Genomic DNA, 57,671 nt, shown 5'->3' on the forward strand with positions numbered 1-57,671 from the left:
TCCTCCATCGACGAGGAGGCTTCCTCGGCGGCCGAGGCCTGTTCGCTCGCACCCTGCGCGATCTGCTCGGAGGCCGCGGAGAGCTGCTGAGAACCCGAGGAGACGTTGTCGGAGGCCGACATCGCGTCCTTCACCACGGCACGCAGCCGTTCGACCATGCGTTCCAGGGCCTGACCGAGCGTGTCCTTGTCGGAGAGCGGCGTCGGCTTGACCATCAGGTTGCCCTCGGCGATCTCGGTGGCGATGTCGGCGGTCGCCGACAGGTTGGCGGTCATCCGCTCCATGGCCGAGATCAGGTCCTTGATCTCGTCGTTGGACTTGTGGGTCACCTGCTTGGAGAGATCGCCGATGGCGACGGCTTCGGCGAGTTCGATGCCGCGCTTCAGGCCGTTGGAGATCGACAGCGACATCCACAGGGCGACGCCGACGGCGAAGAGGAAGACGAGACCGGTGGCGGCCAGCAGCTGGAGTCGGGTGTCCTCGTAGCTCGCCTCGGCGTTTTCGGTCGCCTTCTGCATGAAGCGCTTCTGAAGCTCGACGAGCTTGACGATGGCGGTGTCCATCTCGCCGGCGACGGTGCGGATATCGCCGTTGGAGAGGTCGGTCGCCGTCCTGACGTCACCGGTCGCCTGGATGTCGGGCAGCTTGCGCGAGTTGACGGCGAAGGTCTCCGCGGTCTTGCGCAGCGTTTCCCAATAGGGCTTGCCCTCCTGACTGGCGGCCTGCCAGCCCTTGTCGGCGAGATCGAGCACCTTGGCGATCTGCTCGTCGGAGGCCTTGTAGTACTTCCTGGCGGTCGTGATGTCGGTCGACAGCAGGGCGTTCTTCTGGGCGCGCACGGCCTCGGAGGCGGCACGGGACGCCGTCAGGGCATATTCCAGACGCTGCGCCGGTCCTCGAACGAGGTCGCTCAGCATCGTGTTGATCTTCGACAGGTTCACGACGCTGATGGTGGCGATGCCCGCCAGCATGAGCACGATCAACCCGAAGGCGAGTGCCAGTTTGAGCTTGATGGTGAAACGCATCGCTCATTCCTTTCTGGAAGTCGGTCGAGCCGTTCTGGCTCGGGGCGAATGGTCGAAAATGGGATCTGTGGCTCGGGTCAGGCTTCGACGACCGGGGCGCGGTCCTTGGCGAAGATCGCCGCCATGTCGGGGAAGATCACGACGGAGCCGCCGTGCTTGACGAGGCTGAGGATCAGATCCTCGGGCCATTTCATGCCGACGCGGGGCGGCGGTTCGCCGTCTTCGCGGTGCAGGGTGGAGACCTCGTTGACCCGGTCGGTCCTCAGACCGACCAGCGTCGGGGTGCCGTCGAGGTCGATCTCGACCACGACGATGCGGCTGTCGATGGTCGGGTCGGCGATCGGCATGCCGAAGGCGAGGCGGATGTCGGCCAGCGGAATGACCTTGCCGCGGAAGTTGATCACCGCGCCGACGAAGGGGCGGGCGCCGGGGACGACGGTCTCGGGCAGGAGATCGAGGATCTCCCGGACGATCGCCGCCTCGAGGGCGAAGGTCTCGCCGCCGACGTCGAAGGTGAGGGCTTCCATGTCGCCGTCGTCGTTCCACGGCGGTGCGAGGGTGGACGTGCGGTGTTCGTTGCTCATGCGGTGGCTCGCAGCTGCGCCTCCTGGCTCCGTCCCGTCGCCACCAGGTTGGCGACGTCGAGAATGAGGGCCACGCCGCCATCGCCGAGGATCGTCGCGCCGGCGAAGGTCTCGACGTCCTCGTGCAGCTTCGACATGGATTTGATGACCGTCTGGTGGTCGCCGACGATCTGGTCGACGACCAGACCGACGCGTTCGGAGCCGGTCGAGACCACCACGATCTTCTGGTAGGGATCGGGGCGGGTGCCGGTCGCGAAGATCTCGCGCAGGCGGATGAAGGGCACAAGCCGGCCGCGCAGGTTGATGAAGCTGCGACCGCGCGAGCGCATGTCCTCCTCGAGCGACAGTTCGAGGCATTCCTCGACCGCCGGCAGCGGGATGACGTAGCGCCCGGTGCCGACCCGCACGAGCAGGCCGTCGATGATCGCCAGCGTCAACGGGATGCGCAGCGCCACCGTGGTGCCGACGCCCAGCGCGCTCTTGATGTCGATCGTGCCGTGCAGGCCTTCGATGGTCTTCTTGACCACGTCCATGCCGACGCCGCGCCCGGAGAGGTTGGTGACGGTGGTGGCGGTGGAGAAGCCCGGCTGCAAGATCAGCTGGTAGATTTCGGAATCGGTCAGCGCCGCGCCGGGGGTGACCAGACCCTGGCTCTCGGCCTTGGCGCGCACCCGTTCGCGGTCGATGCCGCGGCCGTCGTCGGCGATCGTCACGATCACCTCGCCTCCGGCCTGTTGCGCCGAGAGGGTGATGTGGCCGGCCGCCGGCTTGCCGGTCGCCACGCGGGCGTCGTGGTCCTCGAGCCCGTGGTCGGCGGCGTTGCGCACCAGATGGACCAGCGGATCGGCGAGACGCTCGATCACCGTCTTGTCCATCTCGGTGGTCTCGCCCTCCGTCTGCAGCACGATCTCCTTGCCGGTGTCGCGCTGGAGGTCGTGGACGAGGCGGCGGAAGCGGTCGAAGAGGGTTCCGACCGGCACCATGCGCAGCACCATCATGGTGGTGCGCAGTTCGGCGCAGAGCCGTTCCATCTCCTCGCTGACGGCGCGCAGCTGGACGTCGATGCTGCCGGCGGCGATCTGGGAGAGCCGCGACTGGGCGATCACCAGTTCGCCGACCCGGTCCATCAGTTCGTCGAGGCGTTCGGCGGGCACGCGGACGCTCTCGGTCTTGCGGCGCGCCTTGGCCTCGCTCGTCTCGTTGCGCGGCGCCGCCGCCGCGGACGCGACCTCGGCGGGGTGGGCGGCGGTCTCGACGGTCGCCGGAGCCTCGGTCGCGGCGACGATCGGGGCGGGGGGCGGCGCGGCGGCGATCGTCACGGTGGCGGCCACGGGGGCGACCGGGACCGTCGGGGCGTTCGGGGCGTTCGGGGCGGCGACCGGGCCGAGGTCGTCGAGGTCGAGCGTCATGTCGTCCATGACGAAGATGAAGACGTCCTCGATGTCGCCGCGACCGTGGCTCGTCTCGAGCACGACGGTCCAGGTCAGGTGCAACTCGGTCGGGTCGAGCCGGTCGAGCGAGGGGATCGAGCTCGTGTCGGCGGTGACCTCGCAGGGCCCCATGTCGCGCAGTTCGTCGAGCAGAGTCAGCGGGTTGGTGCCGTTGCGCAGGGTGCCCGTCGGCAGTGCGAAGCGCAGGCGCCAGCGGTGCGGGGGGCCGGCCTCGGCCGCGACGACCGGAGCGGGTGCGGGCGGTGCGGCCGGTGCGGCGGCGGCGGGTGTCGCCGGCGTGTCGGTCTCGATCGCCTCGCGCAGGCGGTCGAGCAGCATGGCGCCGACGCCGGCGTGATCGCCGTCGGGGTCTTCGACCAGCGCGCGCATGTGGTCGCGGGCGGCGAGGACGGCGGCGACGAGCTCGACGCTCGCCGGCGCGTGACCCTTGCGGACGGCGTCGAAGGCGGTCTCGCAATGGTGGGTGAAGGCGGCGAGGGCGTCGAAGCCGAACATCGCGCCCGAGCCCTTCAGCGTGTGCAGGCCGCGGAACACGGCGTCGATCAACGAACGGTCGTCGAGCCGATGCTCGAGGTCGAGCAGGCCCTGCTCGATCTGCTCGAGCAGTTCGGCGGCCTCCGTGCGGAAGATGTCGAGAGGATCGGCTCTGCTCATCGGCCCAGCACCCTGTTCACGAGTTTGACCATCTGTGCCGGTTCGAAGGGCTTGGTCAGCCAGGCCGTCGCACCGGCGGCCTTGGCGCGGCTCTTCAGAGCGGCGTCGGATTCGGTCGTCAGGAAGAGGATCGGCACGCCGACGCAGTTGGGCAGGCGGCGGATCTCCTCGATCATCTTCAGGCCGTCCATGTTCGGCATGTTGAGATCGGTGACGATCGCGTCGAAGCGCCGGGCGCGCGCCTTGGCGAGCCCGTCGAGCCCGTCGACGGCCTCGGTGACGGTGTAGCCGGCGTCGGAGAGCGCCAGCCGGGTTGTCATGCGGACGGACGCCGAGTCGTCCACGGTCAGAATGTGTGCAGTCATGCCGCGACCTCTTCGTGGAACCAGAAACGAGCCGAGCCGTGCGCACCGGCGGTCGCCAGACCGCTCCGTTCGAGGATGGTGCGGACGTTGGCGCCGACCGGGCGGGCGAGGAGGAGGGTCTTGCCGCTCTCCTCGGCATAGCGACGGGCGGATTCGATCAGCTGCACGAAGCTGAGATCGACTTGCGCGTCGTCGTCGATGTCGAGACACAGACGATTGGCGCCGGCGAATGCCTGGAGCAGCTGTTGATGTATTTCTGATATCTCTCGGATGGTGAATCTCGGAATTTCCGAGTCCTTGTCGAGCTCCGCTGCTGTCGATTGCATTTGGAATGCCCTCCAAAATTCGATCGTCGAATTATTTCAGTCATGAGTTAATTCGACGTAAACCAACGATTGCATTGCGATTTTGTATTATTACTAGTCTGGTGCTTTTACAGCAGGAAGTCGTCGAGGTCTTCGGACGCGGGCGGCGGCGGTTCCGCTCGGCGCGCGGCGTCTTCGGTGGGACTTCCGATCCCCAGCACGGCGGCGTGGATCTCGCGCTCGCCGGCCATGGTGTAGTGTTTCGCCATCTCCTCGCAGAAGGTCCGGACGAAGTCGGCGTCGCGGCCTTCGCCGTTCCAGTGGGCGGAACGGTCGTTGCGCAGCAGGCGATCGCATTCGGCCAGGCGGTCGCCGAGCGCGGCGTCGAAATCGAGTTCGCGGGCGATGGTGGCGATGCGGCCGACGACGGTCTCGCCGCGCGCGGCGATGATCGCGACGTTGTCGCGGCTGGCGTCGTTGACGCGGTGGAGGGCGGCGAGGACGCCCGCGAGATCGGCGGCGAGATCGGTCGACGTCGTCTCGGTGGAGGTGCCGTCGCGGGTCATCCGGCGGAGGTCGGCGAGGCGCTGGAGCACCGCTTCGGCGACGGTGCCGAGGCGCTCGCCGGAGACGCTCATCTCGGTGGCGATCACGCCGACGGCGCGACCGGCCACGCCCAGGCGCGAGCACTTGAGATAGGCGTTGATCGCCAGACAGCGGATGTCGTCACGGACGCTCCGCAGATTGCCGATGCTGCCGGCGTTGTCGAGCAGTTCGGCGGCGAGGTGATTGGTCTCCTCGCGGGCCCGTTCGGCGCGATGCTGGGCGTCGTCGATCGAGGAGGCGAGGGCGACGGCGGCCTCGATGCCGTGTTCGAGCACCCGCATCGGATCTTCTTCCGCCTGCTCGGTGCGGAACATCGCAGCGGCGAGATCGACCACCCCGGCGGCGTCGCGGCCGAGGCCGTCGATGGTCTCGACGATGCGCCGGGTCTGGGCGACGAAGTCGCGGTTGAGGGCGGTCAGTTGGGCGGCGAAGAGCGCCAGCGCGGCGTTGCGCAGCGCCTCGCGGTCGGCGCCGTCGAGGCCGGCTCGATCGACCATGTGGAGCCCATCGCGAACATGCTCGATGCGCTGACGGGTGACGTCGCCGATCTGCAGCGCCGAGAGCACCGTGGCGACGCGGCCGCGGACGTTGCGCACCAGGTCGGCGGTCCGCTCGGCGGCGGTGGCGAGATCGTGGCGGCGGCGGTCGATCACCCGCGTGGCGCCGACGAGCGCTTCGGAGACGCGAGGGGCGTCGCGATGGACGAGGCCGATGGCGCGGTCGCTCTCCGCGCCGGCCTGGCCGAGCCGATCGTTGATCGCGTCGACCTGGGCCGAGAAGCGTGCGACCTCGGCGGCGGCATTGGCGGCATAGCCGGCGATGTCGTCGGCGAAGCCGCGGAACTCGTCGCGACCGGCGCCGGTGATGCGCGTCGCGGTGGCGCAGGTGCCGATGTAGGTGAGGACGCCTCGCATCTCTGCGAGCAGGGCGGGAATGGCGGCGCCGGCCCGCGAGACGGCCTCGAAGGCGGAACGGTCGACGTCGCCGTCGGCGCGTTGCCGGAGCCGGGCCATCGTGGCGGTCAGGACGTCGGTGGCACGGCGCGCATCGTCGTCGGCGAGCGCGTTGACGACCGCCTCGGTGGCGCCGAGCACCTCGGTGACGCTCTCCTGCGCCTCGACCAGGGCCGCGCCGCCGGCGAGGAAGCGGGCTTCGATCTCTTCGCGGGCCCGCTCGAGCCGATCGAGCAGGCTCGCGAAGAGAATGTCGTCGGAGGCTCCGACCGGGTTGCCGCCGGCGGTCCGTGTCGCGAGGGCGGTGGTCATCGGGATGCGCGCCTCCCCAGAGCGAAGACGACGGCGGCCGGCTCGTCGGCGGCTTCGCGCGACGGCGGTTCGACGGCGGGCGGGAGGTCCGCCGGTTCGTCACGGAGACGCGTCATGATTTCCTCGATGTCGGGAAGCAGGCGGATGAAGGCTTCGACGCAGGCGGGATCGAAGTGGCGTCCGGTGCCGCGCAGGATCTCGCTCACGGCGGCCTCGCGCGGCCAGGCGGGCTTGTAGGGGCGCTTCGAGCAGAGGGCGTCGAAGACGTCGGCGACGGCGACGATGCGGGCCTCGAGCGGGATCGTCTCGCCGACGAGGCCGTCGGGATAGCCCGAGCCGTCCCACTTCTCGTGGTGGTGACGGGCGATGTTGGCGGCGACCTGCAGCAGTTCCGACGATCCGCCCTGGAGGATGCGGTTGCCGTGTTCGACGTGGCGGCGCATCTCGACCAGTTCGTCGTCGTCGAGGCGGCCGGGCTTGCGCAGGATGCTGTCGGTGACGCCGATCTTGCCGACGTCGTGCAGCGGCGCGGCGAGATAGACCATGTGGCACCAGTGTTCGTCGTGGCCGAGACCGCGCGCCAGAGCCCGGCTGATCTCGGCGACCCGCGAGATGTGGTGGCCGGTGTCGTCGTCGCGCATCTCCATGGCGCGGGCGAGACGCCAGATCATTTCCTCCTCGCGCCGGGCGACGGTCTGGATCGCCCGTTTGACGGTGCCGTTCAGTTCCTCGGCCCAGCAGCTCAGACGGACCTGCGCCCGCCTCAGGGAAAGGAGGTTGGAGACACGGGCCTGGAGCTCGAGCCGGTCGAAGGGCTTGGTCAGGAAGTCGGTGGCGCCGGCCGAGAGGGCCTCGACGCGGACCTCCCGCTCGAGCTTGGAGGTGACCATGACGATCGGGACGTTGCGATAGCTCTCCTGCGCCCGCAGCGTGCGGACGAGCGAGATCCCGTCGACGCCGGGCATCAGGTAGTCGACGACGAGCGTGTCATACTGTGTCTTGCGACACATTTCTTCGACCAGACGGCTGTCGAGGCTGGTGTCGATATCGATTCCGGGCAGACCCCGCAGCGCTTCGACCATGAGCGAAAGAAGCGAAGGGCTGTCGTCAACGACGAGAATACGCGCCGCACTTTCGTCTCGGAAGCACCATGTGGCCGGTTCTCTTGTCATTAGATCTCCCTCTTCGCCAGTTTCAGTCTCGCAATCGAAAACACGAATTCCTCGACAGAACCTCGAGTTCGTCTCGGTCTCCATTTTTGGGCGTGCTTTTTGCGTGACGCTGCGGAACTCGACTACCGAGCCCGCGGCGTTTTCCATGAAACGTTGCAGTCACCATGTTTTCGTCCAGAGGATTAATTTCCAGTTAAACTGAGAACGTATTCATTTACGCTACGACACATTATCTACGCAAAAACATGGATTTCGGGCGTCATGGGTGAGTTTTTGAAATGAATATACGTGAAGTGTGCTTCTCGTCTTTGGTGAATATTGAAGTCGAGGCCTTGGAGCAACTGCGCTGCCGTAAGGTCGAACCGGTGGCGCCATCGATGGCGCGGTGAATCGAGTCGATGCGAAATGCAAAAGTCATCGAGTCGTTTCTCGAGTTTCGGTTGAGCTTTCATCGAGTCAGGTTGTCGTGAAATGCTTCCGGCCGGGCATGTGGAGGCCGCGACGTTGAATGTGGCGGGCGTGTTCATCGAGTCCGGGCGTGCCTGACATCGAGTCGCCACGAAACCGATCGCCGTGGGCGTCGGACGGCGATCGGAGGGCCGGCGCGTTGTCGCAGGGTGATCTCGGGTCCGAAAGAAACGAGCCCCTCGACCGGGGGCCGAGGGGTTCGCATGTTTCGCCGTGGATCCGGGCGTCAGGGCGCCATGTCGAAGAGCAGGACTTCGGCGTCGGCGATCCCTTCGAGGGTGATCGTGCCGCCCGCGCCGATCGCCAGTCCGTCGCCTTCGCGCAGGCTCTCGCCCGCCACGATCGCCTCGCCGCGGGCGATCTGCACCCAGGCGATGCGGCCGGAGGCGAGATCGTGCGAGACGGCCTCGCCGGCGTCGAGCAGCGTCGCATAGAGCGCGACGTCGGCATGGATCGTGACCGAGCCGTCGCGGCCGTCGTTCGAGGCGACCAGGCGCAGGCGACCGCGCTTCTCCTCCGGCTCGAAGCGGATCTGCTCGTAGCCCGGGGCGAGGCCCTGGGCGTCCGGCAGGATCCAGATCTGGAGGAAATGGACCGGATCGGTTGCCGAGGCGTTGAACTCGGAGTGCCGGATGCCGGTGCCCGCCGTCATGCGTTGGACGTCGCCGGGGCGGATCACCGAGCCGGTGCCGAGGCTGTCGCGATGCTGCAGTCCGCCGTCGAGGACATAGGAAACGATCTCCATGTCGCGATGGGGATGGGTCGGGAAGCCGCCGCCGGGGGCGACGCGATCGTCGTTGATCACCCGGAGCGGGCCGAAGCCCATGTGGCGGGGATCCCAATATTCACCGAAGGAGAAGGTGTGGCGGCTGTCGAGCCAGCCGAAGTCGGCCCGGCCACGCTCTTCCGCTGCTCTGAGAGTGATGGTCATGTCGCTGTCTCCTCGCGCGGTCGAAGGACCGCGCCTGTCGAGGACGAAGATGGGTCATCGCCGTTCGTGGAACAATTCGGCGGTCGGTCGACGAATTGATCGACGAACGGAGACGATGCGCCCCGGACGACCTGCGTCGGCGGCGCCGTCGCGATCGCCGGAGGGGATCGGCGGGGTGGCGGTACGAGCGTCCGACCCATCTTTCGTAGAGTGCCGTCTTCGCGCCGCAAATTCGCCGAGTGTCGCGTGTTCACATCATCTCACGCGGATCTTTTCGCATGTTTCGGGCGCTGGAAGATCCGATGGGAGGAGAACACGATGACTGCGACGCGACGTGACGTGATGGCCTGGGCTCTCGCCGCACTGCCGGTATCGGTGGTGGGCGCATGGCCCGAGGCGGCGCGGGCCGCGGAGCCGCCGAAGACCGACGGGCGCGGCGTCCGATTCGAGCCGCACGTCCTGCGCGGTCGCGCCCGCGCGATGGCGGAAAAGCCCTTCGTGCCGCCGCAGACGACGCTGCCCAAGGGGTTCGAGGATCTGAGCTACGACCGCTATCGCGCCATCGCCTTCCGCCCCGAGGACGCGTTCCTGCGCGAGGGGCCGGGGCCGTTCCGCATCGAATGGATGCCGCGCGGCTTCCTCTATCGCGACCAGATCGAGTTCAACGCGGTCGACGACGTCCAGTCGCTGAAGATCGCGCAGACCGACGCCTGTTTCACCTTCCCGGCGGACGTGCCGGCACCCAAGGACGGCGCGGTGCTCGGTTGGTCCGGCTTCCGCGTCAAGGCGCCGATCAACCGGCCGGACGTGGCCGAGGAGTTCGTCGTCTTCCAGGGCGCGAGCTATTTCCGCGGCGTGGGGCGCGGCAACATCTACGGCACCTCGGCGCGCGGCCTGTCGATCGCCACCGCCGATCCCAAGGGCGAGGAATTCCCGCTCTTCCGCGAATTCTGGATCGAGAAGCCGCAGGCCCAGGGCAGTCTGCTGGTGGTGCATGCGCTGCTCGACGGTCCGAGCGTGACCGGTGCCTTCCGCATCACCATCGTGCCGGGCGAGACCACGACCACCACCGTCGAGGCGGCGCTCTATCCGCGCGTCGATCTCGACAAGGTCGGCATCGGCAATCTCACCAGCATGTTCCTCTTCGCGCCGAACGACCGGAAGGGCTTCGACGACTTCCGTCCGGCGGTGCGCGATGCCGAGGGTCTCGCCTTCCTGACCGCGGCGGGCGAGCGCTGCTGGCGGCCGCTGACCAATCCGCAGACGCTGCAGATGTCGGTCTTCGCCGACACCAACCTGCGCGGCTTCGGGCTGATGCAGCGCCAGCGCTCGTTCTTCGAATACCAGGACATGGAGGCGGCCTACGAGAAGCGGCCGAGCGCCTGGGTCGAACCGCTCGGCGACTGGGGCGGCGGCAAGGTCATCCTGGTCGAGATCCCGACCAAGGAGGAGATCCACGACAACATCGTCGCCTTCTGGCGCCCGGACGAGCCGCTGCGCAAGGGCGGGGAGTATCTCTATTCCTATCGCATCCACTGGGGCATGGACGGGCCGGTGAAGAGCGAACTGGCGTCCGTCGCGGCGACGCTCGAGGGCGGCGGCGACGAGGAGCGCCTGTTCATCGTCGACTTCGTCGGATCCGGCATCGAGGCGGCCAAGCCCGGCGAGCTCAAGGCGGAGATCACGTGCCGTCCGGGCGAGGTCGTGGAGCCGGTGATCGAGCCCAACCCGCACGTCAAGGGCCAGCGCCTCGCCTTCCGTATCCGGGTCGGGGCCGAACCCTTCGTCGAGATCCGCGCGCGGCTGCTGCGCGGCACCGATCCCGCCACCGAGACCTGGCTCTATCGCTGGAGCCGCGCCGAGTGAGGCGATGACACCGGCGACGGATGACAGTTGCCGCGTCGTCCCGTCGGACGACCGCCCGATCTTCCCGTGACCACCGCCGCCATCCGATCGTCAATGCCCGTGGCAGGTCGAACCTCCACCTGCCACGGGCAGCGGCGGTGTCGACGGTCGCGGGCTTCGGCCCCGGCAGACGGCGTTCGATCTGTCGATCCACACCCATCCGCACGGCCCGTCGATCGGACGCCACGCCGATCGAGCGCCCTTCCGTGCCGCCCCCCGGCGTGATGCAGCGGGCGGCAGATCGATCTCGTGCGCCCACATTTTGAGCATGCTCGTATTTCCGTCTCACTGAAATTCTTGAGGAATCCGTCTGGCCCGCCGCTTGCTTGAAAGACAGGACTTGTATGCAAGGTGGGTCGACCAGCGCATGGCGAACGACGGACGGATCGACGAGGCCATTCTCGAGGCCATTCTGGCCGGGCGGCTGGAGCCGGGAACCCGGCTCGGCGAGGTCCGTCTCGGCGAGATCTTCGGCGTCTCCCGCACCCGGGTGCGCGAAGCGCTGATGAAGCTCGAGACGCGCGGCATCGTCCGCGTGAACTCGCGCCGCGGCTGGTTCGTCGTCGAACCCTCGGCCGAGGAGGCGCGCGCCGCCTTCCAGGCCCGCCGCGTGGTCGAGACCGGGCTGATCCTGTCGATGCGTGGGCTCGATCCGGCCCATGCCGCCCATCTCAGGGCCCATCTCGTCGAGGAGGAACAGACGATCGTCGGCGGCGACGTCGGCTCGCGCACCTGTTCGCTCGGCGACTTCCACATCCATCTCGCGGAGGCCGCCGGCAATCCGCTGCTGGTCGACATCCTGCGCGATCTGACGGCGCGCACCACGCTGGTCTCGATGCTCTACCAGTCGACCGAGGAGGCCGCCGCCTCCCATGCCGATCACACCGCGATCTTCGCCGCCCTCGAGGCCGGCGACTTCCCGGAAGCCGCGCGACTGATGGTCGGCCACATCGACGACGTCGAGGACGGGCTCGACCTCTCCGTCCGCCGCATCCGCCCCGACGATCTGCGCGCGCTCCTCGTCACCGACGGGCCGTCGCCGCGTCACCGCCTCTCCTGAACTGCCGCCTTCACGTCGAAAGGATCCATCGCATGCTGCGTCGTCACTTCCTCTCCGCTTCCGCCTTCCTCCTCGCCGCCGCGGTTCTCGGTGGCGAGGCGCGCGCCGATGCGCTCGCCGACATCACGGCGCGCGGCACCGTGCGCATCGCCGTGCCGCAGGACTTCCCGCCCTTCGGCAGCGTCGGTGCCGACATGGCGCCGGTCGGCTACGACGTCGACACCGCCCGCCTGATCGCCGAGCGCCTCGGCGTCAAGGTCGAGATCGTGCCGGTGACCTCGGCCAACCGCATCCCCTATCTCCAGACCAACAAGGTCGATCTCGTCATTTCGAGCCTCGGCAAGAACGCCGAGCGCGAGAAGGTGATCGACTTCTCGGCCGCCTACGCGCCCTTCTTCAACGGCGTCTTCGGCCCGGCCGCGGCTGCCGTGACCAAGGCTGAAGACCTCGCCGGCAAGACGATCGGCGTCACCCGCGGCGCGGTCGAGGATCTGGAACTGACCAAGATCGCCCCCGAGAGCGCGACCATCAAGCGCTACGAGGACAACAACGGCACGATCTCGGCCTTCCTCTCCGGCCAGGTCGATCTGGTCGCCACCGGCAACGTCGTCGCCGCCGCCATCATCGCCAAGAACCCGCCGAAGAAGCCGGAGATCAAGTTCCTGATCAAGAACTCGCCCTGCTACATCGGCCTCTCCAAGAACGAGCCGGCGCTGCTCGCCAAGGTCGACGCGGTGATCGCCGCCGCCAAGGCCGACGGTTCGCTCGGCGCCATCGCCAAGAAGTGGCTCGGCGCGGATCTGCCGGCCGATCTCTGATCGTCGTGACGTCTGGGGGCGTCGCGAGCGCGGCGCCCCGTTCCTCCCGCCCGGCTCCGTCCGGGCGCCCATGCCGAGAAGGGGACGCCATGGGATCTCGTTTCGATTTCGCCTGGATCCCGGCCTACGCGCCGGTGATCGGCAAGGGCATCATGGTCACGGTCGAGCTCGCCGCCGTCGGCGCGGTCGTCGGCATCCTGCTCGGGATCTTCTGCGCCTGGGTGAGGGTCGCCGGGCCGAAATGGGCGCGGCCGGTGGTCGTCGCCTATGTCGAGCTGATCCGCAACACGCCGTTCCTGATCCAGCTCTTCTTCGTCTTCTTCGGCCTGCCGTCGCTGGGCCTGCGCCTCGGCGAACTCCAGGCGGCGAACCTCGCCATGGTGATCAATCTCGGCGCCTACGGCTGCGAGATCGTCCGCGCCGGCCTGATGGCGACGCCGCGCGGCCAGTGGGAGGCGGGCGCCAGCCTCGGCATGAGCCCGATCGAGACCTTCCGCCACGTGGTGCTGGTGCCGGCGCTGGAGAAGATCTGGCCGGCGCTCTCCTCGCAGGTGGTGATCGTCATGCTCGGTTCGGCGGTCGTCTCGCAGATCGCCGCCGAGGACCTGACGTTTGCCGCCAACTTCATCCAGTCGCGCACCTTCCGCGCCTTCGAGGCCTACATCCTGGCGACCGTCGTCTATCTGGCGCTCGCCGTGGCGCTGCGGCGGCTGATGGCGGGGATCGGCCGGCTGATCTTCCCGCGGAGGGCGGCGCGATGAGCGACTTCACCACCTGGGACATCCTGCGCAACCTGCTGCTCGCGGCGCGCTGGACCCTGCTCCTCTCCTTCGTCTCCTTCGTCGGCGGAGCGATCGTCGGCCTCGGCCTCGTCGGTCTCCGGATCGGCGGCGGCACCTTCGGCCGGCGCTTCGCCATCGGCTGGGTCGAGCTCTTTCAGGGCACGCCGCTCTTGATGCAGCTCTTCCTCGCCTTCTTCGGCCTCGGCCTCTTCGGCGTCGACGTGCCGGCCTGGCTCGCCGCCGGCGTCACGCTCGTCTGCTGGTCGGCGGCCTTCCTCGCCGAGATCTGGCGCGGCTGCGTCGAGGCGATCGCGCGCGGCCAGTGGGAGGCCTCCTCGGCGCTCGGCATGGGCTGGCTGCAGCAGATGCGCTGGGTGATCCTGCCCCAGGCGCTGCGCATCGCCGTGCCGCCGACCGTCGGCTTCTCGGTGCAGGTGGTGAAGGGCACCGCCGTCACCTCGATCATCGGCTTCGTCGAACTGTCGAAGGCGGGCACCGTGGTGACCAACGCCACCTTCATGCCCTTCACCGTCTACGGGTTCGTCGCCCTCATCTACTTCGTCATCTGCTGGACGCTGTCGACCTCGGCCCGCGTTCTGGAAAGGAGGCTCGATGTCGCTCATCGCCATCACTGACGTGAAGAAACGCTTCGGCGACAACGAGGTGCTGAAGGGCATCGACCTCGACGTCGATCCCGGCGAGGTCATCGCCATCATCGGCAAGTCGGGCTCGGGCAAGTCGACGCTGCTGCGCTGCGTCAACGGTCTCGAGACCATCGACGACGGCTCGATCATGGTCGCCGGCGCCCAGCTGCTGCCCGACGAACTGCACCTGCGCGCGCTGCGGCTGAAGGTCGGAATGATCTTCCAGAACTTCAACCTGTTCCCGCATCTGACGGCGGGCCGCAACGTCATGCTGAGCCAGATGGTGGTCAGGAAGACGCCGGAGAAGGACGCCGAGGCGATGGCGCGCCGCATGCTCGAGCGGGTCGGCCTCGGCCACAAGTTCGACGCCTATCCCGACCAGCTCTCGGGTGGCCAGCAGCAGCGCGTGGCGATCGCCCGGGCGCTCGCGATGGAGCCGATGGCGCTGCTCTGCGACGAGATCACCTCGGCGCTCGACCCGGAACTGGTGTCGGAGGTGTTGGCGGTCGTCAAGGAACTCGCCGCCGAGGGCATGACGCTCCTGATGGTCACCCACGAGATGAAGTTCGCCCGCGACGTCTGCTCGCGCGTCGTCTTCATGCACCAGGGCCGCGTTCACGAGATCGGGCCGCCGGACGAGGTCTTCGGCGCACCGAAGACGCCGGAACTGCGCCAGTTCCTCGGCATGGTCGACCCCGACCGGGCGGCCTGAGAGGCGCCGTCGCGGACCGAAGGGACTCTTCCGCCCTCGCAGGCGGAAGAGCGATCGCGGATCGGCGCAGGAGGGCCAGCGCCTCGCGCGTCGCCGGTCGTCGGATGCCTATCGCGGTAGGGCACCGCGCAGGAACAGCGCGATGCAGCCCTCGAGGCGACGGCGTCGCGCCGCCGGCTCCTCCGCCTCGCCTGCGATCGGCGGCGGGCGGCTGGCTCCGAAGACCATGTCCATCAGAATGCGCGCGGCGAGATCGGCATCGTCGACGACGAGGTCGCCACGGTCGGATCGCCGTTGCAGCCACGCGGCGAGATCGAGGCGGGACTTCTCCGCACCGTGACGAAAGATCGTCTCGCCGAGTTCGGGGTGGGCGATCGTCTCGAACAGGGCCATCTCGAGCAGGGCGTGGCGCGCGCGGTCTTCCGCAGCGTCGATGTCGACGCGCACGATCACCCGCAGGGCATCGGCGACGGCGAGCTCGTCGACACCGTCGGGAAAGGCCAGCATCGAATGCCGGTGCGCCTCGACGACGGCGGCGAAGAGATCGCCCTTGTTGGCGAAGAAGCGGTAGAGCGTCGTCTTCGAGACGCGACCACGTGCCGCCACCTCGTCCATGGTGACTCGTCCGAAGCCGCGCTCGAGGAAGAGGCTGCGTCCGATCTCGACGATGTGGTCGCGCTGTTCGGCGTCCGGCGCCACTTTCGGCCGCCCGCGCGGTCGCCGCGGCGCATCCACGTCCATCACCTCCGGACCGTCGTCCGTCATTTCGACCCCTCCACGGCCTACCGCCGAACCGTCGCCGCTTGACGGCGACGCCATTTCCATGAATAAGAATACGATGTCGTATCAAAAAATACCAGCCGCCGTTCGTCGTCTCCATCCACCGTCGGGGTGGACGGATCGTCGGGCGGAAACCTACCGGAAACGACGGGCCGTGACCACGCCCGCGGTCGTTCCGGGCGGGGCGGCGCGCGACGCGTCGGGCGGTCCGTGGACAGGGCGACCGGTGGTGGTGCGTCTGTCGTCGCCTTCTCCAGGAGCCCCTGCATGACCCCTACGACCCGCACGACGATCGCCGGCCTCGGCATCGCCGGTCTCCTCGCCGGCCTGTGGTGGTGGCGTGGCGAGACGGCGCGCGATCCGCTGGCCGATCTGCTGGTCGCCGAGGCGACGATCGCCGACGTGCAGCAGACGGTGCAGGCGACCGGCACCCTGCGTCCCGTCCGCCTCGTCGCCGTCGGTGCCCAGGTGTCGGGGCGCATCACCTCGATGAAGGTGGCGATCGGCGACACGGTGAAGGCCGGCGACCTCGTCGCCACCATCGACAACGTCAGCCAGGAGAACGACCTGAAGAGCGCCGAAGCGGCGCTCGCCGACGTGCGTGCCCAGAAGCGCCAGAAGGAGGCGAGCCTCGTCTATGCCGAGGCGGTGCTCGAACGCGAGACCGCCACCTTCGCCAAGCAGGCGAGTTCGAAGGACGCGCTGGAGAGCGCACGGGCGACGGTCCTGACGACGCGCGCCCAGATCGACTCGCTCACCGCCCAGATCACCCAGGCCGAGGTGAAGGTCGACTCGGCCCGCGTCGATCTGGGACACACCCGCATCGTCGCGCCGATCGACGGCACCGTGCTCCTGGTGGTCACCCAGGAGGGCCAGACCGTCAATGCGGTGCAGTCGGCGCCGACCATCGTCGTGCTCGGCCGCATCGATCGCATGACCATCCGCGCCGAGATCTCGGAGGCCGACGCGCCCAAGGTGAAGCTCGGTCAACCGGTCTCCTTCTCGATCCTCGGCGACCTCGACCGGCGTTGGGAGGGCAGCCTCGAGGCGCTCGACCCCGCGCCGGATTCGCTGCGCTCCGACAGCCAGATCACCTCGTCGAGCACCTCGACCGCGTCGAGTTCGTCCTCGTCCTCGTCGTCGAGTTCCTCGGCGATCTACTATTACGGCCGCTTCGAGGTCCCCAATCCCGACGGCGTGCTGCGCACCTACATGACCGCCCAGGTCAAGGTGATCCTCGGCGAGGCCAAGGGCGTCGTCACCGTGCCGACCTCCGCCCTCTCCACCGCCGGCGCCGGCTCCGAGCGCACCGTCGAGGTGGTCGGTTCCGGCGGGGCGACCGAACGGCGCAAGGTCGTGGTCGGTCTCGACGACAAGGTCCGCGCCGAGATCCGCTCGGGGCTCGCCGCCGGCGAGAAGGTCGTCGTCGGCCGCCGCTCGACCGAGGCCAAGACCTCGGCGATGCCCGGCCCGCCCGGAGGGCTGTGACATGAACGACGTGCCGCTGATCTCGCTCACCGGTGTCGGCCGCGAGTATCCGGCCGGCGAAGGCTCCGTCGCGGTGCTCGCCGACGTCGATCTCGAGGTGCACGCCGGCGAGTTCGTGGCGATCATGGGCGCCTCGGGTTCCGGCAAGTCGACCCTGATGAACATCCTCGGCTGTCTCGATCGTCCTTCGCACGGCGACTATCGTTTCGAGGGTCGCTCCACCGCCGATCTCGATCCGGACGAACTCGCCGAGCTCAGGCGCGAGCATTTCGGCTTCATCTTCCAGCGCTATCATCTGCTGTCCGAACTCACGGCCCTCGGCAATACCGAGATCCCGGCGATCTACGCCGGCACACCCGGCGACGTGCGGCAGAAGCGGGCCGGTGCGCTGCTCGCCCGGCTCGGTCTCGCCGACCGCGTCGGCCACCGACCCGGCCAGCTCTCCGGCGGCCAGCAGCAGCGCGTCTCGATCGCTCGCGCCCTGATGAACGGTGCCGACGTGGTGCTCGCCGACGAGCCGACCGGCGCCCTCGATCGCCGCTCCGGCGAGGAGGTCCTGAAGATCCTCGCCGAGCTCAACGCCGAGGGCCACACCGTCATTCTCGTCACCCACGATGCCCAGGTGGCGCAGCGCGCTCGCCGCATCGTGGTGATCTCCGACGGCCACATCGTCTCGGACCAGCCGAACGAGGTCGCGCCGGTCGAGGGCGTGGCGGCGGCCTCCACCGGCGCGGGGCCGGGCGCGACGCCCGGCGGCGTCGGCGCCCTGCGTGCCCTCCTCGCCCGTTTCGAGGAATCCTTCCACATGGCGGTGCTCGCCATGCTCTCGCATCGGCTGCGGACCTTCCTCACCATGCTCGGCATCGTCATCGGCATCGCCTCGGTGGTCGCCATGGTGGCCCTCGGCGAGGGGTCGCGACAGAAGGTGCTCTCCAACATCTCGAGTCTCGGCACCAACACGCTGGAGATCTTTCCCGGCAAGGATTTCGGCGACGTGCGCTCGACCAAGATCAAGACCCTGGTTCTCGCCGACGCCGAGGCGCTCGCCCACGAGACCTGGGCCGCCGGCGTCACTCCGACCGTCTCGACCTCGACCACCCTGCGTCTCGGCGCGATCGAGGCGAGTGCGCAGGTCAACGGCGTCGGCCCCGACTATTTCCAGGTCAAGGCGACGAAGCTGAAGACCGGCCGCTTCTTCGACGCGGAGGCGGCGCGGACCATGTCGCAGGAGGTGGTGATCGACGAGAACACCGCCAAGACGCTGTTTCCCGATGCGAACGAGAACCCGATCGGCCGGGTGATCCTGGTCGGCAAGGTGCCCTGCACGGTGATCGGCGTCACCCAGAAGCAGCAGGGCTTCGGTTCGAGCGGCACGCTCTCGGTGTTCCTCGCCTATACGACGGTGCAGGTGCGCTTCCTCGGCGACACCTCGCTGCGCTCGATCCTCCTGCGCATCGCCGACACCGTCGACACCTCGCTGGCCGAAGAGGTCGCCACCACCTTCCTCACCCGCCGCCACGGCACCAAGGACTTCTTCATTCTCAACACCGACGACATCCGCCAGACCATCACCTCGACGACCTCGACGATGACCCTGCTGATCGCCGCGATCGCGGTGATCTCGCTCGTCGTCGGCGGCATCGGCGTGATGAACATCATGCTGGTGTCGGTGTCGGAGCGGGTGAAGGAGATCGGCGTGCGCATGGCGGTCGGCGCCCGGCGCTCCGACATCCTGCGGCAGTTCCTCACCGAGGCGGTGCTGGTCTGCCTGATCGGCGGCATCCTCGGCATCTTGGCCGCCTTCGGCGCCGGCTTCGTCTTCACGCTGCTCGGCTCGACCTACGTCTTCGTCTATTCGTCGACGACCATCCTCGCCGCCTTCGCCTGTTCCACCCTGATCGGTGTCGTCTTCGGCTGGCTGCCCGCCCATGGCGCGGCCCTGCTCGATCCCGTCGCCGCCCTCGCGCGAGACTGAGCCCCATGACCATTCGCTCCGCGACCGCGCTCCCCTTCGCCCTGTTGCTCGCCGCCTGCAGCGTCGGCCCCGACGTCGTCGCCCCCGAGATGGCCCTGCCGGGGCGATGGACGAACGGCGCCTCGCGCGTCGCCGAGCCGGCCCTCCGTGCGCCCCTCGGCGAGTGGTGGAAGTCCTTCGGCGACCGCCTCCTCGATCGTCTGATCGAGGAAGCGGTCGCCGGCAATCTCGACGTCGCCACCGCCAAGGCCAAGATCCGCGAGGCCCGTGCCCTGCGCCGCGAGGCGATCGGCGGCCTGCTGCCGACCGTCGACGGCTCGGGATCGGCGACGCGCCAGCAGTCGACAGCGACGTCGGCGAGCTCCGGTTCGCGCGTCTCCGGCCTGTTCCAGGCCGGCTTCGACACCTCCTGGGAACTCGACCTCTTCGGCGCGGAGGCACGCTCCGTCGAAGCGGCGAGCGCCGAACTCGACGCCAGGCACGACGACCTCGACGCCGCCCTGCGCACTCTCGTCGGCGACGTCGCCTCGAACTATGCCGAGGCCCGCGGCCTTCAGGCCCGCATCGCGCTCGCCCGCCGGACCGCCAGCTCGCAGCGCGCCACCGCCGCCCTCACCCGGACGCGCTTCGAAACCGGCTCGGCCGCCGCGGTCGACGACGCCAAGGCCGCGGCCCAGGCGGCGAGCACCGAGGCCCAGATCCCCAGTCTCGAATCCTCCCTCGCCCAGACGGTCCACCGTCTGTCGATCCTCACCGGCCGCGTCCCCGGCGCTCTCGTCGGGGAGATGGCGCGCGGTGGTCCGATCCCGGCCCCCCGTCGCGCCCTGCCCGCCGGCGTCCCCGCCGACGTCCTCACCGAACGCCCCGACGTCCGTGCCGCCGAACGTCGCTTGGCCGAAGCCACCGCGAAGGTCGGCGGCGCCGAAGCCGCGCTCTATCCGAGCGTGTCGCTCACCGGCTCGATCTCCACCTCCGCCACCCGTCTCGGCGATCTCGGCCGGGGGTCGACCGTCGCCTGGTCCTGGGGGCCGTCGGTGAAGGTGCCGATCTTCGAGGGCGGCAAACTCGTCGCCGCTCGCGACAGTGCCGCTGCCGTGCGCGATCAATATCTGATCGCCTGGCGCAGCACCGTCCTGACCGCGCTCGAGGACGTCGAGAACGCCCTCGTCGCCCTCGCCAAGGAGCGCAACCGCGCCCGTAGCCTCTCCGAGGCGGCGAACCAGTACCGCCGCGCCGCCACCCTGTCGCGCGAACTCTATCGCACCGGCAGTACGGGCTTCCTCGACGTGCTCGACGCCGAGCGCTCGCTCTACTCCGCCGAAGACACCCTGATTCAGAGCCGAGTGGCGATCACCACCGACCACATCGCCCTCGCCAAGGCCCTCGGCGGCGGCTGGACGCGACCGGTCGAGACCGCAACGCCGGAAGTCGTCGACACGAACACGGGTCCGCGTCCGCGCGGATGGTAGGGACCGTCGCCGTCCGGTTCGTCCGGCTGCCCCGTGTCGCGGCCGTCGGACCCCAAGAAGGCGAGCACACGCGACCTCGACGACGGGCGCATTGCGCGCCACGTCGTGCCGCTCGTCGGCCGCCGGAAGAGCGGCGGTTCGACGCCACCGCCGCGACGATCCTCCGTCTGCCGGCCCCTACCGGATGCCGCTTCGGCGGGATCGCGGACCTCGGGTGGACCGAATTCGACGAAGCCGACCGTTGCCGCCGCCTGGAAGTCGCCAAGACGGGCGGAGCGTGCGGGCGATGGTTCGGCCCGGACATCATGGATATGAGCAGCCATATGCACCGACACGCGTTCGCGTCGGTCGCCTCGGAGTTCGGGTATTCTGATGCGGCGATCGCCGGGTTGCTCGGGCGCAAGGGGAGGGGCACGTCGAGGTACGTTCATCGGCCGGACGCCGCTCTCGCCGCCGCAGCAGAAGCCGTCTCCCGCCGGGTCGCGGAGACGATGAACCCGACCCGACCGGCGTGCCGGGTCGGCATCGACGACCAAGCCTCCTCCTCTCGACGTGGGACCGCGCGCCGCGCCGGTCGGCGTCCCGCCGCGACGCCCTCACCGCCGGAACCCGAGTGAAGCCGAATTTCAGCCGAGACGGCGAAGCGGCGGCCGGCCGGCCTTCGCGCGCTCGCCGTTCACCGTGTCGCGAGCCGCGGCGCCCGAGCTCGTCCGCGGGAACGAGGGCCCACACCACCGGCTCGCCCGGATGCTCGCCTTCGGCATGTCAGACGAAAGTATCATGACACATGGGTATCTCACCGCATTGCCCGAGTTCCGCAGACTCGGTATGCATATGGTATCGATACCATATCGATGTCGAACCGTGTGGCGCCCAAGGGAGGACGGGCGCCGACTTCGGGGTCGGCATGACCGCGGGATCGCTTCGAGCCCATGTCGGCGTCCGCCGCGGGGGTCGTCGCGCCCCGGCGCGGACGTGCGTGCCCACGGGAAGGTCGGCGAACCGCATGCCGTCCGAATTCGACGCGAGCGTCGGGTGCGACGGCCGTCAGGAGGACCCGACGACGTCGGGCGCCATTGGAGGGAAGTCATGAAGTATCGCGCAACGACGATCGTTCTTGGGGGGGGCCTGCTCGCCGTTCCTGCCCTTGCTGCCGATCTCGCCAGGAAGGCGCCGGCCGCCGCGAACCGGGTCCGCGTCTGCGACGCCTACGGCGCGGGCTATTTCTACATTCCCGGCAGCGAGACCTGCCTGAAGATCGGCGGCTTCGCCCGCGCGCAGTACACGGCCCATTCGACCGATTCCTCCGCCGGCGGTCTCTGGGGCGGCCACCGCAACCAGCATCTGATCGGCACCGTCGCCGACGGCGATCTCCAGATCGACGCGCGCACGCAGACGGAATTCGGCCTGCTGCGCTCGTTCATCGAGATCGAGGTGGTAAACGGCACCGGCCCCGCGACGTCCGTGACGCTCGACAAGGCCTTCGTCCAGTTCGGCGGCGTGACCGCCGGTCGCGCGACGTCGTTCTTCGACTTCTATACCGGCTCGACGCTCAACGTGTTCTGGGAAGGACCGGTGTCGGACTCCAACACCAACCTCTTCGCCTACACGTTCTCCTTCGGCAACGGCCTGAGCGCGACGTTCTCGCTGGAGGATGCGAGCACCAACGGACGGCGCGACAACACCGCCGGCCTCTACGGCGGCGTCCATTCCCCCGATCTCGTGGCCAATCTCGCCGTCGCCCGGAGCTGGGGCAAGGCGCAGATCATGGGCGCGCTCCACGACGACTACGCGCTGACGAGCGCCGGCCCGTCGCGGCTCGGCTGGTCGATCGGCGGCGGCGTCGAGATCAATCTGCCGGCGCTCGGCGCCAAGGACGTCGTCGATCTCCAGGTCGCCTACGGTCGCGGTGCCGTCGGCTACGTGTCGCAGTCCTGGGCTTCGGCCGGGACCGGAACCACCCGTGACTTCGACGTCGACGCGGCCGGTGTCCATCTGGCCTCGGCCTGGGGCATCAACGGCGGCGGCAAGCACTGGTGGACGCCGAAGGTGAACACCGCGCTGACCGCGGGCTGGGCGAAGTACGTGCCGGGCCTCTCCGACGCCGGCTTCCGCCAGATCGACCTCGCCGCCAACGTCGGCTGGGTCCCAGCGACCGGCCTCACCGTCACCGCCGAAGTCGAGTACCGCGACGTCGACTTCTCGTCGCCCGCCTACGAGGACCAGAGCGGCGTGATCGGCGCGCTGCGCATCGAACGTTCGTTTTGACGAACGTCGGTCGGCTCGACCGGGTCGCCGGCCGCGACGTCGCCCCCTGCGGATCGCCCCGGTGGTCCGGTTGAGCCTCCCGACGACCCGACGCGACAATGAAGAGGTTGCGGTTCGCATCGAAGTATGAAATCGATACCATAACCCTACTCGAGAAAGTGGGAAACGAACATGTCCGAGATCAATGCAGCAGCGGCCATCCTTCCGCACGTCGGTGGTTTGGACAACGTCGTCAGTGCCGCCCATTGCGCCACGCGCCTGCGTCTGGTGCTGAGGGACGCGACCCGGATCGACAAGGCCGCCCTCGAGGCGATCGACGCGGTCAAGGGCACGTTCCAGAGCGGCGGCCAGTTCCAGATCGTGATCGGCCAGGGCGCGGTCAAGCGCGTCTACGAGGACCTCGTCGCCCTCGGCGCCAGGGCGGTCTCCACCGAGGAGGCCAAGGAGGACGCGGCGGTCAATCTCAATCCGCTGCAGCGCTTCGCCCGCCTGCTCTCCAACATCTTCGTGCCGATCATTCCGGTGATCGTCGCCTGCGGCCTGCTGATGGGCGTGCTCGGCATGGCCAAGACGATGGGCTGGCTCTCGGGCCAGTCCTCGCTCTTCCAACTGCTCGATCTCGTCTCCAACACCGCCTTCGTCTTCCTGCCGATTCTGGTGGCCTTCTCCGCGGCGCGCGAGTTCCGCGTCAGCCCCTTCATGGCGGCGGCGCTCGGCGGCATCATGATCCATCCGGCGCTGCAGAACGCCTGGACCGTCGGCACCGGCATCAAGGAATACTGGGACCTCTTCGGCTTTCCGATCGCCAAGCTCGGCTATCAGGGCACCGTGCTGCCGGTCCTGATCGCCGTCTGGGTGATGAGCCGGGTCGATCGCCTCGTGCGTCGCGTCGTGCCCGACATGCTCGACATCGTGCTGACGCCGTTCCTGACCCTGCTGATCTCGGCCTTCTTCGCCCTGACGGTCCTCGGCCCGATCGGCCGCATCGTCGGCGACGGCATTTCGATCGGCCTGCAGACGCTCTACGCCCACGGCGGCATCCTCGCCGGCCTGATCTTCGGCGGCGTCTATTCGGCGATCGTCGTCACCGGCGTCCATCACTCGTTCCATGCGATCGAGGCGGGCCTGCTCGCCAATCCCTCGATCGGCGTCAACTTCCTGCTGCCGATCTGGGCCATGGCCAACGTCGCCCAGGGCGGCGCGGCACTGGCGGTGTTCTTCCGCTCGAACGACGTCAAGGTGAAGCAGATCGCCCTGCCGGCCTCGATCTCCTGCCTGCTCGGCATCACCGAGGCGGCGCTCTTCGGCATCAACCTGCGCTTCATCCGTTCCTTCGTCGCCGCGGCGGTCGGCGGTGCGGTCGGCGGCGCCTTCGTGGTGGCGACCAGGGTCGGCATGACCGCGGTCGGCGTCACCGGCATCCCCGGGATCGCCATCGTGCAGCCGTCGACCATTCCGAGCTACCTGATCGGCATGGTCGTGGCCTTCGGCACCGCCTTCGCGGGTTCTTGGCTCTTCGGGCTGAAGCCCGAGGAACGCTGAGTCCTCCTGCCCGCGTGGGAGACCGGGGGCGCGCGGCCCCCGGTCGTCCACCGACCGAGACGAGTGAAGACCCGTGAACATCCACGACCAGACCCCGTTCGACCTCGACCTCGACCCGTGGCGCCCCGTCTTCCACGTCGCGCCGCCGGCGGGTCTCCTCAACGATCCCAACGGCCTCGTCTTCTGGCAGGAGCGCCATCACGCCTTCTTCCAGTGGAACCCGAAGGGCTGTACCCACGAGAACAAGTCCTGGGGCCATCGCGCCAGCGCCGATCTCGTCCACTGGGAGACGATGCCGGTCGCCCTCGAGCCGACCGACTGGTTCGATGCGCAGGGCTGTTACTCCGGCTCGGCGGTCGCCGACGGCGACGATCTCGCCCTGATCTATACCGGCAACGTCCGTGACGCCGAGGGTCGGCGCGAGACGCGCCAGTGCCTCGCCCGTTCGCGCGACGGCCGCATCTTCGAAAAGCTCGGGCCGGTCCTCGACGGGCCGCTGCCCGGCTACACCACCCATTTCCGCGACCCGAAGGTGACGCGTGTCGGCGACGGCTGGCGCATGGTGCTCGGGGCGCAGACCGATGGTCTCCAGGGAACCGTCCTGCTCCTCGCGTCGACCGATCTGACGCGATGGGAGGCCGCGACCCCGCTGCTCGACGCGGGTGAGCACGGCTACATGTGCGAGTGTCCCGATCTCTTCCGGCTCGACGGAACGGACGTGCTGCTCGTCTGCGAGCAGCGCGAGACGAAGCCGGGCGAAGGGTCAGGCAACGTCGCCGGCTGGATCGCAGGCCGGCTCGATCCGGCGAGCCTCGCCTTCGACCATGGCGCCTTCCGCCGCCTCGACCACGGCCGCGACTTCTATGCGCCGCAGACCTGGGAGGCTTCCGACGGCCGCCGTCTGATGTTGGCCTGGATGGGATTGCCCGAGCAGGACGACGCACCGACCGTCGCCGCCGGCTGGCTCCACTGTCTCACGCTGCCGCGCGAACTCCGGTTCGTCGACGGCAGACTGACGCAGAGCCCGGCCGCCGAACTCGAGGCGCTGCGCGGGCCGGCGCGCCGTGTTCGGGCGCCGATCGTGGCCGGCGAGCGCGACTTCCCCGAACTCGCCGGCGAGGCCTACGAGCTCGCCGTCGCTCTCGACCCGCGGGAGACGTCCGATCTCGCCGTCGACCTGCGGGTCGCGGGCGAGGAGGCGACCACCGTCGAGATCGACCGCGCCGGCGGCATCGTGCGCCTGACGAGCCGTGACCGAGAGGGGACGACGGTCGCCCTCGGCGAGGCACCTCTCGACGGACCGGTCGATCTGCTGCGCATCTTCGTCGATCGCAGTTCGATCGAGGTCTTCGTCGGAGACGGCCGGATCGTCCTTTCGGCGCGGATCTATCCGAGCCCCGACGCGATCGGCATTCGCGCCCGCTCGATCGGCGGCGCGGTCGTCGCCGGCATCACCTTCTGGCCGCTCGGGCCACGACAGACCGCAGAATGAACGCAGAGGCCGTCGATGCCCTGTCATCGGGAGAACGTGCGATGAAGCTCTTCAAATTCCTCCGCGGGGACGCCCCCGCGATCGAGCCGCAGGACGAAGACACCGCCCGTGTGACGCTCGTCGCGCCGATCGGCGGGCGCCTCGTCGAGCTCGACGAGGTGCCCGACCCCGTCTTCGCCGGGCGGATCCTCGGCGACGGCTTCGCCGTCGATCCGAGCGAGGGCGTGCTGCGGGCGCCCTTCGCCGGCGACGTGACCAGCGTGCACGCCGCCCGCCATGCCGTGACCCTGCGCGCGACGAACGGCGCCGAGGTGCTGATGCACATCGGCGTCGACACCGTCGCCCTCGGCGGCAGAGGGTTCCGCACCCATGTGAGCCAGGGCGACCGGGTGCGGGCGGGCGATCCGCTCGTCACTTTCGACGTGGCGACGCTGCGCGCCTCGGTGCCCTCCCTCGCCATCCCGGTCATCCTGACCGACGGCGACGGCTTCGTCATCGAAGCGCGTGCCGCGACCGGCACCGTCGCCGCCGGCGAGCGCTGCTGCGTGCTCGTTCCGCGCGCCGCCGTCGTGCCGGAAGAGCCGAGCGTCGAAACCGCCGCCGGCGAGACGATCGTCCGCCGCGTCGCGGAAGTCTCCGACCCCTTCGGCATGCATGCCCGGCCCGCCGGTATCGTCGCCGGCCACGCCCGCGCCGCGCCGGTCGCCATCACCATCTTCCTCGGCGATCGCCGGGCCGATGCGTGCAGTTCCGTCTCGCTGATGTTGCTCGGCGCCCGCCAGGGCGATCGGCTGATCGTCGAGGCCGCGGGTCCGGCCGGTGCGGCGGCGGTCGACGCGATCGTCGCCTTCGTCGGCGAACCGACCGAAGACCCGGCGCCGGACGGCGAGGCGGCCTCCGCTCGCGAAGAATCGGCCGCAGTCGTCGTCGCGCGGCCGCAGCTCGCCCCCGGCGAGGCCCTGGTGCTCGACGGCGTGACGGCGGCGCCGGGACAGGCCGTCGGTGTCTCGCGCCGCTTCGTGCGCGAGACGCTCGTCTTCGCGGAGGCGAGCGACGATCCGGCCCGCGAACGCACCGCCCTCGACGACGCCCTCGCCGGAGCGCGGGATGCCGTCGCCGCGACGCTCGCCACGCTCGGCGAGGACGACGGGCACGGTCGCCACGGCGGCGCCCGCACCGAGATCCTGACGGCCCATCTCTCCTTCCTCGAGGACCCGTTCCTCAGGAGTACGGCGGATGCCGCGATCGATGCCGGCAAGTCCGCCGCCTGGGCCTGGAAACATGCGGTCGACGCACAGATCGTCGAACTCCGGGCGCTCGGCAATCAGGTCCTGGCCGAGCGCGCCACCGACCTCGAGGACATCGGTCAGCGCGTCCTGCGACTGCTGCTCGGCTGCGAGGAGGACAGGCTCGAACTCGCCGAGAACACGGTTCTCTTCGCCGAGGATCTGCTGCCCTCGCAGTTCGCCGAACTCGAACTCGATCGTCTCGCCGGCCTCTGCCTCGCCGCCAGCGGGCCGACCTCGCACGTCGCCATTCTCGCGGCCGCGCGCGGCATCCCGGCGATCGTCGCCACCGGACCGGACGCGCTGCGGGTTCCCGACGGTCAGATCGTGATCGTCGAAGCCGAGCGGGCGCGGGTTCGGATCAACCCCTCGTCGGACGAAGTCGCGGCGACCGAGGCGCGGATCACGCGACGCCGGACGCTCCATGCCGAGGCGCTGCGACATGCCGATGCCGAATGCCGCATGGCCGACGGCACGCGCATCGAAGTGGTCGCCAATCTCGGATCGCTCGCCGACGTCTCCCGCGCGCTCGCCAACGGCGCCGAAGGCTGCGGCCTCCTGCGCTCCGAGTTCCTCTATCTCGACCGCACCGTCGCGCCGACCGAGGACGAGCAGTACGTCCGCTATCAGGCGATCGTCTCGGCGCTCGGCGGTCGGTCGGCGATCATCCGCACGCTCGACGCCGGTGCCGACAAGGACGTGCCCTACATCCGCCTGCCGACCGAGGAGAACCCGGCGCTCGGCCTGCGCGGCATCCGCACCAGCCTGTGGCAACCGGAGATCCTGCGCACCCAGATCCGCGCCCTGCTCCGGGTCGAGCCCTACGGGGCGTGCCGCATCCTGCTGCCGATGATCTCGACGCTCGCCGATCTGCGGACCGTCCGGGCGGTCATCGAGACCGAACGTCTGGCGCTCGGTCGCATGACGCCGGTCGAGATCGGCATCATGGTGGAAGTGCCGTCGGCGGCGTTGCTCTCGGCGCATTTCGCGGCGGAAGTCGACTTCTTCTCGATCGGCACCAACGACCTCACCCAGTACGCGCTCGCCATGGATCGCTGCAATCCGCGGCTCGCCCAACAGCTCGACCCGTTCCATCCGGCGGTCCTGAAGCTGATCGCGCTGGCGGTCGAGGGCGCGCGGACGCACGGACGCTGGGTCGGCGTCTGCGGCAACCTCGCCTCGTATCCGATCGCCGCCCCGCTGCTGATCGGTCTCGGCGTCACCGAGCTCTCGGCCGGTGCCGAGATGATCCCGGAGATCAAGGCGGTGGTGCGCGGTCTTGCGATGGAGCGATGCGTCGCGGTCGCGCGTGCGGCGCTCGAGCTCGGCAGCGGATCGGACGTTCGTCATCTGCTCGCGACGGAATGGCCGGATCTCTGAGAGATCGGACGAAGGCGGCCGGTGGCGGCACGGCCGGAGGCCACCGTGCCACGGACTCAGGGAGTGAAGGCATCATGATCCTCGTGACCGGCGAAACCATCGTCGACTTCATCGAATCCGGCCGTTACGGCGACAGCCGCACCTATGAAGCCGTCATCGGCGGGTCACCGCTGAACGTGGCGACGGCGCTGGCGCGGCTGGGCCGTCCGGTCGCCTTCTTCGGCGCGATCTCGACCGACCGCTTCGGTCGCGACGTGATCGATCGCCTCGTCCGCGAGGGCGTCGACATCGCCCTGGTGCGACGCACCGACCGCCCTGCGCCGCTCGCCTTCGCCTCGCTCGACGACGAGGGCGTGGCGCAATACACGTTCACGCTCGCCGGATCCGCCGATCTGTCGCTCTCGGTCGACGATCTGCCCGAGACGCTGCCGGCGACGATCGACTGCATCCACTTCGGTTCGGTCGCGGCCGCGATCGAACCGAGCGCTACGGCGATCACGACACTCGTCGAGCGCTTCGGCGGCGATCGGGTGGTTTCGTTCGACCCCAACGTCCGCGCCGCCGTCATCCCCGATCGGGCCGCCTGGCTCGCCCGCTTCGACGCGCTGCTGCCGCGCGTCGACGTCCTCAAGGCCAGCGCCGAGGATGTCGCCTGGATCTTCGGCACCGACGACATCGAAGCCGTCGCACGCACCTGGTCGCGGATCGGCCCGAAGCTCGCCGTGGTCACGGCCGGCGCCGAGGGCGCCGTCGCCGCGGTGCGCGGAGAGGTCGTCCGCATGCCGGCGGCCCCGGTCGACTGCATCGACACGATCGGCGCCGGCGACGCCTTCCAGGGCACGCTGCTCGGCGGGATCGTCTTCCACGGACTGATGAGCAAGTCGGCCCTGGCCGAACTGGATCCCGCGCTCCTGCCGTCTCTGATCGGGCCGGCGATCGCCGTCGCAGGCCGGGTCTGCGAGCGGCGCGGCGCCGCTTTTCCCCGCGGCTCCGAGATCGCCGAACTCCTGTCGAAGTGAACGGCCTCGCGGCGCCCCGGCGATTGACGGCCGGGTCCGTGGTGCGCAGACTGTTCACCCGCACGAGGCCGACGAGGGAGTGCCCACACCGGCTCGGGCGGGCGTTCCGGGAGGAACGCGTCATCTGCGGACGAGGTTCGGGGAACGATCGTTCGTTTCGTCTCGCCTCGTCGGCCTGCGACCGGCGACACTCTGGATCTCATGCCTCGACAGAACCTCAACATCCGTCAGCTCGCCGAGAAGGCCGGCGTCTCGACGTCGACGATTTCGCGGGTGCTGAACAACTCCGGCTATGTCCGCCAGGAGGTGCGCGCCCATGTCGAGCGCATCATCGCCGAGACCGGCTACATCCCGAGCGGCATCGCCAAGCATCTGAAGAGCAGCCGATCGAACATGGTCGGCGTGATCATTCCGCGCATCAACTCCTTCGCCTCGAGTGAGATCACCGCCGGCATCTCGACCGAGCTCGCCGAGAGCGATCTGATGACCATCCTCGGCAACTCGGCCAACTCGCCCGATGCCGAGATGAACTACATCGAGATCTTCAAGCGACAGCGCGTCTGCGGCGTCATCATCCTGGCGACGGTCCTGACCGAACGCCACCTCGAAGCGATGAACGACCTCGGCGTTCCGGTCGTGGTCGTCGGACAGGACGCGAGTGCATCCGGTTTCCCGTCGGTCCTGCAGGACGAACGACGCGCGGCGCGTCAGATCACCGACTACGTCCTGCGCTGCGGCCATCGCCGGGTCGGTCTCATCGGGGTCGCCGATTGGGACGTGCAGGTCGGTTGCGAACGCAAGGGCGGCTGGGTCGACGCCCTGCGGGCGGCGGGCATCGAGCCCCGTCCCGAGGACATCGCCCTCGGCGGCTTCGACCTGACCGACGGCGCCGCCGGCATCGATCGCATCGTGCCCTTCGTCAGCGACACGACGCCGACCGCGGTCGTCGCCGTCACCGACCGCCTGGCGATCGGCGCGATGAGCCGCCTGCTGGAACGCCGTACCCGTGTGCCGGACGAGGTTTCCATCGTCGGGGTCGGCGACATCGACGTCGCCTCCGTCTACAGCCCCAAACTGACGACGATTCACTTCGACTATTTCGGCACCGGCAAGGCGGCGGCAGAAATGCTGATCGCGACGCTCGACGGCGAGACGACCGACCTGCGTCGCGTCATGCCCTTCGATCTGCGCATCCGCGACAGCGTCTCGATCCTCGACTGACACGAGGACGGGACCGGGATCGGCCGAATGGTTTCCCGTGGGCCGAATACGACGCGAAGGGCCGTACGGCTCGCTCCGTTCCACGATGCCCATCGACGAGAACGCCCGATCGGGGTCGGCCCCAGTCACGCCTTCGGACGTCGAACGGTGTCCGAGGGATCCTCGTCCGCGACCCCGAGTATTCGCCCGCGAAGCTGTCGACGCTTCACGCGAGATGCGCGTTGAGGAGGAAGCCGACGGCGAGGACGCCGAGCCCACGGCGGCGGGCACCGACCGCCACGTCTCGCGCCCCATGATCGCGGCGATCGGGTCGGCCGGCACCCTGCCGTGGACGGCGGCACCGGCGGCGATGCCGGGGCCGCCACGTGGATCGACGCGGCGCCGGCGACGTGGACGGAATGGCCGGAGCGTCGACGCCTTCCACGTTCGGTCCTCCGGGAAAACCAGTATTGACGACAAATTGGCCGCTGATATGATCACAGCGTCGTCAATTATCGTGAAAATATGTAAAAAGACTATTTTCAGTGCTTCGGGTGGCTCTGCTCCCGATCACTGATCATGTCACGGCGTCATCACAGGGATCAGGAGGAAGTCATGAGTGTCAAAGAGCCGACCCCCGAAAACGACCAGGCCGTCGAACTGCTTCGGGGCGCGATCGGGCATCGCGCGACGTGGACCGGCCTCACTTACGTGAAGGCGGAAGAAGCGGGAAAGGCGTCCGAAGCCGAAGAGTTCATCCGCCAGGCCATCTCACAGACCGGCGAAGTGCAGGGAGCCGCGATCAAGCTGCGCTGCTCCGACCCGCAGAACGTCGGCGACTTCGCCGATACGTTCCTGACGCCGGTCCTGAGGAAGACGTTCGACGTGGAATTCAAGACGAAGACGGCCGATCGGATCGATCTGCTGTTCCATCACTGCCCTCTGCTGAAGGCCTGGCGCGATCTCGGCTTCGACGCCGCGACCTGCGAGAAGCTGTGCGACATGGCCATGGACGGGGATCGCGGCATCGCCAAGGCGATGGGCTACGAATTCCATCTCGGCGGCACGCTCGCGAACGGATGCGACGTCTGCGAGGTGTCGTTCTTCAAGACGGGCGAGTAACCGCCGCCCTCCGCGCATGACACGTCTCGGCATCCGCATCGATCACGCTGCGGAACCGTTCCTTCCGATCGAAGGTGCGCGGCGCATCTGAACAACCAGACCCGGTGCGACGTCACCGTCCGGCCGCCCGTCGAAGGCGGCCGCGGCGAAGCCGTCGCTCTGCTCCGATGGAATCGGTCGGCTCGTCGCGAGCCGACCGACGAGGGCGGTCGTGCGCCGAGACGGGCTCGGCAGGCAGTTTCAAGGAAACCCGCGAGGGCGAAATGGACGCGGAACTCTACAGGACCTTCCTCGGGATTCTCCAGGAAGAGCTCATACCGGCACAGGGCTGCACCGAGCCTATCGCAATCGCCCTCGCGAGCGCGAAGGCGAGAGAACTCCTGGGTCGGTTTCCGACGCGGATCGTGATCCGCTGCAGCGGCAACATCGTCAAGAACGTGAAGGGCGTCGTCGTCCCCAACTCCGGCGGACAGAAGGGCATCGAGGTCGCGGCGATCCTCGGGGCGGTGGGAGGCAGGGCGGACCTGAACCTCGAGGTCGTCAGCCTGATCACCCCGGAACAGATCGAGACGACCAGAGAACTGTGCCGTCAGGGACTCTGTCGCTGCGAACTGGTCGAGGGCGAGGAAAACCTCTTCATTCGCGCCGAGGCGAGCGAGGGCGACGACGTCGTCGCCGTGGAGATCTCTCACAGGCATACGAACATTTCGCGGATCGAGAAGAACGGCCTCGTATCGTTCAGTTCGAATTCGATCGAGGCATTCAACGACGACCTCGACACGTCCTATACTCTGGTCGACATATTCGACTTCGCAAATTGTGTCGACATCGACGATGTGAAGAGCACGATCGAGCGGCAGATCGAATACAACTCGGCCATTTCTGCAGAAGGTCTGAGTGGAGAATGGGGCGGTCAGGTCGGCCGAACCATCCTCGAATCGTGCGGCAACGAACTGAAGGCGCGGGCCAGGGCCGCCGCCGCGGCCGGTTCGGACGCCCGCATGAACGGCTGCAACCTGCCCGTCATCATCAACTCGGGAAGCGGAAATCAGGGCATTACCTGCACGATGCCCATCGTCGTCTATGCGAAGGAGATGTCCGCCGACCACGAGCGCCTGTGTCGGGCGCTCGTCCTCGCCAATCTGATCGCCATTCATCAGAAGAAGTTCATCGGAAAACTTTCCGCATATTGCGGCGCCGTCTCCGCCGGAGCGGCGGCGGCCTGTGGCATCGCGTATCTGGAAGGTGCCGACTACGACCTCATCGGTCAGACGCTGACGAATACGATCGCCAATGTCGGCGGCATCGTCTGCGACGGCGCCAAAGCCTCCTGCGCAGCAAAGATCGCGAGTTCGGTCGATGCGGGCCTCATCGGCTACGAGCTGGCAAAGAGAAACCACACATTTCCATTCGGCGAAGGGCTCGTGGAGAAAGACTACGAGACGACAATTCGCAACATCGGGAGGGTCGGGTGCGAGGGGATGAGGTCGACGGACGTCGAAATACTCAGAATCATGACGGGACAATAGTCAGACAATCGTGAGATGGCGGCGCGGCCGCCAGATCATGGATGGTAGGAGGATCAAATGAAACGGCGTTGGATTATTCTGGCAATATCCTGGATCGTATTCTTCGTGGCGTTCCTGGATCGCGTGAACCTCTCGGTCGCGATGCCGCTGATCATGAAGGACTTCGCGTTCACGCCCGAACAGGCCGGATACCTGTTCAGCGCGTTCTTCCTGACCTACACGCTGTTCCAGATCCCCGGCGGCTATCTCGGCGACAAGATCGGGCCCAAGAAGGTCCTCGTCTTCGCGCTCATCTGGTGGTCGATCATGACGATGGCCACCGGCATCGCGCGGACCTTCTCGCAGTTCTTCCTGGTTCGCCTGCTGTTCGGCATCGGCGAGGGCATGCAGCCGCCCTGCGCCCTCAAGCTCAACAGCAACTGGTTCCCGAACCAGGAACGCGCGACCGCCAACGCGATCTTCACCTCCGCCTGCGCCTTCGGCCCCGCCATCGCGCCGTCGATCGCCGTGGCCATCATCGGACTGTGGGGCTGGCCGGCCCTGTTCTTCATCTTCGGCGCCCTGGGCTTCCTCATCCTCCCCGCGCTGATCGTCCTGGTGCGGAATTCGCCCGAAGAAGATCCGAGCGTGTCGAAGCAGGAGCTCGACTACATCAAGAGCGGCCAGATCGACATCGCGGCGCAGGCCTCCCAGACGGAGCCGGTCTGCAACACGGCCGTCAAGCCGAGCGATGCCAACCTCCTCGACGTCCTCAAGAACAAGAACATTCTGCTGCTCGCGCTGACCTACTTCGGGTTCATGTGCGCGTTCTTCGGTCTGCTGTCGTGGCTGCCCAGCTATCTGGTCAAGGCGCGCGGCTTCGAGATGGTGAAGATGGGCATCATGTCCGGCCTGCCGTTCCTGGCCCTCGGAATCGCCCAGCCGCTCGGTGGCTGGCTTTCCGACAAGGTCTTCAGCCGGCAGCGCAAGATGCAGGCGATCCTCGTCAATCTCGCCGCCGGCCCCATGCTCTACGGCGTCATCATCGCGCCGAATGAAACGATCGCCATGCTGCTTCTGGTCTGCACCGGCTTCCTCGTCGGACTGGCCTTCGGACCGCTCTGGGCAATGCCCATGGAATCGGTGCGTCGCAGCCATGTCGGGACGGCGGTCGGCGTGATGAACGCGGGTGGCAGCGTCGGTGGCATCCTGTCTCCGACGATCATCGGCTATCTGGTGGGCATGTCGGGATACAACGCCGCATTCGTCTTCATGGGCGGCGCGCTGATCTTCACCGCGTTGGTCGTGTCCTTCGTGAAGCTGCCGGCGCAGGCAACCGCTTCCTAGACCACGTCGCAGGCGACCCATGTGGCCGGAGCGAGTTCGAAGGGGACCCTTTCGCGCCCCGACGACAAGAAGCAGGACATCGTCGAGTCGGAGCGGGGCCCTTTCGGGCCCCTCTTCACGACGATCGCAGCAAGCCTCCGATCCCGATGCACCGAGCGGCATCCTCTCGGACGTCCATGCCGGTGCTCTCTCGCCGGCGGATGTTCGGAACGTTCCTCGGCGCGAGGAAGCCGAGCCGCAGGGGCGGTTGCCACGCGAACCGAACGTGTCGTCGGACCACCTCGTCGGCCGTCGGGGCCTATACACGGTCGCCGGTGCCGATCGTCGGGCTCGTGTGCAAGCCGTCGCGCCGTCACGAAGAAGCGTTCACGATGGCGTTCTGCGACGGAGGGCGCTGGAACAACACGTCTTCGATGTCCGCCTTGAGGACGGCCACGGCGGACGAGATCGCCCCCTTGGACAAGTGGTCGACGAGCGTGAGGTGCAGCTCGATCGTAGCGAAATTCTCTCGCTGAAAGAAATACATGGTCTGAATGCTCAGGGCATTTTCGAGCAGGGAGTAGGCATACTTGTTTCCATAGGCGGAAAACAGTTTGAGATGAAATTCGCAGTTGTAGTACCAATGCGCCATGGCATCGCCGCGTTCGCAGTTCAGGTAGTCGTTGCAAATCTGCCTGAGCTGCTCGATCAGCGATTCCGATATTTCGGAATAATTGCTCGCGAGGAACGAACACTCGAGAGCTGACCTGAATCGTGCGATTTCGAGCATTCGCTGCTCGTTCGGCGGCGCGAGTTTGTATCCGTGTCGCGGGATGCTGACGATGATGAGATTCGCCGTCAATTGGGTGAGCGCCTCCCGCACGGGAGCTCGGCTCACACCATACTTCTCCATGAGAAGCTTTTCCGTAATGACGCTGTCTTTTGAGTACACGCCGGAAAATATATCGGAATACAAGGACTGATATACTTTTTCGGTAAGTGTTTCAACTTTCTTTCTGATCATGCCATCAACCTTGGATGCGAGCCATCGAGAGGCATAGAAGTGGGCCGTACGGCGAGGTCATGAAGGCGACGTATCGTTGAAGATCCTGCAGAAGCGCCGTGCTCCGGATCGTCGACACGGCGCCCGAGCGCACGCCTGGATGCCGTCGAGCTCGTTCTAAATCGGAAATCGACCGCATCAAAGTGATTCCCGAGACGATGAACGCGGCCTCGCCGACGAACCGTGGTGGATCAGATGGGCAAGAGACGGTGTTGGTAGCCCCAGATCGCCTCGCTCGACTAGGCGGCTGCGATGACGCGCAGGTCGCAGCCGAAGTGCTGGCAAAGCAACTCGGCGAGTTCGAGGGGCTCACCATCGCAGGCGACGACAGTCGATTGTTCCCCAAGCATCGGTGTTGGGTTGGGACGGGGGAGTGGGCGGCAGCGTTGGCATCTGTCTCGATGCCGAGCAGCTCCGGCGACTGACCGGGCGAATCTCGACAAGCATCGAATTTGCCCCCTTGGACCCGCCTGCGTCTGGTGCAGCGTTCAACGGGATCAAATCCGATCGTCAGGAAATTCGTGTCGAGCGATACCGCCGCAGCATTGTTGTCATTCGAACGAGGAGACGATTGCAGCGGTCGACGAGCGCCGGCTAACCCGTCAGGGCCGCCATTGGATACTATCGCCTCGCCATCCAGTGTCGCCGCCGTGGTTGCCAATCGGTAGCCAGGTCGATCCCGGCAGCGCTAGAGGCGCTCTGCCTCCGGAGTGGGTTCCGGGACAGTTCTCTGATCTCATTGTACATTTTTGAGGTTGTGGTGGTGGGCGTGACAGGGATCGAACCTGTGACCCCTACGATGTCAACGTAGTGCTCTCCCGCTGAGCTACACGCCCGAACCACTCGGTGCCGCGACATCGGGATCGCCGCGGCGAGGGGGTCTATAACGAGGTTTGACGGAGGCTGCAAGCCTTCACGCGCGGCCCGTGGACAACTTTCCACGGGGTCCCCCCGAAAACGGCGGAATCACGCCGCCAGAAGCTTCTCGACCTCGCGCACCAGATCGCGCAGGTGGAAGGGCTTCGACAGGATCTTCGCGTCCTTCGGGGCCTGGCTGTCGGGGTTCAGCGCCACGGCGGCGAAGCCGGTGATGAACATCACCTTCAGGTCCGGGTCGAGCTGGGTGGCGCGACGGGCGAGCTCGATGCCGTCCATCTCCGGCATCACGATGTCGGTGAGGAGCAGCGTGAAGGGCTCTTCGCGCAGGCGCTCGTAGGCGGAGCGGCCATTGTCGTAGGAGACCACCTCGTAGCCGGCGTTGACCAACGCCTTCGCCAGGAAGCGGCGCATGTCGTTGTCGTCCTCGGCGAGAATGATGCGCGCCATCGGGTCCATTTCGTCTCTTCCAGTTGGCTGTGATCTCGGCTCGATCATAGGACCGAGCGCGGTAAACATCCGGTGAAACGACGGCGGCATTCCTGCCGTCCCCTGTTCGAATGCGACCTTTCGTACCATTGTGGACAGGAAAGGCGGCCGAAGGCAAATTGTTCGACGGCTCGAGTGGTGCGGCGTTCCGCGCGTGAGGGAGACGGGTGTTGCAGATCGTTCGGGACTTTCGGGAACACCCCGCCTTCGATCTCAGGGTGCCGGAGACCCCGGCCGCGCCGATCCTGCTCGACAGTCCCCATTCGGGCGCGGTCTATCCGGCGTCCTTCCTGGTCGAGACCCGGCTCGACACCCGCGCCGTCCGGCGTTCGGAAGACGCCTATGTCGACGAGTTCTGCCTGCCGTCGGCCGAACGCGGCATCGCGGTGCTGCGCGCCCATTTCCCGCGCGCCTATCTCGACGCCAATCGCGAGGCGCTGGAGCTCGATCCGGCGATGTTCCTCGGCACGCTGCCCGACGGCGCCAACACCACGTCGCATCGTGTCGCCGCCGGCCTCGGCACCATCCCGCGGATCGTCTCGGAGCGCGAGGAGATCTACGGCAGCCGCATTCCCGTCGGCGAGGCGATGGAGCGGATCGACGGGCTGTGGCGACCCTATCACGCCGCACTCGCCGACACGCTCGCCGGGCTCAGGCGGCGATTCGGCCTCGCCGTGCTGATCGACTGCCATTCGATGCCGACCACGCCGCGTGCCGTCGTCGGCGACCCCAGGGCCGAGATCGTGCTCGGCGACCGCAACGGTACCAGCTGCGACGGGCGGCTGACCGACATCGTCTCCTCGCTCTTCCGCGAGGCCGGCTATCGCGTCGCCCGAAACAAGCCGTATGCCGGCGGCCACATCACCGAGCACTACGGCTGGCCGTCCGGCGGGGTCCACGCCCTGCAGATCGAGATCGCCCGCTCGCTCTACATGAACGAGGCGACGCTGGCGAAGACCGCGGGCTTCGAACGCCTGAAGCGCGACATCACCGGAATCGTCGGCGAATTGGCGGGGTCTTGGCGCGGCATTTTCGATGGGACCGCGCTCGCAGCCGAATGAGGCGGCTTAGACACGATCTCGCCACGGTTTTGCCGCAGTGCAAACAAAAAAACGGGCCGCACGCGAAAGGCGGCGGCCCGAAAGTGGTATCAGGGAGGAAACGCCCGAGAAGGGCCCACGATCTGCTGCGAGGCAGCTGACCGCGATGCAGTAGAGAATATATTGCGACGCAAAAACGTCAAGCACGAATTTGCATTCATGCTAGTACTTTGACGAATGCAGTCATGCAAGAATCGCATGACTCGATTTTCCGCCTTTCCATCAATGCAGTGGCTGGACGCATGCGTTCCGGGTCGGCGGTATGGCGATGGCCGCGCGACGGGGGCAGCCGCATCGCACCCTCGCGGGCGAGGGGCGGACATCGCGCGGGCTCGCCCGCACTTGCCTCGCGGCGCGGTTCGTCGCATTGCAGGGGCGGGGCATCATTCGAGGACCGGCCATGGGCAATCCCGACCGCGACGAAACGCTCGTCGCCTTTCTCGACCGGCTCGCCGACGCCGCCGGCGCGGCGATCCTGCCGCATTTCCGTTCGCGTCTCGCCGTGGAGAACAAGCTCGAGGGCGCGGCCTTCGACCCCGTCACCGTCGCCGACCGGGCGGCGGAAGAGGCGATGCGGGCGCTGATCGTCCGCGACCGGCCCGATCACGGCATTCTCGGCGAGGAATACGGCTCCGAGCGGCTCGACGCCGAGCACGTCTGGGTGCTCGACCCGATCGACGGCACGCGTGCCTTCATCTCCGGCCTGCCGGTGTGGGGCACGCTGATCGGCCTGACGCGCGGCAGGAAGCCGGTGCTGGGCATGATGCATCAGCCCTTCACCGGCGAGCGCTACGTGGGCGACGGTACGCGGGCGTGGTATCGCGGGCCGGATGGCGCGCGGGATCTGAAGGCGCGGGCCTGCGAGCGGCTCGAGGACGCGGTGCTCTTCACCACCTCGCCGTCGCTCTTCGTCGGCGAGGAACGGGCGGCCTTCGACCGGATCGAATCAACGGTCCGGCTGTCGCGCTACGGGGTCGACTGCTACGCCTACTGCATGGTCGCCGCCGGCTTCGTCGACGTGGTGATCGAGAGCGGGCTCAAGCCCTACGACATCGTCGCCCTGATCCCGGTGATCGAGGGCGCCGGCGGCGTCGTCACCTCCTGGACCGGCGGCAGCGCCGCCGACGGCGGCCGCGTCGTCGCCTCCGGCGATCCCCGCCTCCACGACATCGTCCTGAGGCGCCTCGCCCTCGGCTGAGGCCGGGGCGGGTTCCTCCGCGACGACGGTCGCCACGACCGCGGCGGCCGTGCCCACGGCGGCGACAGGGGCGGCGGCCGGTTCGGCCTCCGGTTCCGCAGCGATCTCCGGTTCAGGCAAGGGCTCCGGCGCAGGCGCAGGTTCGGGCACAGGCACCGGCGCGGCCTTCGGTTCCTCGATCTGCGTGCCGGGCACGAAGGCGTCGAAGGCGGCCCAGACCTGTTCGCGGTAGAGATCGCGCTCGTGCAGCAGCTCGTGGCGGGCGCCGGGGATCACCATCAGTTCGGTCATACGGGTCGCGACGACGAAGCGCTCGGCGGCACGGCCGTCGACGACCTCGTCGCGGCTCGCCGTGAGGACCAGCGTCGGCACGTGCCAGGCGTCGAGCGCGTCGGGGGTGAAGACGCGCTCCTGCGCGGCGAAGGCTGCGGCGAGCCAGCCGATGGTCGGCGAGCCGATCGCCACCTGACGCAGGCGGCTCGAAAGCTCGGCGGCGCGGGCGTGGCGCACCGGATCGGAGGTCAGGCGATTGCCGGCGAAGGGGCGGGTGTGGACGGCGGTGGCGCCGCCGCCGAAGACCCAGCCGCGGCCGAAACCGAAGTTGCGCAGCGTCTTGGCGAGTTTCCGCGCGAAGCCGACCGGCACGCCGAAGTCGCCGAGGCCGAAGAAGGGCGAGACCATGACGATGCGCGAGACGTGCGGCGCGAGGCGGCCGATCTCGGCGGCGGCGATCAGGCCGCCGGTCGAATGGGCGAGCACGAAGAGCGGCCGCGGCAGCCCGGCGACCGGTCCGGCCAGCACGCCCTCGAGGTCGAGGCCGTAGGCGCGGAAGGAGCCGACATGGCCCTTGTGCGGGTGGCGGGTCTGCCGTTCCGAGCCGCCCTGACCGCGCCAGTCGAAGGTCGCCACGGCGAAGCCGCGGACCTGCAGGTCGCGCACCGTCTCGAACCAGCGCTCGATGTATTCGCCGCGTCCCTGGAGCAGCAGGATCGTGCCGCGCGGGCGGGCGGCGAGCGGCGGGAAGGTCGCCCAGCGCACGCCCTTGCCGTCGGCCGCCGTCAGCGCGCCGCAGGCGGCGCCCGGCGGGATCGGATTGTCGGGATGGTCGAACAGGCGATCGAGGGCCGGCATCGTGGGTCGCGTCTCCGGGGCTGCCTTCGGACATAGCGCGGGGGCGATCGCTCCACAACCGAGCGCGCGGTCGCGCGCGCGGGGATCGGCGAAATTCCGCGAGGGCCTCTTGAAAGGTCTCGCCCCCCTTCCCAGATCAGTCCAGCGGACGCCGAACGGGTCCGCGAGAGTGTTCGCCTCTCCCGGCGGTGCCAGAGAAAGACCGGAAGGTCCTAGGGTCGCGAGAGGAGAAGACGGCGAAGACTCGATCCATGTCGCTCGACTTGAAGGAGGACATCCCATGCGTATCGACTTCTCTCCGCTCTATCGCTCCACCGTCGGTTTCGATCGTCTGTTCTCGCTGATGGACACGATCGGCTCGGGCGAAACCTCGCAGCCGAACTGGCCGCCGTACGACATCGCTCGCACCGACGAGAACGCCTGGCGCATCACCATGGCGGTAGCGGGCTTCGGTGAGGCCGAACTCGGCATCGAACTCGAGCAGAACGTGCTCGCGGTGAAGGGTGCCAAGGAGGCGAAGACCGAAGGTGGCGACTATCTCTATCGCGGCATCGCCGCGCGCAGCTTCGAACGCCGGTTCCAGCTCGCCGATCACATGATCGTGCGCGGGGCTCGTCTGGAGAACGGGCTGCTCCACATCGATCTGGTCCGGGAAATTCCCGAGACCCTGAAGTCGCGTCGCATTCCGATCGCCACGGCCGCCGAGACCGTCTCGGCGAAGCCGATCGAGGCCGCCCCCGCCTCGCCCGCGATCGAAGCCGCGCCGACCGTCGCCGCCGCCTGACGGCGAACGGGGGTCGCGCCTCACTCCCCCCGGAGGCTCGACCCCGAGACCCGATCGCCCCCCGGTCGGTTTCCCGCGCCCCGTCGTCCCCCACGGACGGCGGGGCGCCTTCGTTTCGTGGGGCCTCGCCCCCTTTGAAAGCCCGACCGGACCGGATAGAGGTGTTGCCGCAACGCCCCGATCGAGCCGAGAGGCCGCATCTTGATCCGACACGTCGTCTTCTTCACCGTCGCCGATCCGGCGAACCGCGCCCAGGTCGAGGCGGGTCTGAGGCTGCTCGAGACCAATCCCCATGCCCGCCGACTGGTGGTCAGCGCCAACATGAAGCGCGACATCTGGTCGAACGAGGTCGACTTCGTGGTCTACGGCGAGTTCGACGACGAGGCCGCGCTGGCGGCCTACAAGGCGCACCCGGTCTATGCCGAATCGACGGCACTGGTGCGCCCCCTGCGGGATCAGCGCTTCGCGGCGGATTTCGAGATCGACTGAGGGCGAGGCGGTGGGCTGCGCCCCGCCGCGATGTCGTGCGCGATGCTTCGTCCGAGGCCGGAGTGCACCCGCGCATCACTCCCGCAACAACTTCGCGAAGGCGGCGACTTCCATCTCCGTCGTGGCGAAGGACGTGACGAAGCGCCAGAGCTTCTCGCCCGGCCCCGGCCGGTCCTCGGGGCCGAGGGCGGCCACCGACCAGTCGTAGAAGCGGGCGCCGCCCGCCTGAAGGCGCTCGGCCTCCGCTGCGGTCATGAAGGCGAAGACCTCGTTGGCCTCAGGTCGCCAGGCGAGGCGGGCGCGCGGCGCGGCATCGAGGGCCGATGCCAGACGGTCGGCCATGGCGTTGGCGTGGGCGGCGGCGGAGAGCCAGCGATCGTCGGCGAGCCAGGCCTCGAACTGGGCCGAAATCAGCCGCTGTTTGGAGACGAGTTGGCCCGACCGCTTGCGCAGGAAGGCGAGCTTCTCCTTCGTGCCGGGGTCGAAGGCGACGATCGCCTCGGCCATCAGGCAACCGCCCTTGGTGCCGCCGAAGGAGAGGACGTCGACGCCGGCCTTCCAGGTGGCTTCCGCCGGCGTGCAGCCGAGCCGGGCGACGGTATTTCCGAAGCGGGCGCCGTCGAGATGGACGGCGAGGCGATGGGCCTTCGCGACATCGCAGAGGGCCGCGAGCTCGCCGGGCGCGTAGACGAGCCCATATTCGTTGGGTGAGGTCAGCGACAGCACCGAGAGTTCGCCGTGGTGGAGACCACGCGGGATCTCGGCGAGGCGGGCGGCGAGGCCTTCCGCATCGAGTTTGCCGCGCCGGCCCGGCAGGCGCAGTGTGCGGGTGCCGGCGAAGAACTCCGGCGCGCCGCATTCGTCGATCGCCAGATGCGCCTCCTCGTGCGCCAGCACCGCGCCCCAGGGTGGGGCGAGGGCGGCGATCGCGAGCGCGTTGGCGGCGGTGCCGGTCGTGACCAGCAGCACGGCGACCTCGTGCTCGAAGAGCTCGGCGAGGCGCGCCTCGAGGCGGGCGGTCGTCGAGTCGTTGCCATAGGCGGCGGCGGGACCCTCGCGGCCGATCGCGGCGACGGCGTCGAGGACGGCGGGGAGGGCACCCGCCCAGTTGTCGGAGGCGAAGATCATGCGCCGAACTTGGCACCCCGACGGGGCGCCGACAAGCCGGACGGTCGTACAGCACCCGCCCGGCGCGCACAGTTTGGAGGCATTCTGACGATGCCCTCGGCATTTCTTCCTTTTAACACTTCTTGCGAAGGACGCGGTTTTCTGCGATGTTCCGGGCGAACCCAATAGGACAGTCTTGCTGACCTATTTTCTTCGAAGACGCGAAAAACGGCTGATTTCGGCGGTTTTTCGAAGGTCGCGAAGGGGGCGAGCGACGTGCCGGAACGGGGTGGACCCGAAACGGCCCGAGGCTTGCGAATGGGTGGCTCCCGGAAGCGGGGGGTGTTCCGGCGATCCCGCGGGTCTCGTGAGAGGCCTGCGGCAGACCCGTCTCCCCCCGCATGAACTGCCGCCGCGACCCGACGGGTCCGGCCAGAAGCGAGGATGGATCCCATGGAACGGATCGCGTCGGACAGCATTTCGCCCCTGCCCGAACTCGAAGGCACTGGCCTTCCCGAGACGACCACGGCGGCCGAGGCCAAAGTGTCGGCGCTGCCGCCGGCTCAGGGCATGTTCGATCCGGCCGAGAACCGCGACGCCTGCGGCGTCGGCTTCGTCGCCGACATCAAGGGCCGCAAGTCCCACGGCATCGTCAAGGACGCGCTCTACGTGCTCGAGAACCTCGAGCATCGCGGCGCCGTCGGCGCCGATCCGCTGATGGGCGACGGCGCGGGCATCCTCGTGCAGATCCCGCACGACTTCTTCGCCGCCGAGTGTTCCAAGGCGGGCTTCACCCTGCCGGAGGCCGGCCGCTACGCCATCGGCCAGTTCTTCCTGCCGCGCGACGCGGCGGAGCGCGAGCGCGCCATCGCCATCATCGAGCGCGTGGTCGCCTCCGAGGGCATGTCGATCCTCGGCTGGCGCGACGTGCCGGTCGACAACTCCAAGCTCTCCGAGGGCGTGAAGGCGACCGAGCCGGTCCACAAGCAGATCTTCGTCGGTTGCACCCAGCCGCTCGCCGATCAGGAGGCCTTCGAGCGCAAGCTCTACATCGCCCGCAAGCTGCTCTCCGGCGACGTCTACGAGGCGGACTGGAACGGCGCGACCAAGCGTGACCAGGACAGCTTCTACGTCGTGTCCTTCTCGTCGCGCACCGTCGTCTACAAGGGCATGTTCCTGTCCTATCAGGTCGCGGCCTATTACCCCGACCTGTCGGACGAGCGCTTCGTGTCGGCGCTGGCGCTGGTGCATCAGCGCTTCTCGACCAACACCTTCCCGTCGTGGAAGCTGGCGCATCCCTACCGGATGGTCGCCCACAACGGCGAGATCAACACGCTGCGCGGCAACGTCAACTGGATGTATGCCCGTCAGGCGACCACCACGTCGAAGCTCTTCGGCGCGGACATCGAGAAGATCTGGCCGATCTCCTACGAGGGTCAGTCGGACACCGCCTGCTTCGACAACGCGCTCGAGTTCCTGCTGCGCGGCGGCTATTCGCTGCCGCACGCGGTGATGACGCTCGTTCCCGAGGCCTGGGCCGGCAACGACCTGATGGATCAGGACCGCAAGGCCTTCTACGAGTATCACGCCGCCATCATGGAGCCGTGGGACGGACCGGCCGCGGTCTGCTTCACCGACGGCCGCCAGATCGGCGCGACGCTCGACCGCAACGGCCTGCGTCCGGCCCGCTACGTCATCACCGACGACGACCGCGTCATCCTCGCCTCGGAATCCGGCACACTGCCGATCCCGGAGGAGAAGATCGTCGCCAAGTGGCGCCTGCAGCCGGGCAAGATGCTGCTGATCGACCTCGAGGCCGGTCGCATCATCTCCGACGACGAGATCAAGAAGACCATCTCGACCGCCAACCCCTACGGCAAGTGGATCGACGAGACCCAGCTGGTGCTCGAAGACCTGCCGGAGGTGCCGGCGCGCGCGCCGAAGACGCTGGAGTCCCTGCTCGATCTGCAGCAGGCCTTCGGCTACTCGCAGGAGGACCTCAAGGTCCTCTTGCCGCCGATGGCCGTCACCGGTCAGGAAGCGGTCGGCTCGATGGGCACCGACACCCCGATCTCGGCGCTCTCCGACAAGTCGAAGCTGCTCTACACCTACTTCAAGCAGAACTTCGCGCAGGTGACGAACCCGCCGATCGACCCGATCCGCGAAGAGCTGGTGATGAGCCTCGTCTCCTTCATCGGCCCGCGTCCGAACCTGTTCGACCTCGAGGGCGCCGAAGCCCAGAAGCGTCTCGAGGTGCGTCAGCCGATCCTCACCAACGAGGATCTGGAGAAGATCCGCACCATCGAGAACGTCGAGGGTTCGGGCTTCAAGTCGATCACCATCGACGTGTCCTATCCGGCGGCCAACGGCCCGGCCGGCATGCGTCCGGCGCTGGAGGCGATCTGCATCCAGGCGGAGGCGGCCGTCCGCATCTCGGCGACCGGTCAGGTCTACAACATCATCGTGCTCAGCGACCGCATGGTGGGGCGTGAGCGCATCGCCATTCCGGCGCTGCTCGCCACCGCCGCCGTGCATCATCACCTGATCCGCAAGGGCCTTCGCACCCGCGCCGGTCTGGTGGTGGAATCGGGCGAGCCGCGCGAGGTGCATCACTTCGCGCTGCTGGCCGGCTACGGTGCCGAGGCGATCAACCCCTATCTCGCCTTCGACACGCTGATCGCCATGAAGGATCAGTTCCCGGAGAACGTCGACGAGCACGAGATCGTCTATCGCTACATCAAGTCGATCGGCAAGGGTCTGCTCAAGGTCATGTCCAAGATGGGCATCTCGACCTACCAGTCCTATTGCGGCGCGCAGATCTTCGACGCGATCGGTCTGTCGTCGAAGTTCGTGAAGCAGTACTTCTTCGGCACCGCGACCAAGATCGAGGGCATCGGTCTCGACGAGGTGGCGAAGGAGACGGTCGAGCGTCACACCAAGGCCTTCGGCGCCGACCCGGTGCTGGCCAACATGCTCGACGTCGGCGGCGAATACGCCCAGCGCATGCGTGGTGAAGCCCACGTGTGGACCGCCGGCACCGTCGCCGGTCTGCAGCACGCCGTGCGCAAGAACGACTTCGAGACCTTCCAGAAGGAGTTCTCCAAGCCGATCGACGAGCAGAACGAGCGTCTGACGACGATCCGCGGCCTGTTCCGCATCAAGTCGGCCGACGAGATCGGCAATGCGCCCATCCCGCTCGAGGAGGTCGAATCGGCCGCCTCGATCGTCAAGCGCTTCGCCACCGGCGCCATGTCCTACGGCTCGATCTCGCGTGAGGCCCACACCACGCTCGCCATCGCGATGAACCGCATCGGCGGTCGGTCGAACACCGGTGAGGGCGGCGAGGAGGCGGATCGCTTCGTGCCGCTCGCCAACGGCGACAGCCTGCGTTCTGCCATCAAGCAGGTCGCTTCCGGCCGCTTCGGCGTGACGACCGAATATCTGGTCAACTCCGACCAGATGCAGATCAAGATGGCGCAGGGTGCCAAGCCCGGCGAAGGCGGTCAGCTGCCCGGCCACAAGGTCGACGCGGTGATCGGCAAGGTGCGTCACGCCACCCCCGGCGTGCAGCTGATCTCGCCGCCGCCGCATCACGACATCTACTCGATCGAGGATCTGGCCCAGCTGATCTTCGACCTGAAGAACGTCAACCCGACGGCGGAAGTCTCGGTCAAGCTCGTCTCGGAAGTCGGTGTCGGCACGGTCGCCGCCGGCGTCGCCAAGGCGCGCGCCGACCACATCACCATCTCCGGCTTCGAGGGCGGCACGGGTGCGTCCCCGCTCACCTCGATCAAGCACGCGGGTTCCCCGTGGGAGATCGGTCTCGCCGAGACGCAGCAGACGCTGGTCATCAACGGTCTGCGCTCGCGCGTCGAGCTCCAGGTCGACGGCGGTGTGCGTACCGGTCGCGACGTCGTCATCGGTGCCATGCTCGGTGCCGATGCCTTCGGCTTCGCCACCGCGCCGCTGATCGCCGCCGGCTGCCTGATGATGCGCAAGTGCCACCTGAACACCTGCCCGGTCGGCATCGCCACGCAGGATCCGGTGCTGCGCAAGCGCTTCCTCGGCCAGCCCGAGCACGTCATCAACTACTTCTTCTTCGTCGCCGAAGAAGTGCGTCGCATCCTCGCCGACCTCGGCTTCCGCAGCCTCGGCGAGATCACCGGCCGCACCGACATCCTCGACAAGAAGGCGTCGATCGCCCACTGGAAGGCCAAGGGTCTCGACTTCTCGCGTCTGTTCTACCTGCCCAAGGCGGACCGGACCGAGATGTTCCACACCCAGAACCAGAAGCACCCGATCGACGACGTGCTCGACCGCAAGCTGATCACGCAAGCCAAGGTGGCGCTCGAAGAGCGGAAGCCGGTCCGCATCGAGACGGGTGTCATCAACGTCAACCGCTCGGTCGGCGCGATGCTGTCGGGCGAGGTGGCGAAGCGCTGGGGCCATGCCGGTCTGCCGGAAGACACGATCCACGTCACCCTGACGGGCACCGCGGGTCAGTCCTTCGGCGCCTGGGCGGCGCGCGGCGTGACGCTGGAACTGGTCGGTGACGCCAACGACTACGTCGGCAAGGGCCTGTCGGGTGGTCGCCTGATCGTCAAGCCGAGCCCGGCGTCGAAGATCGTGCCGGAGAAGTCGATCATCGTCGGCAACACCGTGCTCTACGGCGCCATCGAGGGCGAGTGCTACTTCCGTGGCTTCGCCGGCGAGCGCTTCGCCGTCCGCAACTCGGGCGCCATCGCGGTGGTCGAGGGCGTGGGCGACCACGGCTGCGAGTACATGACCGGCGGCATCGTCGTCGTGCTCGGCCAGACGGGCCGCAACTTCGGCGCCGGCATGTCGGGCGGCATCGCCTACGTGCTCGACGAGGACGGTTCCTTCGTGAAGCGCGTCAACCTCTCGATGGTCGAGCTCGAGCCGGTGCCCGAAGAGGACATCCTGCTCGAGAAGCTGCACCACCAGGGCGGCGACCTCGACTTCAAGGGCAAGGTCGACGTCACCGGCGACATGACCCGCCACGACGACGAGCGTCTGTGGCAGCTCATCTCCAGCCACCTCCACTGGACGGGTTCGGCCCGCGCCAAGGAGATCCTGGAGCACTGGGAGGTCTTCCGGCCGAAGTTCGTCAAGGTCATGCCGGTCGAGTACCGCAAGGCCCTGCAGCGGATGGCGGCGGAGCGTCAGGCGGCCGAGTGATCCTCGCCACGGGTGAACGGAGGGCCGACCACGGTCGGCCCTCGACATCAGACAACACCCGGCGGCGATCCCCTCGCGAAGCGAAGGGCGGGTCGACCGAGCCGGACGAAACGATGATCGGAGTGACACGATGGGTAAGGTCACCGGCTTTCTCGAGTACGACCGTCAGGAGCTGAAGTATCAGCCGGCGGCGGATCGCATTCGCCACTACAACGAGTTCACGCTGCCGCTCGGCCAGCCCGACGTCGAGCGTCAGGCGGCGCGCTGCATGGAATGCGGCGTGCCCTATTGCCACCGCGGCTGCCCGGTCAACAACCAGATCCCGGACTGGAACGATCTGGTCTACGACGGCGACTACGAGACCGCGTCGAAGAACCTGCACTCGACCAACAACTTCCCGGACTTCACCGGCCGCATCTGCCCCGCGCCCTGCGAGGCGGCGTGCACGCTGAACCTGTTCGACTCGCCGGTCACCATCAAGACCATCGAGGCGACCATCGTCGAGAACGCCTGGGAGAAGGGCTGGCTGGCGCCGGAACTGCCCAAGACCAAGACCGGCAAGAAGGTGGCGATCGTCGGCGCCGGTCCTGCCGGTCTCGCCGCTGCCCAGCAGCTCGCCCGCGTCGGCCACGAGGTCCACGTCTTCGAGAAGAACGCCAGGGCCGGCGGTCTGCTGCGCTACGGCATCCCGGACTTCAAGCTCGACAAGAACGTCGTCGAGCGTCGCGTCCAGCAGATGGTGGCGGAAGGCGTCGTCTTCCACTTCGGCAAGAAGGTCGGCGTCGACGTCGATGCCGCCGCCCTCGTCGCCGATCACGACGCGGTGCTGCTGTCGGGCGGCGCCGAAAAGCCGCGCGATCTGCCGGCGCCGGGCCGCGAGCTCTCGGGCATCCACTTCGCCATGGAGTTCCTGCCGCAGCAGAACCGCCGCGTCTCCGACGAGCCGCTCGGCGACGTCGAGCCGATCCTGGCGGCCGGCAAGCACGTCGTCGTCATCGGCGGCGGCGACACCGGTTCGGACTGCATCGGCACCTCGGTGCGTCAGGGTGCCCTCTCGGTGACCCAGCTCGAGATCATGCCGCGTCCGCCCGAGAAGGAGGACAAGCTCGCCACGTGGCCGAACTGGCCGCTGAAGCTGCGCACCTCGTCGTCGCACGAAGAGGGCTCCGAGCGCATCTTCGGCGTCACCGCGACCAAGTTCGAGGGCGTCGACGGCCGGGTGAAGGAGGTGACGATCCAGGAGGTCGACGCCCGGTTCCAGCCGGTTCCGGGCACCGAGAAGGTGATCAAGGCAGATCTGGTGCTGCTCGCCATGGGCTTCGTCTCGCCGGTCCACGAGGGCATGCTGCAGTCGCTCGGCGTCGCGCTCAACGGCCGCGGCAACGTCGAGGCGAACGAAGAGGCCTACAAGACCTCGATCCCCAAGGTCTACGCGGCGGGCGACATGCGTCGCGGCCAGTCGCTGGTCGTGTGGGCGATCCGCGAGGGCCGTCAGGCCGCCCGCGCCATCGACCTCGACCTGATGGGCAAGACCGAACTGCCGCGCTGATCGGCCAAGGTCCTCGCCAAACGATCACGGCGCGTCCCGCGGGGCGCGCCGTCTTCGTTTCGGGGGAGGCTTTTGGCTTCTTTCGAAGGGATGGAGATCGGCTCCTCGCATCCGTTCGGCTTCATGTCGAGGTGCTCGGCAAAGCCGAGCCTCGAAACACGAAGCCTCGACGGGCCTTGCCTCTCGACCCTTCGCCCTTCGAGGCCCGGCTCACGCCGGGCACCTCAGGATGAAGGGCCTCTGTCCAGCGCCGAATTCGCAGCCCGACGGTCCGGGCCTCACGCCAGCCCGTTGTCCTTCAGCGCGTCGAGGAAGCGCTCGAGGCGGGACATGGTGCGGCGGTTGCTCTCCTCGGTGTTGTAGGGTGCGGAAGCCTTCGCGCCCTCCATGACCGAGGCCATCCAGCTCGACCAGTCGAAGTCCTTGGACGAGAAGTCCGCCGCCCTGGTCGTCGTGCCGTCGACGGACGTCGCCGGGAAGGCGATGTTCGCGACCAGCATCAGCGCGTCCTGCGAGTTCATGCCGTCGACCGTCGCATTCCAGGCGGAGCGCAGCTGCGGCGAAGCGTCGGGCGGCGGGAAGGCGATCGTCCGGGCGACGCCGACCTCGAGCAGGCCGTCGTGGTTGCGGTCGATGCCCTCGGTCGGCGCGACCAGCAGGTTCTCGGCGCCTTCCTCGGAGAGGTTCGACGTCGAGATCGGGTCGGCGAGGCAGGCGGCGTGCTGCAGCACCTGCAGGGACGAGGCGTCGAGCCCCTTCAGATAGGAGAGCGCATTGCCGCTCGCCACCGCGTCGCGGGCGCCACTCCACAGCTCGGCGGCGGTGTCCTGCTCGGTGGTCGACAGGCCGCGCATCGTCATGATGGCGCGATCGTCGTCGCCCAGCGCGAAGGGGGTGGAGAAGTCGGGGTTGTGGCGGCCGCGGATGGCGGCGGCGAAGCCGGCGCGTTCGACCGGGCTCATGGTGGTGGTGGACATGGACGCGAAACTCTCCCGTTGCCGGCATTTCCTGCCGAGACCGCGCGAGAACGGCAGCAATTGCCGGGATCTCGCCCGGATTTCGACCGGTCGACGGGAGAATGAGCAATCCGCGTGCCGGAATACCGCGCGGGGGGCCGATCAGCGCAGGGCGACCAGCGTCGCGCCGAGGGCGATCAGGCCGACGCCGGCCCAGTTCAGGCCCGAGAGGCGTTCGCCGAGAAAGGCGGTCGCCAGAACCGCGACGAAGACGACGCTCAGCTTGTCGATCGGCGCGACGCGCGCGGCGTCGCCGAGCGACAGCGCATGGAACCAGCAGAGCCACGAGGCGCCGGTCGCCAGTCCCGACAGTGCCAGCGCGATCCAGGTCCGCGAGGAGAGGGCGGGCAACTGACGCCAGTCGCCGGTGACGGCGAGGAGGCCGGAGAGCAGGGCGACGACGACGAGGGTGCGGATCCACGTCGCCAGCCCCGAGGGGACGTCGGCGACGCCGATCTTGGCGAAGAGGGCCGTCGCCGCGGCGAAGACAGCCGACGCGAGCGCCCAGACGAGCCAGGGTGGGACGATCTGGGACATGCGCTCGCCTCCTCGGCCCGGCTCAGGGCAGGCGTCGGGCCCCGGCGTCGACGCGGCCGGGCGGGGGATCGAGCGGCAGGCCCTCGACCATCAGGCGGCGGGCCGGCGTGGCGGCGACCGGATAGCCACCGGGCAGCACCGTCGGTTCGGCGGCGCCGGGGGCGGCGAGCACGGTCTCCGTGCCCGGGGCCGGCTCGTTGAGCGGCACCATCGGCCCGGCCTTGGCCCAGGGCGCGGGTGGCAGCGGCGGCGGGGCGCCGACGATGGTCTCTTCGGTCTTGGGTTGGACGGCCGGGAGTTCCGGCGTCTTCGCCGCGACGTCGGTGGACTGACCGCGCTTCAGGCGCAGGATGCCGCTCTCGACGAAGAAGGCGAGCTTGCGGCGGCCGGCGCGGGTGAAGAGGACACCGTCGTTGAGGCGCAGGCGCTTCACCTGACCGTCGACGTCCGGGCCCATCTGGGTGTAGTGGCCCTCCTCGTCGGTGAAGGCCGACCAGATGTCGACGAAGGTGCCGCCGGCCGCGGCGACGCGCGGGCGAGCGAGATCGTTCAGCGACGACAGGAAGGCGGAGAAGGCGGCGCGGCGGGTCGGACCGAGGTCGGGATCGGCGGTCGGCGGCAGGCCGACCCACCAGAACGGCTTGCCGGTCGCCTTGAGGGCGGCGAGTTGGCGGTCGATCCGCTCGCCGTAGACGCGGTTCCAGTCGTCGGAGCCGGGCTCGAGGCTCTTGCCGGCGACGGTGATCGGCTGCCAGTCGTTGATGCCGATCATCGAGACGACGAAGTCGGGCTTGCCCTCGGCGAGATGCTTGGGCAGCTGGCCGAGCCATTCGGCCTCGCCGTCGCGCACCAGGCCGGCGGTCGCCTTGGTCCGCGTCGCGACCTGCAGTTCCGGCTCTTCGGCGAAGGCCATGCGCAGGCCTTCCGAGAGGCCGGTCGCCTCGATGTCGCCGACCACCAGCACGGTCTGGGCATCGGGGTTCTTCGGCGCCTCGACGATCTTGGGTTCGGCCGGAGTGGTCGGCTTCTTCTTCTGGTCGGGGGCGATCGGCGCGCCGACACCGGTGGCGGGCTGGCGACGCACGCCGAAGAGCATGTCGAAGAAGCCGGTGACCGGGTCCTGCGCGCGCACCGGCGCGGCGTCGAGGACGATCAGGGCGGCGAGGACGATCGCGCCGACACGGGCGATCGATCCGCTCCAGTTGCGGCGCATGCTCGAATGTCTCCGTCGCGGGCCAAGGGTCGTCGGACCCTTCCGTCCGCGACGCGCATCTTAACCGCCGCGGAGCCGCTCGAGAACCTTGTCCGAGGGATAACCGTCGGCCGGCGTCATGCCGACCGACTTCTGCCAGGCCTGGATCGCCGCCTGGGTCTTCTCGCCGGCGCGGCCGTCGGTGCCGCCGGTGTCGAAGCCCATCGCGGTCAGGCGCTCCTGCATCTCCTGCGTCTCGGAGAGCGTCAGCAGGCGCTCCTGGACCGGCCAGGGGCGCACGAAGGTGCCCTCGCCGCGGATCTTGTCGCCGAGGTGGCAGATCGCCAGCGCGTATTTGGTCGAGGGATTGTAGGACTTCACCGCGAAGAAGTTCTGGGTGAGGGCGAAGCAGGGGCCGTTGGCGCCGGCCGGCAGCCACAGGCGGGCGACCGAATCGAGGCGGACGTAGGCGCCGCCGTCGGCGCGACGCACGCCCTGCGCCGACCACTGGGCGAGCGTGCGCTGGGTCTTGAGATCGGCGAGGCCGGCGTCGAAGGTCGACGGCAGCACCACCTCGTAGCCCCAGTGGTCGCCGCGGCGCCACTTGCCGCGTTCGACGAGATAGCGGGCGGTGCCGGCGAGGGCGTCGTCGGGCTTGCCGAAGGGGTTGATCTTGCCGTCGCCGTCGAAGTCGACGCCCATGTTGAGCCAGACCTCGGGCATCCATTGGGTGTGGCCCATGGCGCCGGCCCAGGAGCCGATCATCTCGGAGGGCTCGGCCCAGCCGCGATCGACGATGACGAGGGCGTTGAGGAGCTCGGCCTCCCAATAGGTGCGGCGGCGCGGCTCGCCCCAGGCGAGAGCCGCGAGGCAGTTCAGCACCGGCTTCATGTACTTGGCGGAGACCACCAGATCGCCGAAGGAGGATTCCAGCCCCCACAGGCCGCAGAGCGTGTAGCGGTCGACGCCGTACTTGGCTTCGATGCGGTCCCACAGCGCGGCGTATTCGACGATCCGCTTCTTGCCGGTCGTGACGTTGTATTCGTTGGTGCGCTTCTCGACGTAGCGCCAGATCGGCTCCTGCACCTCGGGCTGCGACTTGTCGGACTTGTAGACCGAGGTCTCCGGCACGACGGCGTTCATGACGCGGTCGTAGGTGGCGCCCGAGATGCCGCGACCGAGCGCGCGCGGGCGGAAGCTCCGCGCCCACTCGCGGAACTCCTCCGTCGCCTGCGGGCCGGGCTCGCCGGGCTGGGCGCGCACCGCGGAGCCCATCGGGTTGGAGGCGCAGGCGGTCAGGCCGGTCGAGGCGAGACCGAGAACGAGCCCGCGGCGCGTCAGGGCGAAACCGCGAGAGGCGAGAGAGCCTCGGGGGTCGAGCGGCGCAGGCGCCATGCGATGTCTCCTCCGGCGCGTCCACCGCGCCCTTGCCGGAGGATCATGGTTAATCCCATCTTAACACGCCCTTAACGGTGTGATGGTGATGTGTGCGCCGACGACGGATCGCCACGCCTCCGCCTCGATCCCGCCATCGGGATCTAGGATGAAACGACGGCGCGGGAAGGGGCTCGGACCTCACGCCCGCGGACGCGGCGGCATCGTCGTCGCGATGCAGGAGGAAGACGGCCGCCCGGCCGTCCACGAGTTTCAGGAAAGCTCGACAGATGAAGAAGATTCGCAAGGCCGTATTCCCCGTCGCCGGTCTCGGCACCCGCTTCCTGCCCGCCACCAAGGCGATGCCGAAGGAAATGCTGACGGTCGTCGACAAGCCGGTGATCCAGTACATCGTCGACGAGGCCCGCGAGGCCGGCATCGAACACTTCATCTTCGTCACCGGCCGCAACAAGGGCGTCATCGAGGATCACTTCGACCTCGCCTACGAGCTCGAGCAGACGCTGCGTTCGCGCGGCAAGAAGGCCGAACTCGCCATTCTCGACGCCCAGCGCCCGGCGCCCGGCACCGCCTCCTTCACCCGCCAGCAGGAGCCGCTCGGCCTCGGCCACGCGGTGTGGTGCGCCCGTGATCTGGTCGGCGACGAGCCCTTCGCGGTGATGCTGCCCGACATGATCATGAAGGGCCGCACCAAGAGCTGCCTCGCCCAGATGACCGACGTCTATCGCGACACCGGCGACAACGTCATCGCGGTCGAGGAATGCGCCCCCGAGCTCGCCCATCAGTACGGCGTCGTCGGCGTCGGCGAGGAGAAGGGCGACGCCTTCCGCATCACCGCGATGGTCGAGAAGCCGCCGAAGGGCACCGCCCCGTCGAACCTCTTCATCAACGGCCGCTACATCCTGCAGCCGCGTATCTTCGAGCTGCTCGAGACGCAGGAGCGCGGCGCCGGCAACGAGATCCAGCTGACCGACAGCATGCGGGCGCTGATGGACGAACAGGCCTTCTGGGGCGTGAAGTTCGACGGCAAGACCTACGACTGCGGCTCCAAGGTCGGCTTCCTCGCCGCCAACGTCGCCTACGGCCTCGAGCGGCCGGAGCTGACCGCCGAGTTCAAGGCCGAGATCGCCGCGATCCTCGAGACGCACTGATACCAAAGGCCGAAGGTGCTGACGCACCCGGCCTTTGAAGACACGCGAATTTCTCATTTGCGTCAAAGGCATGAGAAATTCGCGTATCGAATGCCATCGGTCATTCCCAATGCCCGATGGTATGAACCATCCGCATCGACGAAACGTTTCGGCCGGTCTCCCTCGCGGGAGGCCGGCCGTTTCGTGTGCGCGTCCAGCGGGGTCAGCGCTGGATGCGGACGCCGGTCGTCACCGTGCCGACGTCGTAGGCGGCGGCGTTCGACGCCGTGACGTGGTCCCAGCGCAGGCGGACGAAGGTCTGGAAGTTGCGGTCGAACTTGTAGGTGAGGCCGCCGAAGGCGCCGACGGTGCGCTCGTCGATGTCGAGGCCGACGTAGTGGCGGGTGTCGACGGCGGAGCCGACGGTCGCGGTCAGGTCGCGGCGCAGCGACCAGTCGAGCGCCACCTCGGCGGCGCGGGCGACGGCGCCGGGCGAGCCGACGTTGGTGGTGGGCTCGACCGTGGTGGTGGCCTTGACCTTGACGGTCGTCAGACGCGTCGGCGACCAGGTCAACTTGGCGTCGACCAGCCAGTCCGAAATGGTCGACAGCGCCGCGTCGCGGGGCTTCTCCGTGCCCCAGCCGACGGCGAACTCGCCGCGCAGCATCGGCCCCGCGTCGGCGGCGATGCCGACCTTGACGGCGCCGCCCTCGGTGTCGCGACGGTGGGAATAGACGATCGGCTCGTCGTAGCGGCGGACGCGGGTCTGCACCTCGACGAAGGGGGCGATGGCCTGACGCGGGCCGACGGTGGCGCGCAGCGCGCCGACGAAGAGCGTGTTGTCGCGCATCGACGGATCGACGACGCCGGCGCCGAGCGCGCCGTTGGCGACGTAGTCGTTGCGCTCGATGTCGCCGCGCAGGGTGACGCCGATGCGGCCGACCTCGTGCGTCACGCCGAGCGAACCCGTCAGGGTCGAGCGGTCGGTGCCGGCGCCACCGGTCGAGGCTTCGTTGGCCGACGCCGTCTCGCGCTGGCGCGACCAGCCGCCGACGATGTCGGCACGGGTCGCCTCGCCGATGTCGACGCGGCCGCGCAACTCGCTCTCGAAACGGCCCTGGCTCAGATCGGAGGCGCCGGAATAGCCGGTCCAGCCGCCGCGCAGGCGCATTGCCAACGCGTGACGCGACCAGTCGGAACGGGCGATCAGTTCCGGTTCCAGCATCCAGAGCCAGCTGGCCCGGCCGCCGGCGGTGGAATCGACGTTGGTCTTGCGGCCGACCGAGGCCTCGACGGCCGGCAGCCACAGCATGCCGCCCGAGCGCAGGCCGAGCTGGGTGTAGCCGTCGTCCTCCTTCTCCGCCTCCTCGCGTTCGGTGGCGCGCAGGTCGCGGGGATCCGGCTGGATCGCCGGGCGCGGTGCCACCGGGCGGGGGACGACGGTGGCCGTCATCGGCGCGACCGGGGCGACCGGGCCGCGGGTCGCGACCGGCTTGGGCTTGCGCGGGATCGTGGCGGTCCGGGCGGCAGCGGCGGCAGCCGCGGCGGTGTCCTGGTCGGCGGTGGTCGCGGAGGGATCGCCGCCGGTCGGGCGCGGCGCGCCGGAGGCATCGAGGCCGAGCGGATCGGGATTGGCCATGGCGGCGCCGGGCTTCGGCTTCGCCATCGCGGCGCGGCGGGCGGCGTCCTCGGCGTCGGTCGCGTCGTTGTTGCCGCGCAGCACCTGGGCGGCGGCCGGGCCGGCGAGACAGACCGCGAGGGCGAGGAGCGAGACCGCGAGCGCCGCGTGCGCACGCGAAGCGCCGCGCCGGCCGCCGGTCGGGGCGGGGCTCGCGGGACGCGTCGCGGGGCGGCTGCGGCAGTTCATGGGGCCTCGGGCGGCGTTCAGGGCCTCGAAGAGGGCGCGCGAAGGTCGGCCTTCGCGGCATTTCTTGCCGAAAAGTAAACGGAAGTGGTTAACGCTTTCTTAGTTCCGGGCCGGCCTCCGCGCGTCACCGTGCCGGGGCGGGTGTGACGACGGGGAGGGTTGGCCGGGTTGCGAAACGTGATATTCAGGCGGGCCTCGCCCCCGAGAGGGGCTCACGGGATCGATCGATGAACGAAATCAGCCTTGCCTCGGCCCGCCGCACCATCGCCACCGAGACCCGCGGTCTCGAAGCGCTGGGCGTCGCGCTCGACGGGGACCTCGGCCGCGCCTTCGAGCGCGCCGTCCATCTGATGGCCGATCCGGCGGCGCGGGTGATCGTCTCGGGCATGGGCAAGAGCGGCCACGTCGGGCGCAAGATCGCCGCGACGCTCGCCTCGACCGGCACGCCCGCCTATTTCGTGCATCCCGCCGAAGCGGGCCACGGCGACCTCGGCATGATCGCCACGACCGATGTCGTGCTGGCGCTGTCGTGGTCGGGGGAATCGGCCGAACTCGCGCCGGTGCTCGCCTTCGCCGACCGTTTCGGCGTGACGCTGATCGCCATCACCTCGCATGCCGCCTCGACGCTCGGCCGCTCCGCGACCGTCGTGCTCGAGCTGCCGCGGGTGGAGGAGGCCTGTCCGCACGGGCTGGCGCCGACCACCTCGACGACGCTGCAGCTGGCGCTCGGCGACGCGCTCGCCGTCGCCCTGCTCGAGGGGCGCGGCTTCACGCCGGAGGACTTCCGCGTCTTCCATCCGGGCGGCAAGCTCGGCTCGTCGCTGCGCACCGTGCGCGACGTCATGCACGGTGGCGACCGCGTTCCGGTGGTCGCGACCGGCACGCCGATGCGCGAGGCGATCATCGCCATGACCGGCAAGGGCTTCGGCTGCGTCGGCGTGGTCGACGCC

The 57,671-nt window shown here is 68.3% G+C and carries 43 protein-coding genes, 1 tRNA gene and 1 pseudogene (1 of these 45 running past the window's edge); 26 read left to right on the plus strand and 19 right to left on the minus strand.

The window, feature by feature from the left end:
• The 8 genes from ACT541_RS16595 to ACT541_RS16630 form a co-directional block, all read right to left on the minus strand.
• Positions 1-1,025 (minus strand): MCP four helix bundle domain-containing protein (locus ACT541_RS16595; RefSeq protein WP_476138211.1); only part of this gene is annotated, 1,025 nt, incomplete at its 3' end.
• A 77-nt stretch (positions 1,026-1,102) separates the two neighbouring features.
• Positions 1,103-1,609 carry a chemotaxis protein CheW gene (locus ACT541_RS16600; protein WP_476138212.1) on the minus strand — a complete coding sequence of 169 codons (507 nt, stop codon included), beginning with the start codon at positions 1,607-1,609 and terminating at the stop codon, positions 1,103-1,105.
• The gene (locus ACT541_RS16605) at positions 1,606-3,714 is read right to left on the minus strand and encodes a chemotaxis protein CheA (protein WP_476138213.1); all 2,109 of its coding nucleotides are present in this window, start codon (positions 3,712-3,714) and stop codon (positions 1,606-1,608) included. The genes ACT541_RS16600 and ACT541_RS16605 overlap by 4 nt, the downstream gene beginning before the upstream one ends.
• Positions 3,711-4,079 carry a response regulator gene (locus tag ACT541_RS16610; protein WP_476138214.1) on the minus strand — a complete coding sequence of 123 codons (369 nt, stop codon included), beginning with the start codon at positions 4,077-4,079 and terminating at the stop codon, positions 3,711-3,713. The genes ACT541_RS16605 and ACT541_RS16610 overlap by 4 nt, the downstream gene beginning before the upstream one ends.
• Complete coding sequence (locus ACT541_RS16615) at positions 4,076-4,405, minus strand: STAS domain-containing protein (RefSeq protein ID WP_476138215.1); 330 nt, start codon at positions 4,403-4,405, stop codon at positions 4,076-4,078. Before ACT541_RS16615 ends, ACT541_RS16610 begins: the two co-directional genes overlap by 4 nt.
• Before the next feature lie 107 nt (positions 4,406-4,512).
• Positions 4,513-6,255: a hypothetical protein gene (locus tag ACT541_RS16620; RefSeq protein ID WP_476138216.1), complete on the minus strand. Its 1,743-nt coding sequence runs from the start codon at positions 6,253-6,255 to the stop codon at positions 4,513-4,515.
• The gene (locus ACT541_RS16625; protein WP_476138217.1) at positions 6,252-7,427 is read right to left on the minus strand and encodes an HD domain-containing phosphohydrolase; all 1,176 of its coding nucleotides are present in this window, start codon (positions 7,425-7,427) and stop codon (positions 6,252-6,254) included. Before ACT541_RS16625 ends, ACT541_RS16620 begins: the two co-directional genes overlap by 4 nt.
• Before the next feature lie 694 nt (positions 7,428-8,121).
• Complete coding sequence (locus ACT541_RS16630; protein ID WP_476138218.1) at positions 8,122-8,826, minus strand: pirin family protein; 705 nt, start codon at positions 8,824-8,826, stop codon at positions 8,122-8,124.
• A 318-nt stretch (positions 8,827-9,144) separates the two neighbouring features.
• Between ACT541_RS16630 and ACT541_RS16635 the strand changes: the two genes are divergently transcribed.
• The 6 genes from ACT541_RS16635 (at position 9,145) to ACT541_RS16660 (ending at position 14,747) form a co-directional block, all read left to right on the plus strand.
• The gene (locus ACT541_RS16635) at positions 9,145-10,692 is read left to right on the plus strand and encodes an OpgD/OpgG family glucan biosynthesis protein (protein WP_476138219.1); all 1,548 of its coding nucleotides are present in this window, start codon (positions 9,145-9,147) and stop codon (positions 10,690-10,692) included.
• 406 nt (positions 10,693-11,098) lie between these two features.
• Positions 11,099-11,791: a GntR family transcriptional regulator gene (locus ACT541_RS16640; RefSeq protein WP_476138220.1), complete on the plus strand. Its 693-nt coding sequence runs from the start codon at positions 11,099-11,101 to the stop codon at positions 11,789-11,791.
• A gap of 32 nt (positions 11,792-11,823) precedes the next feature.
• Positions 11,824-12,609 carry a transporter substrate-binding domain-containing protein gene (locus ACT541_RS16645; RefSeq protein WP_476138221.1) on the plus strand — a complete coding sequence of 262 codons (786 nt, stop codon included), beginning with the start codon at positions 11,824-11,826 and terminating at the stop codon, positions 12,607-12,609.
• Positions 12,610-12,698: 89 nt separating this feature from the next.
• The gene (locus tag ACT541_RS16650; protein ID WP_476138222.1) at positions 12,699-13,370 is read left to right on the plus strand and encodes an amino acid ABC transporter permease; all 672 of its coding nucleotides are present in this window, start codon (positions 12,699-12,701) and stop codon (positions 13,368-13,370) included.
• Positions 13,367-14,026, plus strand: coding sequence for an amino acid ABC transporter permease (locus ACT541_RS16655; protein ID WP_476138223.1), 660 nt, complete (start codon positions 13,367-13,369; stop codon positions 14,024-14,026). The genes ACT541_RS16650 and ACT541_RS16655 overlap by 4 nt, the downstream gene beginning before the upstream one ends.
• Positions 14,004-14,747, plus strand: a complete 744-nt coding sequence (locus ACT541_RS16660; RefSeq protein WP_476138224.1) for an amino acid ABC transporter ATP-binding protein — start codon at positions 14,004-14,006, stop codon at positions 14,745-14,747. The genes ACT541_RS16655 and ACT541_RS16660 overlap by 23 nt, the downstream gene beginning before the upstream one ends.
• 108 nt (positions 14,748-14,855) lie before the next feature.
• On the opposite strand, the gene ACT541_RS16665 is transcribed toward ACT541_RS16660, so the two are convergent.
• Positions 14,856-15,512, minus strand: a complete 657-nt coding sequence (locus ACT541_RS16665) for a TetR/AcrR family transcriptional regulator (RefSeq protein ID WP_476138225.1) — start codon at positions 15,510-15,512, stop codon at positions 14,856-14,858.
• 282 nt (positions 15,513-15,794) lie between these two features.
• Here ACT541_RS16665 and ACT541_RS16670 point away from each other — a divergent pair, with 282 nt between their 5' ends.
• The 12 genes from ACT541_RS16670 to ACT541_RS16725 all read left to right on the plus strand — a co-directional run bounded on the left by ACT541_RS16670 (position 15,795) and on the right by ACT541_RS16725 (position 34,623).
• A complete protein-coding gene (locus ACT541_RS16670) occupies positions 15,795-17,015 on the plus strand; it encodes an efflux RND transporter periplasmic adaptor subunit (protein WP_476138226.1) in 1,221 nt (406 codons plus the stop codon).
• A gap of 1 nt (position 17,016) precedes the next feature.
• Positions 17,017-18,990, plus strand: a complete 1,974-nt coding sequence (locus ACT541_RS16675) for a MacB family efflux pump subunit (RefSeq protein ID WP_476138227.1) — start codon at positions 17,017-17,019, stop codon at positions 18,988-18,990.
• Positions 18,991-18,995: 5 nt separating this feature from the next.
• A complete protein-coding gene (locus ACT541_RS16680; protein WP_476138228.1) occupies positions 18,996-20,459 on the plus strand; it encodes an efflux transporter outer membrane subunit in 1,464 nt (487 codons plus the stop codon).
• A gap of 1,089 nt (positions 20,460-21,548) precedes the next feature.
• Positions 21,549-22,727, plus strand: coding sequence for a porin (locus tag ACT541_RS16685; RefSeq protein ID WP_476138229.1), 1,179 nt, complete (start codon positions 21,549-21,551; stop codon positions 22,725-22,727).
• Positions 22,728-22,898: 171 nt separating this feature from the next.
• On the plus strand, positions 22,899-24,269 hold the full coding sequence (locus ACT541_RS16690) for a sucrose-specific PTS transporter subunit IIBC (RefSeq protein WP_476138230.1): 1,371 nt from the start codon (positions 22,899-22,901) through the stop codon (positions 24,267-24,269).
• Positions 24,270-24,342: 73 nt separating this feature from the next.
• On the plus strand, positions 24,343-25,761 hold the full coding sequence (locus tag ACT541_RS16695; RefSeq protein WP_476138231.1) for a glycoside hydrolase family 32 protein: 1,419 nt from the start codon (positions 24,343-24,345) through the stop codon (positions 25,759-25,761).
• 41 nt (positions 25,762-25,802) lie between these two features.
• Positions 25,803-28,427, plus strand: coding sequence for a phosphoenolpyruvate--protein phosphotransferase (ptsP, locus tag ACT541_RS16700; protein WP_476138232.1), 2,625 nt, complete (start codon positions 25,803-25,805; stop codon positions 28,425-28,427).
• A gap of 74 nt (positions 28,428-28,501) precedes the next feature.
• Complete coding sequence (locus ACT541_RS16705) at positions 28,502-29,446, plus strand: carbohydrate kinase family protein (protein ID WP_476138233.1); 945 nt, start codon at positions 28,502-28,504, stop codon at positions 29,444-29,446.
• 201 nt (positions 29,447-29,647) lie between these two features.
• Positions 29,648-30,667 carry a LacI family DNA-binding transcriptional regulator gene (locus ACT541_RS16710; protein WP_476138234.1) on the plus strand — a complete coding sequence of 340 codons (1,020 nt, stop codon included), beginning with the start codon at positions 29,648-29,650 and terminating at the stop codon, positions 30,665-30,667.
• 558 nt (positions 30,668-31,225) lie between these two features.
• A complete protein-coding gene (locus tag ACT541_RS16715; RefSeq protein WP_476138235.1) occupies positions 31,226-31,768 on the plus strand; it encodes an L-2-amino-thiazoline-4-carboxylic acid hydrolase in 543 nt (180 codons plus the stop codon).
• Between the two features lie 263 nt (positions 31,769-32,031).
• Complete coding sequence (locus ACT541_RS16720) at positions 32,032-33,297, plus strand: L-cysteine desulfidase family protein (protein ID WP_476138236.1); 1,266 nt, start codon at positions 32,032-32,034, stop codon at positions 33,295-33,297.
• A 57-nt stretch (positions 33,298-33,354) separates the two neighbouring features.
• A complete protein-coding gene (locus ACT541_RS16725; protein WP_476138237.1) occupies positions 33,355-34,623 on the plus strand; it encodes an MFS transporter in 1,269 nt (422 codons plus the stop codon).
• Between the two features lie 352 nt (positions 34,624-34,975).
• Here ACT541_RS16725 and ACT541_RS16730 read toward each other — a convergent pair whose 3' ends face one another.
• The 3 genes from ACT541_RS16730 to cpdR form a co-directional block, all read right to left on the minus strand.
• Positions 34,976-35,626, minus strand: a complete 651-nt coding sequence (locus tag ACT541_RS16730; RefSeq protein ID WP_476138238.1) for a GntR family transcriptional regulator — start codon at positions 35,624-35,626, stop codon at positions 34,976-34,978.
• 800 nt (positions 35,627-36,426) lie between these two features.
• Positions 36,427-36,501: transfer RNA gene (locus tag ACT541_RS16735), tRNA-Val, on the minus strand.
• Between the two features lie 130 nt (positions 36,502-36,631).
• Entirely contained in the window at positions 36,632-36,991 is a 360-nt protein-coding gene (gene cpdR / locus ACT541_RS16740) for a cell cycle two-component system response regulator CpdR (protein WP_476138239.1), read from the minus strand.
• Positions 36,992-37,197: 206 nt separating this feature from the next.
• Between cpdR and ACT541_RS16745 the strand changes: the two genes are divergently transcribed.
• Positions 37,198-38,091: an N-formylglutamate amidohydrolase gene (locus ACT541_RS16745; protein ID WP_476138240.1), complete on the plus strand. Its 894-nt coding sequence runs from the start codon at positions 37,198-37,200 to the stop codon at positions 38,089-38,091.
• A gap of 439 nt (positions 38,092-38,530) precedes the next feature.
• Complete coding sequence (gene hisN, locus ACT541_RS16750) at positions 38,531-39,328, plus strand: histidinol-phosphatase (protein WP_476138241.1); 798 nt, start codon at positions 38,531-38,533, stop codon at positions 39,326-39,328.
• A 246-nt stretch (positions 39,329-39,574) separates the two neighbouring features.
• On the opposite strand, the pseudogene ACT541_RS16755 reads toward hisN, so the two are convergent.
• Positions 39,575-40,741: pseudogene (locus ACT541_RS16755) on the minus strand (alpha/beta fold hydrolase); the annotation flags it as partial.
• Here ACT541_RS16755 and ACT541_RS16760 point away from each other — a divergent pair.
• On the plus strand, positions 40,740-41,243 hold the full coding sequence (locus tag ACT541_RS16760) for an Hsp20 family protein (protein WP_476138242.1): 504 nt from the start codon (positions 40,740-40,742) through the stop codon (positions 41,241-41,243). The pseudogene ACT541_RS16755 and the gene ACT541_RS16760 sit on opposite strands and share 2 nt — an antisense overlap.
• 201 nt (positions 41,244-41,444) lie before the next feature.
• A complete protein-coding gene (locus ACT541_RS16765) occupies positions 41,445-41,732 on the plus strand; it encodes a Dabb family protein (protein ID WP_476138243.1) in 288 nt (95 codons plus the stop codon).
• Between the two features lie 75 nt (positions 41,733-41,807).
• Here the strand turns inward: ACT541_RS16765 and ACT541_RS16770 are convergent, their stop codons facing one another.
• Positions 41,808-42,860, minus strand: coding sequence for a threonine aldolase family protein (locus tag ACT541_RS16770; protein WP_476138244.1), 1,053 nt, complete (start codon positions 42,858-42,860; stop codon positions 41,808-41,810).
• A 432-nt stretch (positions 42,861-43,292) separates the two neighbouring features.
• Between ACT541_RS16770 and gltB the strand changes: the two genes are divergently transcribed.
• Positions 43,293-48,038 (plus strand): glutamate synthase large subunit, encoded by a 4,746-nt coding sequence (gene gltB, locus ACT541_RS16775; RefSeq protein ID WP_476138245.1) that lies wholly within the window; start codon positions 43,293-43,295, stop codon positions 48,036-48,038.
• A 130-nt stretch (positions 48,039-48,168) separates the two neighbouring features.
• Positions 48,169-49,587 (plus strand): glutamate synthase subunit beta, encoded by a 1,419-nt coding sequence (locus ACT541_RS16780; protein ID WP_476138246.1) that lies wholly within the window; start codon positions 48,169-48,171, stop codon positions 49,585-49,587.
• Between the two features lie 278 nt (positions 49,588-49,865).
• On the opposite strand, the gene ACT541_RS16785 is transcribed toward ACT541_RS16780, so the two are convergent.
• The 4 genes from ACT541_RS16785 to ACT541_RS16800 form a co-directional block, all read right to left on the minus strand.
• Positions 49,866-50,564, minus strand: coding sequence for a hypothetical protein (locus ACT541_RS16785; protein ID WP_476138247.1), 699 nt, complete (start codon positions 50,562-50,564; stop codon positions 49,866-49,868).
• Positions 50,565-50,705: 141 nt separating this feature from the next.
• Positions 50,706-51,140, minus strand: coding sequence for an EamA family transporter (locus ACT541_RS16790; RefSeq protein ID WP_476138248.1), 435 nt, complete (start codon positions 51,138-51,140; stop codon positions 50,706-50,708).
• A gap of 22 nt (positions 51,141-51,162) precedes the next feature.
• Entirely contained in the window at positions 51,163-52,353 is a 1,191-nt protein-coding gene (locus ACT541_RS16795) for an SGNH/GDSL hydrolase family protein (RefSeq protein ID WP_476138249.1), read from the minus strand.
• Between the two features lie 60 nt (positions 52,354-52,413).
• Positions 52,414-53,727: a lytic murein transglycosylase gene (locus tag ACT541_RS16800; RefSeq protein WP_476138250.1), complete on the minus strand. Its 1,314-nt coding sequence runs from the start codon at positions 53,725-53,727 to the stop codon at positions 52,414-52,416.
• 269 nt (positions 53,728-53,996) lie between these two features.
• Here ACT541_RS16800 and galU point away from each other — a divergent pair, with 269 nt between their 5' ends.
• On the plus strand, positions 53,997-54,875 hold the full coding sequence (gene galU, locus ACT541_RS16805; RefSeq protein WP_476138251.1) for a UTP--glucose-1-phosphate uridylyltransferase GalU: 879 nt from the start codon (positions 53,997-53,999) through the stop codon (positions 54,873-54,875).
• Between the two features lie 202 nt (positions 54,876-55,077).
• On the opposite strand, the gene ACT541_RS16810 is transcribed toward galU, so the two are convergent.
• A complete protein-coding gene (locus tag ACT541_RS16810; protein WP_476138252.1) occupies positions 55,078-56,721 on the minus strand; it encodes an outer membrane beta-barrel protein in 1,644 nt (547 codons plus the stop codon).
• A 227-nt stretch (positions 56,722-56,948) separates the two neighbouring features.
• Here ACT541_RS16810 and ACT541_RS16815 point away from each other — a divergent pair, with 227 nt between their 5' ends.
• On the plus strand, positions 56,949-57,671 hold the 5' portion of the coding sequence (locus ACT541_RS16815) for a KpsF/GutQ family sugar-phosphate isomerase (RefSeq protein WP_476138253.1). The gene runs 246 nt beyond the window's last position; the window shows 723 of its 969 coding nt (coding positions 1-723); it begins with the start codon at positions 56,949-56,951; its stop codon lies beyond the right edge, outside the window.

Source organism: Pinisolibacter sp. DMC100 (assembly GCF_056313705.1).

What these genes read in the sequence shown, in the direction of transcription:
- ACT541_RS16600 (WP_476138212.1), bottom strand. Translation starts at nt 1,609, where the DNA reads ATGAGCAACGAACACCGCACGTCCACCCTCGCACCGCCGTGGAACGAC.
- ACT541_RS16605 (WP_476138213.1), bottom strand. Translation starts at nt 3,714, where the DNA reads ATGAGCAGAGCCGATCCTCTCGACATCTTCCGCACGGAGGCCGCCGAA.
- ACT541_RS16610 (WP_476138214.1), bottom strand. Translation starts at nt 4,079, where the DNA reads ATGACTGCACACATTCTGACCGTGGACGACTCGGCGTCCGTCCGCATG.
- ACT541_RS16615 (WP_476138215.1), bottom strand. Translation starts at nt 4,405, where the DNA reads ATGCAATCGACAGCAGCGGAGCTCGACAAGGACTCGGAAATTCCGAGA.
- ACT541_RS16620 (WP_476138216.1), bottom strand. Translation starts at nt 6,255, where the DNA reads ATGACCACCGCCCTCGCGACACGGACCGCCGGCGGCAACCCGGTCGGA.
- ACT541_RS16625 (WP_476138217.1), bottom strand. Translation starts at nt 7,427, where the DNA reads ATGACAAGAGAACCGGCCACATGGTGCTTCCGAGACGAAAGTGCGGCG.
- ACT541_RS16630 (WP_476138218.1), bottom strand. Translation starts at nt 8,826, where the DNA reads ATGACCATCACTCTCAGAGCAGCGGAAGAGCGTGGCCGGGCCGACTTC.
- ACT541_RS16635 (WP_476138219.1), top strand. Translation starts at nt 9,145, where the DNA reads ATGACTGCGACGCGACGTGACGTGATGGCCTGGGCTCTCGCCGCACTG.
- ACT541_RS16640 (WP_476138220.1), top strand. Translation starts at nt 11,099, where the DNA reads ATGGCGAACGACGGACGGATCGACGAGGCCATTCTCGAGGCCATTCTG.
- ACT541_RS16645 (WP_476138221.1), top strand. Translation starts at nt 11,824, where the DNA reads ATGCTGCGTCGTCACTTCCTCTCCGCTTCCGCCTTCCTCCTCGCCGCC.
- ACT541_RS16650 (WP_476138222.1), top strand. Translation starts at nt 12,699, where the DNA reads ATGGGATCTCGTTTCGATTTCGCCTGGATCCCGGCCTACGCGCCGGTG.
- ACT541_RS16655 (WP_476138223.1), top strand. Translation starts at nt 13,367, where the DNA reads ATGAGCGACTTCACCACCTGGGACATCCTGCGCAACCTGCTGCTCGCG.
- ACT541_RS16660 (WP_476138224.1), top strand. Translation starts at nt 14,004, where the DNA reads ATGTCGCTCATCGCCATCACTGACGTGAAGAAACGCTTCGGCGACAAC.
- ACT541_RS16665 (WP_476138225.1), bottom strand. Translation starts at nt 15,512, where the DNA reads ATGACGGACGACGGTCCGGAGGTGATGGACGTGGATGCGCCGCGGCGA.
- ACT541_RS16670 (WP_476138226.1), top strand. Translation starts at nt 15,795, where the DNA reads ATGACCCCTACGACCCGCACGACGATCGCCGGCCTCGGCATCGCCGGT.
- ACT541_RS16675 (WP_476138227.1), top strand. Translation starts at nt 17,017, where the DNA reads ATGAACGACGTGCCGCTGATCTCGCTCACCGGTGTCGGCCGCGAGTAT.
- ACT541_RS16680 (WP_476138228.1), top strand. Translation starts at nt 18,996, where the DNA reads ATGACCATTCGCTCCGCGACCGCGCTCCCCTTCGCCCTGTTGCTCGCC.
- ACT541_RS16685 (WP_476138229.1), top strand. Translation starts at nt 21,549, where the DNA reads ATGAAGTATCGCGCAACGACGATCGTTCTTGGGGGGGGCCTGCTCGCC.
- ACT541_RS16690 (WP_476138230.1), top strand. Translation starts at nt 22,899, where the DNA reads ATGTCCGAGATCAATGCAGCAGCGGCCATCCTTCCGCACGTCGGTGGT.
- ptsP (WP_476138232.1), top strand. Translation starts at nt 25,803, where the DNA reads ATGAAGCTCTTCAAATTCCTCCGCGGGGACGCCCCCGCGATCGAGCCG.
- ACT541_RS16705 (WP_476138233.1), top strand. Translation starts at nt 28,502, where the DNA reads ATGATCCTCGTGACCGGCGAAACCATCGTCGACTTCATCGAATCCGGC.
- ACT541_RS16710 (WP_476138234.1), top strand. Translation starts at nt 29,648, where the DNA reads ATGCCTCGACAGAACCTCAACATCCGTCAGCTCGCCGAGAAGGCCGGC.
- ACT541_RS16715 (WP_476138235.1), top strand. Translation starts at nt 31,226, where the DNA reads ATGTCACGGCGTCATCACAGGGATCAGGAGGAAGTCATGAGTGTCAAA.
- ACT541_RS16720 (WP_476138236.1), top strand. Translation starts at nt 32,032, where the DNA reads ATGGACGCGGAACTCTACAGGACCTTCCTCGGGATTCTCCAGGAAGAG.
- ACT541_RS16725 (WP_476138237.1), top strand. Translation starts at nt 33,355, where the DNA reads ATGAAACGGCGTTGGATTATTCTGGCAATATCCTGGATCGTATTCTTC.
- ACT541_RS16730 (WP_476138238.1), bottom strand. Translation starts at nt 35,626, where the DNA reads ATGATCAGAAAGAAAGTTGAAACACTTACCGAAAAAGTATATCAGTCC.
- cpdR (WP_476138239.1), bottom strand. Translation starts at nt 36,991, where the DNA reads ATGGCGCGCATCATTCTCGCCGAGGACGACAACGACATGCGCCGCTTC.
- hisN (WP_476138241.1), top strand. Translation starts at nt 38,531, where the DNA reads ATGGGCAATCCCGACCGCGACGAAACGCTCGTCGCCTTTCTCGACCGG.
- ACT541_RS16760 (WP_476138242.1), top strand. Translation starts at nt 40,740, where the DNA reads ATGCGTATCGACTTCTCTCCGCTCTATCGCTCCACCGTCGGTTTCGAT.
- ACT541_RS16770 (WP_476138244.1), bottom strand. Translation starts at nt 42,860, where the DNA reads ATGATCTTCGCCTCCGACAACTGGGCGGGTGCCCTCCCCGCCGTCCTC.
- gltB (WP_476138245.1), top strand. Translation starts at nt 43,293, where the DNA reads ATGGAACGGATCGCGTCGGACAGCATTTCGCCCCTGCCCGAACTCGAA.
- ACT541_RS16780 (WP_476138246.1), top strand. Translation starts at nt 48,169, where the DNA reads ATGGGTAAGGTCACCGGCTTTCTCGAGTACGACCGTCAGGAGCTGAAG.
- ACT541_RS16785 (WP_476138247.1), bottom strand. Translation starts at nt 50,564, where the DNA reads ATGTCCACCACCACCATGAGCCCGGTCGAACGCGCCGGCTTCGCCGCC.
- ACT541_RS16790 (WP_476138248.1), bottom strand. Translation starts at nt 51,140, where the DNA reads ATGTCCCAGATCGTCCCACCCTGGCTCGTCTGGGCGCTCGCGTCGGCT.
- ACT541_RS16795 (WP_476138249.1), bottom strand. Translation starts at nt 52,353, where the DNA reads ATGCGCCGCAACTGGAGCGGATCGATCGCCCGTGTCGGCGCGATCGTC.
- ACT541_RS16800 (WP_476138250.1), bottom strand. Translation starts at nt 53,727, where the DNA reads ATGGCGCCTGCGCCGCTCGACCCCCGAGGCTCTCTCGCCTCTCGCGGT.
- galU (WP_476138251.1), top strand. Translation starts at nt 53,997, where the DNA reads ATGAAGAAGATTCGCAAGGCCGTATTCCCCGTCGCCGGTCTCGGCACC.
- ACT541_RS16810 (WP_476138252.1), bottom strand. Translation starts at nt 56,721, where the DNA reads ATGAACTGCCGCAGCCGCCCCGCGACGCGTCCCGCGAGCCCCGCCCCG.